49 protein-coding genes are annotated in these 47,974 nt (G+C 72.5%); 22 read left to right on the top strand and 27 right to left on the bottom strand.

Annotation, left to right across the window (positions count from 1 at the left end; all coding sequences use genetic code 11):
- A partial coding sequence (locus VK611_24660) for an MFS transporter (GenBank protein ID HMG44550.1) occupies nt 1–470 on the bottom strand: 470 nt, incomplete at its 3' end.
- Nucleotides 471–563: 93 nt separating this feature from the next.
- On the opposite strand from VK611_24660, the gene VK611_24655 reads away from it, so the two are divergent.
- Nucleotides 564–1,052 carry a MarR family transcriptional regulator gene (locus tag VK611_24655; protein ID HMG44549.1) on the top strand — a complete coding sequence of 163 codons (489 nt, stop codon included), beginning with the start codon at nt 564–566 and terminating at the stop codon, nt 1,050–1,052.
- Here the strand turns inward: VK611_24655 and VK611_24650 are convergent.
- A complete protein-coding gene (locus VK611_24650; GenBank protein ID HMG44548.1) occupies nt 1,049–2,653 on the bottom strand; it encodes an alkaline phosphatase D family protein in 1,605 nt (534 codons plus the stop codon). The genes VK611_24655 and VK611_24650 overlap by 4 nt on opposite strands.
- Before the next feature lie 42 nt (nt 2,654–2,695).
- A complete protein-coding gene (locus VK611_24645; GenBank protein HMG44547.1) occupies nt 2,696–3,154 on the bottom strand; it encodes a hypothetical protein in 459 nt (152 codons plus the stop codon).
- Nucleotides 3,155–3,239: 85 nt separating this feature from the next.
- Here VK611_24645 and VK611_24640 point away from each other — a divergent pair, with 85 nt between their 5' ends.
- On the top strand, nt 3,240–3,725 hold the full coding sequence (locus VK611_24640) for a hypothetical protein (GenBank protein ID HMG44546.1): 486 nt from the start codon (nt 3,240–3,242) through the stop codon (nt 3,723–3,725).
- A gap of 31 nt (nt 3,726–3,756) precedes the next feature.
- Here VK611_24640 and VK611_24635 read toward each other — a convergent pair whose 3' ends face one another.
- From VK611_24635 to VK611_24620, 4 genes are read right to left on the bottom strand one after another with little or no spacing between them, the layout of a single operon-like run.
- Nucleotides 3,757–5,355, bottom strand: a complete 1,599-nt coding sequence (locus VK611_24635) for an acyl-CoA synthetase (protein HMG44545.1) — start codon at nt 5,353–5,355, stop codon at nt 3,757–3,759.
- 12 nt (nt 5,356–5,367) lie between these two features.
- Nucleotides 5,368–6,495 (bottom strand): LLM class flavin-dependent oxidoreductase, encoded by a 1,128-nt coding sequence (locus tag VK611_24630; GenBank protein HMG44544.1) that lies wholly within the window; start codon nt 6,493–6,495, stop codon nt 5,368–5,370.
- Between the two features lie 14 nt (nt 6,496–6,509).
- Complete coding sequence (locus tag VK611_24625) at nt 6,510–7,616, bottom strand: alcohol dehydrogenase catalytic domain-containing protein (protein HMG44543.1); 1,107 nt, start codon at nt 7,614–7,616, stop codon at nt 6,510–6,512.
- Between the two features lie 16 nt (nt 7,617–7,632).
- Nucleotides 7,633–9,090: an aldehyde dehydrogenase family protein gene (locus VK611_24620; protein HMG44542.1), complete on the bottom strand. Its 1,458-nt coding sequence runs from the start codon at nt 9,088–9,090 to the stop codon at nt 7,633–7,635.
- A gap of 75 nt (nt 9,091–9,165) precedes the next feature.
- On the opposite strand from VK611_24620, the gene VK611_24615 reads away from it, so the two are divergent.
- The 4 genes from VK611_24615 (at nt 9,166) to VK611_24600 (ending at nt 13,625) form a co-directional block, all read left to right on the top strand.
- On the top strand, nt 9,166–10,593 hold the full coding sequence (locus VK611_24615; protein ID HMG44541.1) for an FAD-binding oxidoreductase: 1,428 nt from the start codon (nt 9,166–9,168) through the stop codon (nt 10,591–10,593).
- A gap of 13 nt (nt 10,594–10,606) precedes the next feature.
- Nucleotides 10,607–11,497 (top strand): tetratricopeptide repeat protein, encoded by an 891-nt coding sequence (locus tag VK611_24610; GenBank protein HMG44540.1) that lies wholly within the window; start codon nt 10,607–10,609, stop codon nt 11,495–11,497.
- Nucleotides 11,498–11,574: 77 nt separating this feature from the next.
- A complete protein-coding gene (locus VK611_24605) occupies nt 11,575–12,810 on the top strand; it encodes an amidohydrolase family protein (protein ID HMG44539.1) in 1,236 nt (411 codons plus the stop codon).
- Nucleotides 12,807–13,625 carry a hypothetical protein gene (locus VK611_24600; protein ID HMG44538.1) on the top strand — a complete coding sequence of 273 codons (819 nt, stop codon included), beginning with the start codon at nt 12,807–12,809 and terminating at the stop codon, nt 13,623–13,625. The genes VK611_24605 and VK611_24600 overlap by 4 nt, the downstream gene beginning before the upstream one ends.
- A gap of 63 nt (nt 13,626–13,688) precedes the next feature.
- On the opposite strand, the gene VK611_24595 is transcribed toward VK611_24600, so the two are convergent.
- Nucleotides 13,689–14,354: a response regulator transcription factor gene (locus VK611_24595; GenBank protein HMG44537.1), complete on the bottom strand. Its 666-nt coding sequence runs from the start codon at nt 14,352–14,354 to the stop codon at nt 13,689–13,691.
- On the bottom strand, nt 14,351–15,520 hold the full coding sequence (locus VK611_24590; GenBank protein ID HMG44536.1) for a histidine kinase: 1,170 nt from the start codon (nt 15,518–15,520) through the stop codon (nt 14,351–14,353). The genes VK611_24595 and VK611_24590 overlap by 4 nt, the downstream gene beginning before the upstream one ends.
- Nucleotides 15,521–15,695: 175 nt before the next feature.
- On the opposite strand from VK611_24590, the gene VK611_24585 reads away from it, so the two are divergent.
- Nucleotides 15,696–16,532: an ABC transporter ATP-binding protein gene (locus VK611_24585; GenBank protein HMG44535.1), complete on the top strand. Its 837-nt coding sequence runs from the start codon at nt 15,696–15,698 to the stop codon at nt 16,530–16,532.
- Nucleotides 16,529–19,063 (top strand): ABC transporter permease, encoded by a 2,535-nt coding sequence (locus tag VK611_24580; protein HMG44534.1) that lies wholly within the window; start codon nt 16,529–16,531, stop codon nt 19,061–19,063. The genes VK611_24585 and VK611_24580 overlap by 4 nt, the downstream gene beginning before the upstream one ends.
- A gap of 73 nt (nt 19,064–19,136) precedes the next feature.
- On the opposite strand, the gene VK611_24575 is transcribed toward VK611_24580, so the two are convergent.
- From VK611_24575 to VK611_24540, 8 genes are all read right to left on the bottom strand, one after another.
- Nucleotides 19,137–19,868 (bottom strand): SDR family oxidoreductase, encoded by a 732-nt coding sequence (locus VK611_24575; GenBank protein ID HMG44533.1) that lies wholly within the window; start codon nt 19,866–19,868, stop codon nt 19,137–19,139.
- A complete protein-coding gene (locus VK611_24570; protein HMG44532.1) occupies nt 19,858–20,217 on the bottom strand; it encodes an EthD domain-containing protein in 360 nt (119 codons plus the stop codon). Before VK611_24570 ends, VK611_24575 begins: the two co-directional genes overlap by 11 nt.
- 9 nt (nt 20,218–20,226) lie before the next feature.
- On the bottom strand, nt 20,227–21,009 hold the full coding sequence (locus tag VK611_24565; protein HMG44531.1) for an SDR family oxidoreductase: 783 nt from the start codon (nt 21,007–21,009) through the stop codon (nt 20,227–20,229).
- A gap of 73 nt (nt 21,010–21,082) precedes the next feature.
- On the bottom strand, nt 21,083–22,009 hold the full coding sequence (locus VK611_24560) for an LLM class F420-dependent oxidoreductase (GenBank protein ID HMG44530.1): 927 nt from the start codon (nt 22,007–22,009) through the stop codon (nt 21,083–21,085).
- A gap of 73 nt (nt 22,010–22,082) precedes the next feature.
- Nucleotides 22,083–22,751, bottom strand: a complete 669-nt coding sequence (locus tag VK611_24555) for a TetR family transcriptional regulator (GenBank protein HMG44529.1) — start codon at nt 22,749–22,751, stop codon at nt 22,083–22,085.
- Nucleotides 22,752–22,844: 93 nt separating this feature from the next.
- A complete protein-coding gene (locus VK611_24550; protein HMG44528.1) occupies nt 22,845–23,717 on the bottom strand; it encodes an LLM class F420-dependent oxidoreductase in 873 nt (290 codons plus the stop codon).
- Complete coding sequence (locus VK611_24545; protein HMG44527.1) at nt 23,714–25,312, bottom strand: FadD3 family acyl-CoA ligase; 1,599 nt, start codon at nt 25,310–25,312, stop codon at nt 23,714–23,716. Before VK611_24545 ends, VK611_24550 begins: the two co-directional genes overlap by 4 nt.
- A gap of 70 nt (nt 25,313–25,382) precedes the next feature.
- Nucleotides 25,383–26,003: a cysteine hydrolase gene (locus VK611_24540; GenBank protein HMG44526.1), complete on the bottom strand. Its 621-nt coding sequence runs from the start codon at nt 26,001–26,003 to the stop codon at nt 25,383–25,385.
- A 56-nt stretch (nt 26,004–26,059) separates the two neighbouring features.
- On the opposite strand from VK611_24540, the gene VK611_24535 reads away from it, so the two are divergent.
- Nucleotides 26,060–26,857 carry an enoyl-CoA hydratase/isomerase family protein gene (locus VK611_24535; protein HMG44525.1) on the top strand — a complete coding sequence of 266 codons (798 nt, stop codon included), beginning with the start codon at nt 26,060–26,062 and terminating at the stop codon, nt 26,855–26,857.
- A gap of 71 nt (nt 26,858–26,928) precedes the next feature.
- Nucleotides 26,929–28,398, top strand: coding sequence for an AMP-binding protein (locus tag VK611_24530; protein HMG44524.1), 1,470 nt, complete (start codon nt 26,929–26,931; stop codon nt 28,396–28,398).
- Nucleotides 28,399–28,405: 7 nt separating this feature from the next.
- On the opposite strand, the gene VK611_24525 is transcribed toward VK611_24530, so the two are convergent.
- Nucleotides 28,406–29,596, bottom strand: coding sequence for an acetyl-CoA acetyltransferase (locus VK611_24525; protein ID HMG44523.1), 1,191 nt, complete (start codon nt 29,594–29,596; stop codon nt 28,406–28,408).
- 67 nt (nt 29,597–29,663) lie between these two features.
- Nucleotides 29,664–31,022 carry an OB-fold domain-containing protein gene (locus VK611_24520; GenBank protein HMG44522.1) on the bottom strand — a complete coding sequence of 453 codons (1,359 nt, stop codon included), beginning with the start codon at nt 31,020–31,022 and terminating at the stop codon, nt 29,664–29,666.
- A 64-nt stretch (nt 31,023–31,086) separates the two neighbouring features.
- Between VK611_24520 and VK611_24515 the strand changes: the two genes are divergently transcribed.
- The 8 genes from VK611_24515 to VK611_24480 all read left to right on the top strand — a co-directional run bounded on the left by VK611_24515 (nt 31,087) and on the right by VK611_24480 (nt 38,119).
- Nucleotides 31,087–32,274: an acyl-CoA dehydrogenase family protein gene (locus VK611_24515; protein ID HMG44521.1), complete on the top strand. Its 1,188-nt coding sequence runs from the start codon at nt 31,087–31,089 to the stop codon at nt 32,272–32,274.
- Nucleotides 32,274–33,401, top strand: a complete 1,128-nt coding sequence (locus VK611_24510) for a CaiB/BaiF CoA-transferase family protein (protein HMG44520.1) — start codon at nt 32,274–32,276, stop codon at nt 33,399–33,401. The genes VK611_24515 and VK611_24510 overlap by 1 nt, the downstream gene beginning before the upstream one ends.
- Nucleotides 33,398–34,414, top strand: a complete 1,017-nt coding sequence (locus VK611_24505; protein ID HMG44519.1) for a MaoC family dehydratase N-terminal domain-containing protein — start codon at nt 33,398–33,400, stop codon at nt 34,412–34,414. The genes VK611_24510 and VK611_24505 overlap by 4 nt, the downstream gene beginning before the upstream one ends.
- An 18-nt stretch (nt 34,415–34,432) precedes the next feature.
- Nucleotides 34,433–35,551 carry an acyl-CoA dehydrogenase family protein gene (locus tag VK611_24500; GenBank protein ID HMG44518.1) on the top strand — a complete coding sequence of 373 codons (1,119 nt, stop codon included), beginning with the start codon at nt 34,433–34,435 and terminating at the stop codon, nt 35,549–35,551.
- Between the two features lie 86 nt (nt 35,552–35,637).
- Nucleotides 35,638–36,309 carry a hypothetical protein gene (locus VK611_24495; protein HMG44517.1) on the top strand — a complete coding sequence of 224 codons (672 nt, stop codon included), beginning with the start codon at nt 35,638–35,640 and terminating at the stop codon, nt 36,307–36,309.
- A 10-nt stretch (nt 36,310–36,319) separates the two neighbouring features.
- Nucleotides 36,320–37,195: a helix-turn-helix domain-containing protein gene (locus VK611_24490; GenBank protein ID HMG44516.1), complete on the top strand. Its 876-nt coding sequence runs from the start codon at nt 36,320–36,322 to the stop codon at nt 37,193–37,195.
- Between the two features lie 57 nt (nt 37,196–37,252).
- Nucleotides 37,253–37,651 carry a VOC family protein gene (locus VK611_24485; GenBank protein ID HMG44515.1) on the top strand — a complete coding sequence of 133 codons (399 nt, stop codon included), beginning with the start codon at nt 37,253–37,255 and terminating at the stop codon, nt 37,649–37,651.
- A 39-nt stretch (nt 37,652–37,690) separates the two neighbouring features.
- Complete coding sequence (locus tag VK611_24480) at nt 37,691–38,119, top strand: YidB family protein (protein HMG44514.1); 429 nt, start codon at nt 37,691–37,693, stop codon at nt 38,117–38,119.
- Nucleotides 38,120–38,225: 106 nt separating this feature from the next.
- On the opposite strand, the gene VK611_24475 is transcribed toward VK611_24480, so the two are convergent.
- Nucleotides 38,226–38,750 (bottom strand): DoxX family protein, encoded by a 525-nt coding sequence (locus tag VK611_24475; GenBank protein ID HMG44513.1) that lies wholly within the window; start codon nt 38,748–38,750, stop codon nt 38,226–38,228.
- Nucleotides 38,751–38,815: 65 nt separating this feature from the next.
- On the opposite strand from VK611_24475, the gene VK611_24470 reads away from it, so the two are divergent.
- The 4 genes from VK611_24470 to VK611_24455 all read left to right on the top strand — a co-directional run bounded on the left by VK611_24470 (nt 38,816) and on the right by VK611_24455 (nt 43,234).
- Complete coding sequence (locus VK611_24470; protein ID HMG44512.1) at nt 38,816–39,628, top strand: enoyl-CoA hydratase-related protein; 813 nt, start codon at nt 38,816–38,818, stop codon at nt 39,626–39,628.
- A gap of 32 nt (nt 39,629–39,660) precedes the next feature.
- Nucleotides 39,661–41,151, top strand: coding sequence for an AarF/ABC1/UbiB kinase family protein (locus tag VK611_24465; GenBank protein HMG44511.1), 1,491 nt, complete (start codon nt 39,661–39,663; stop codon nt 41,149–41,151).
- Nucleotides 41,152–41,285: 134 nt separating this feature from the next.
- Nucleotides 41,286–42,176, top strand: a complete 891-nt coding sequence (locus VK611_24460) for a PD-(D/E)XK nuclease family protein (protein ID HMG44510.1) — start codon at nt 41,286–41,288, stop codon at nt 42,174–42,176.
- A 98-nt stretch (nt 42,177–42,274) separates the two neighbouring features.
- The gene (locus tag VK611_24455; protein HMG44509.1) at nt 42,275–43,234 is read left to right on the top strand and encodes a hypothetical protein; all 960 of its coding nucleotides are present in this window, start codon (nt 42,275–42,277) and stop codon (nt 43,232–43,234) included.
- A gap of 58 nt (nt 43,235–43,292) precedes the next feature.
- Here VK611_24455 and thiD read toward each other — a convergent pair whose 3' ends face one another.
- From thiD to VK611_24420, 7 genes are all read right to left on the bottom strand, one after another.
- On the bottom strand, nt 43,293–44,108 hold the full coding sequence (gene thiD / locus VK611_24450; protein HMG44508.1) for a bifunctional hydroxymethylpyrimidine kinase/phosphomethylpyrimidine kinase: 816 nt from the start codon (nt 44,106–44,108) through the stop codon (nt 43,293–43,295).
- Nucleotides 44,105–44,686, bottom strand: coding sequence for a thiamine phosphate synthase (locus tag VK611_24445; protein HMG44507.1), 582 nt, complete (start codon nt 44,684–44,686; stop codon nt 44,105–44,107). The genes thiD and VK611_24445 overlap by 4 nt, the downstream gene beginning before the upstream one ends.
- Nucleotides 44,683–45,471, bottom strand: a complete 789-nt coding sequence (locus VK611_24440; protein ID HMG44506.1) for a thiazole synthase — start codon at nt 45,469–45,471, stop codon at nt 44,683–44,685. The genes VK611_24445 and VK611_24440 overlap by 4 nt, the downstream gene beginning before the upstream one ends.
- 1 nt (nt 45,472) lies before the next feature.
- A complete protein-coding gene (gene thiS / locus VK611_24435) occupies nt 45,473–45,673 on the bottom strand; it encodes a sulfur carrier protein ThiS (GenBank protein HMG44505.1) in 201 nt (66 codons plus the stop codon).
- Nucleotides 45,670–46,791, bottom strand: coding sequence for a glycine oxidase ThiO (gene thiO, locus VK611_24430; GenBank protein ID HMG44504.1), 1,122 nt, complete (start codon nt 46,789–46,791; stop codon nt 45,670–45,672). The genes thiS and thiO overlap by 4 nt, the downstream gene beginning before the upstream one ends.
- A 37-nt stretch (nt 46,792–46,828) precedes the next feature.
- On the bottom strand, nt 46,829–47,458 hold the full coding sequence (gene thiE / locus VK611_24425; protein ID HMG44503.1) for a thiamine phosphate synthase: 630 nt from the start codon (nt 47,456–47,458) through the stop codon (nt 46,829–46,831).
- A partial coding sequence (locus tag VK611_24420) for a phosphomethylpyrimidine synthase ThiC (protein HMG44502.1) occupies nt 47,455–47,974 on the bottom strand: 520 nt, incomplete at its 5' end. The genes thiE and VK611_24420, both read right to left, overlap by 4 nt.

Here is a 47,974-nt window from a genome sequence, read left to right as displayed (position 1 = left end):
GCGGACACGCCGGCCCACACGCCGATGGCCCGGCCGCGCTCCTTCGGGTCGTGGAAGACGTTCGTGACGACCGACAGGGTGGCCGGCATGATGAACGCCCCTCCCACGCCCATCAGGGCGCGGAAGCCGATGAGGGAGTTCGCCGACGACGAGAACGCGGCCAGCGCCGAGCCGACGCCGAACACGGCGAGGCCGCCGGCCAGGGCCCGGTAGCGGCCGAAGCGGTCGCCCAGCGCCCCGGCGGTGAGCAGCAGGCCGGCGAACACGAGCACGTACGAGTCGACGATCCACTGGAGGTCGCTGGCCTGGGCACCGAGGCCGCCCTGCGACTCGGACTTCGACAGGGTGGGCAACGCGATGTTGAGGATGCTGTTGTCGACGACGATCACGACGAGGCTGAGGCACAGCACGATGAGCGTGAGCCAGCGCCGTCGATGGACGTGGTCGGCGTCGTGTTGCCAGTCGCGCATGGCGCTTGCCCCTCCTACGGGTAGATTCCTGAGTGACCTCAGCAGTTGCTGAGGGTACTCACTAGTCACGGGAACGCCAACAGGAATTCTCCGATGGTCTCGACATCACCGACACCGACAACGACGCCGGTCGATGCCGTCGACCTGGCGGATGCCTTCTTCGCCGTGTCCCACGCCCTCAAGCGGAACATCAACGCCCGGGTGCAGCCCACCGGGCTGTCGCTGGCCCGGCTGCAGGTGCTGTTCCAGCTGGTCGACGGGCAGGCGATCCGCATCGGTGAGCTGAGCACCTGCATCGGCGTCGCCGCCCGCACCATGACCTCCACGATCGAGGCGATGGAGCGCGACGGTCTGGTCACCCGCCGGTCCGACCCGCAGGACGGGCGGGCCACGATCATCACCATCACCGACGCCGGCCGTCGCCTCTACGAGGAGGGCCGTCGGGTGCAGGCGAGCGTGGTCGCCGACCTGTTCGAGACCCTCGACCCCGGCCAGCGCGCCGCCCTCGGCGAGGTCCTCCAGCAGCTCAACCAGCTCGCCATCGACGCCGCCCGCTCCACCGCCCGCACGCCTCTCGGCTAGAGCGTCCGCTCCGCGGACGAGACGGGCGACAGGGAGCCGTCGCCCGCGGGGATCCGCCAGGACGCCCGCGTCGACGCCTGGGCCGAGCGGTCGAAGGTGTCGATCACGCGGAAGGACACCGTGGCCTCTGTCGGGGTCAGGTCGACCAGGCCGTAGCCCTGGCTCACCAGGTCCATGTAGTCGAGGTGGGGGTTGATGGCGAGGAAGCCGTCCTCCAGGGTCCGCAGCACCGCCTCGGCCTGGTCCAGCGGCAGGTCGGGCAGGTAGGCCCGGCGCAGGTCCGGGTCGGCGGTCTGCGAGCCGCACACGAACTCGTGGGCCACCACCGGCGATGCCGCCAGGTCGTCGTAGTCGGGCCGCAGGGCACCGGCGAAGTAGATGTGGGTGTGACCCGCCGTCACCAGCACGTTGGGGATCTCGTGGCGGGCGACGAAGTCGAGCAGCTCCCGCCGCTCCGCCCAGTACATGTCCCAGGCGTCGCTCGCCACGTAGCTGCCGCCGTTGAGGTGGAACCCGGGCGCCCCGGCCGCACGGGCCTCGGGGGTGTCGTAGTCGGCCAGCCGCAGGGCCAGGAAGTTGTAGCCGTGGCCGATGTGGCGCCAGGTCGCGTCGCTGTCGCGGAGCCGCCGCTGCAGCCAGCGCTTCTGCGCCCGGCCCAGGCACGTGCGGTCCTCGGCGAAGATGCCCGCGCCCTCGGGCGTCGCGGTGTCGATGGTCGACAGGCCGAGCGGCCCGCCCGGCACGCCGTCGACCACCCGGTCGCGGTACTGGCGGGCGTCGAGCAGCAGGAACGACGCCAGCCGCCCCCAGCCGATCTCCCGGTAGGTGCGCGTGGGGTCCGACCGCACCCGGGAGACCGGCATGTGCTCGAACCACGCCTGGCTGGCGGCGGCGAACCGGGCCGGGTCGAGGGTGCGGTCGATGCCGTTGACGAACTCGCCGTCGTCCCACATCGCCACCACCGGGTAGCGGGCGTGGAGCTCCTGCAGCAGCGGGTTGGCCTTGAAGCGCCGGTAGACGCCCCGGTAGTCGTCGAGGGTCAGGGTGGCGGTGTCGTGGACGTACACGTAGTCGCCGTAGTGGACCCAGAAGTCGATGTCCTCGTCGGCCATGGCCAGGTGGGCGACGTACTGGCTGTCGTTGATCTGCTGGCACGACGAGAAGGCGAACCGCAGCGACGCCACGTCGGCCCGGTGATGGGGCGCTGTGCGCAACCGCCCGCGGCGGCTCACGCCCGCTGCCGTGCGGAACCGGTAGTGGTACCAGCGGTCGGACCGCAGCCCGTCGACCTCGACCTTCGCCGTGTAGCCGCCCGACGCTCGCGCCGTCGTCAGGCCCCTGCGCACGATCCGGCGGAACCGGTCGTCGGACGCGACCTCCCACCGCACCGTCACCGGACGGCCGGCGGCCCGGCCCACCGGGTCGGCCACCTTGGTCCAGATCACCGCACCCGACGGCTGCGGGTCGCCCGCCGCCACGCCGAGCGGGTAGTTCGGGTCGATCGGCGCCACGTCGGCCGACGCCGCCACCAGGTCGAGCCATCCTGCTGCCCCCGCTCCGGCCGCACCCAGACCCGCGAGGAACCCCCTGCGCCCCAGCATGGGCGCGATTCTGTCAGGAGGAGCGCCCTCTGCGCTCGGCCTCTAAGCGGCCTCGAGGGCGTGGAGGATGTCCTCGACGATGTCGGACTCGGTGACCTCCAGCGTGATGGCCACCAGGCGGACCGTGGCGAGGGCGGCCAGCCAGGCGCCCGACATCGCCCGCTCCGCGCCGATCTGGTCGATGGCGGTCTGCACCGTCGGGCGGATGCCCCCGGCCGTGGCCGCCGCCATCGTGAGCATGTGGGCCAGGAGGCCGGCGCTGTCGGCCGGCACCGCGCCGTCCAGGGTCAAGCGCTCGATCAATTCGTCGAGCAGCAGCGCCTCGTCGGTCTCGGCGACCATGCGGCGCAGCGCCACGGCGGCCGCGTCGAGCAGGCCGTCGGCCACCTCCACCGGTCCGGTGTCGGCCACGGCGTTGCGCAGCACCAACGCCGCTTGGGCGGGCTCGTGGTCGAGTACCTGGGCCTCGAAGGCCTCGCGCAGCGATTCCGCCAACTCCATGGCGGGGCAGCCTAGGGGTCAGGCGGCACCCGACCGGCGTCATTGGTGCGGCATTGGTGCGGCAACCGCCCGGTATGGTCGCCGGATGGTGGCTGAGCCCCTGGTGATCGAGTTCCACGAGGACGAACGGGCGGCGGTCGTCAAGCGCATGGTGACGATGGCCGCCAAGCGCGAGGGGTGGATCAACTTCTCGCCGGGCCTCGACGTCGATCAGCCGCCGCCGCAGCGGTCGCCGCTGTCGGGCCTGTTCACCGCCCGCGGCCCCGACGTGCCGTTGGGCACGTGGAGCCCGCCCGAGCGCCGTTCGGAGCGCGATCCGGCGACGGTCGGCGTCCACCACGGGCAGGGGCCCCGCACGATCGAGATGCTCGCCGCCAAGGGCCTGGCGCTGCCCGACGGCTGGCGTCGGCTGCAGGACCACCCCCGGCGCGGCCTCGTCCTCGCCGTGCCGCCGTCGACCGACCCGGACGAGCTCGACGCCACGCTCCAGTGGCTGCTCACGGCCACCGGCCTGCTGTGCCCCATCCGCCGCACCGGCGAGTGGCGCGCCCTCTGCTACCGGGCTCTTTGAAGGGAAACGACCGTATTCGGGTCGTTTCCCTTCAAAGACTGCCGGAGGAGCCGACCGAAGCGGCCCAGCGGTAGTCGGGTTTGCCGGTAGGCGACCGCACCACCGAGTCGACCAGCACCACCCGCTTGGGTGCCTTGTAGCCCGCCAGGTGCCCCTTGCAGTGCGCCACCAGGTCGTCGAGCGACAGCGCGACGCCCGGCACCGCCTGGACGACGGCCGTCACGGCGCTCCCCCACCGCGGGTCGGCCACGCCCACCACCAGGCAGTCGTACACCGACGGGTGCGCCTTGAGGACCGCCTCGACCTCCTCGGGGAACACCTTCTCGCCGCCCGTGTTGATCACGCCCGACTCCCGGCCCAGCAGGGCGATGGCCCCGTCGGCCTCGACCGTGGCCATGTCGCCGGTGACCAGCCAGCGCTCGCCGTCGCGCTCCAGGAAGGTGGCGGCGGTGCGCTCCGGATCGTTGTGGTAGCCGAGCGGCAGGCGCCCCCCGGCCAGCACCTGGCCCACCACTCCCGACCCCGGCACGACCGGCGTGCCCGCACCGTCGACCACGATCGTCGGCTTGGTCGGCCGGTCGAAGCTCACCAGCGAGGCCCCGGCGTCGCGCTGGTCGGCCGTGACCCGTGACGCCCCCTGCGTCCCGGCCTCCGACGAGCCGAACCCGTCGACCAGGATCACCTGCGGCAGCGCCTTCAGCACCCGCTCCTTGGTGGCGCTCGACATCGGGGCGCCGCCGTTGCTGAACGAGAACAGCGACGAGACGTCGTAGCCGCCGGCCCGGTCCCACTCGTCGAGCAGCGGTCGGGCGACGGCGTCGCCGATCACGGTCAGCCCCTGCACGCCCTCGGCGGCCACCGTCCGCCACACCGCGGCCGGGTCGAGCGAGCCCGGCATCAGCACCGTCCTGCCGCCGCAGAACAGCCACGACAGCGTGGTCCACTGGGCCGCGGCGTGGATCATCGGCGCCAGCGGCATGTACGTGTACTGCTGGTCGAGCATGCGGTCCGGCAGCTCGTCGGGCCGCTCGGCCGGGCCTTGCAGGCGCATGGCGTCGCCGCCGCCGATGCAGGCGTAGAAGGCGTCCTCGTGGCGCCACACGACGCCTTTGGGCAGGCCCGTGGTGCCGCCCGTGTAGAGCACGTAGTGGTCGTCGCCGGAGCGCTCGACGTCCGGCCGGGCGCCGTCGCCCGGGGCCGCCGCCAGGGCCGCCTCGTAGTCGTCGCCGGTGGACAGCACCGACCGCACGTCCGGCAGGTCGCCCAGCACCGCGTCGACCCGGTCGCGCAGCGACGGCTGGGTGAGCACCGCCACGCTGTCGCTGTTGTCGAGCAGGTAGCGCAGCTCGTCGGTCACGTAGCGGTAGTTGACGTTGACCGGCACGGCCCGCAGCTTGAACGCCGCCAGCATCGCCTCGACGTACTCGGCGCAGTTCTGCAGGTACACGCCCACGTGGTCGCCCGGGCCCACCCCGAGCGACGCCCAATGGTGCGCCAGGCGGTTGGCCCGGTCCTCGAGCTCGGCGTAGGTGCGACGCTGGTCGCCCACCACCAGCGCTTCGCGCGCCGGCACCAGGTCGGCCGCCATCTCCCAGATGTCGGCCAGGTTGAAGCTGCGGGGTCCCCCCATGACCGCAGCTTGCTACAGCTTCGCCACGGCCTGCCGGCGATAGCGCGTGGTGGAGTGCTCCGGGTCGGTGTCGAACTGCGGGACGACCTCGTGGCCGAACAGCTCCATCGACCCGACCACGACCTCTGTCGGCAGCGTGTTGGTGGTGGGGCTGAAGGTGAGCTGGTCGAAGCCCATGTCCACCCAGTTCTGCACCGAGCGGGCGCAGTCGTCGGGGTCACCGATCACGACGAAGCCGTCGGCCGACAGCTGCTCCACCTGCTCGGGCGTCGGCTCCGGGATCTTCTCGGGCCACTCGGGCAGGGTCTTGGGCCGGGGCACGTTGTCGAGCCAGTGGTAGGCGAGCGTCGAGTAGTAGTTCATGCCCATGCTGGACGCGACCTCGAACGCCTTGCGGCGGTCCTCCATGCACAGCATGTTGGTCACGCCCATGATGTTGTCGTTCACGTAGTCGCCCACCGGCGTGGCGTTGACCACAGCCTTCTTGTAGTTGGTGACCAGCGGCTCCATCTGCTGGGGGCGGCCCAGCGAGAAGCAGAAGGCGCCCAGTCCCAGCTCACCGGCCTCGGTGAAGGTGCCCGGCGAGCCGGCGGCCACCCACATCGCCGGGTGCAGCGGCCCGTGGGGCTTGGGGAACACCTTGCGCTCCGGCATGCGGAAGTACTGCCCGTCGTAGCTGTAGGGCGCGTCCTTCCACATCTTCGGGATCTCGTTGATCGCCTCGCGCCACATCAGCTTGGTCTCGTTGATGTCGGCGATGTCGAAGCCATGGACCTCGGTGGTCGACGACCCGCGACCGGTGCCGAACTCGAACCGGTTGTTGGTGAGGTGGTCGAGCAGGGCGACGTTCTCGGCCACCCGCTGCGGCTTGTTCACCGCCGGCGTGATGTTGAAGATCGCCGAGCCGAGGTGCACCCGCTCGGTCTGCGCGGCGCAGAACGCCAGGAAGGCCTCGGGCCCGGGCATGTGGCTGTACTCGTCGAGGAAGTGGTGCTGCGGGCACCACACGTACTTGAAGCCGTGCTGGTCCGCCGCCTTGGCGATCTCGACGTTGCGGAAGATGCGCAGGTGCTCAGCGTTCGGATCCTTGTCCCGCTCGAAGCGGGGGACGAACAGCTGGGCGAAGACGCCGAACTCCATGTCGTGCTTTCCTCCTACTGGGCGACCTGCAGGACGCCACGATTGAGCTTCCCGTGGTGCAGGTCGTCGAGGGCCTGGTTGATCTGGTCGAGGGGGTAGACCTGGCTGACCATCTCGTCGAGCAGCAGCCGGCCGTCCTTGTAGAAGCCGACGAGCAGCGGGATGTCGTGGTGCGGCCGGGTCGAGCCGTAGCGGCAGCCGAGGATCGACTTGTCGTTGTAGAGGTCGTTCACCACGAAGCCGGCCTCGCTGCCCAGCTTGGGGACGCCGAGCAGGGTGACGGTGCCACCCCAGTCGAGCAGGGCGACGGCCTGGCGGATCAGGTCCGGGTGGCCGACGCACTCGAAGACGTGGTCCACGCCGTTGGGCAGGCCCAGGTCCTTGATGGCGACCACCGTGGACATCTCATGGCTCGCCGCGCCGTCACCGCTCGCTCCGACCGCGCGGGGGTCGACGAAGTCGGTGGCGCCGAAGCGGCGGGCCACGTCCTCCTTGGCGGGGTTGGCGTCGACCACGACGATCCGGCTCGCCGCGGCGATGCGGGCCGCCTGGATGGCCGACTGACCGATGCCGCCGGCGCCGATGATCACCACCGTCTGGCCCGGCTGGACCTTGGCCCGGTTGAGCACCGCGCCCGCCCCCGTCACGACGGCACAGCCGATGAGGCAGGCGGCCGTGAAGGGGACCTCGGGATCGATCACCACCGCCTGGGTCTCGCTGACCACCACGGCCTCGGTGAACACCCCGGCGTTGGCGAACTGGAACGCCTTCTCGCCGCCGACCGTGAAGGGGCGGGGCAGCCGGCCCATCGTGTCGCGGCAGTGGGTGGGCTGGCCCCGGTCGCAGGCGGCGCAGCGGCCACAGTTGCCCAGGGTCGTCAGCACGACGTGGTCGCCGACCTTCACCTTGGTGACGGCGTCGCCCACCTGGTCGACCACGCCCGCGCCCTCGTGGCCCATCACCACGGGCGTCGGGAACGGGATGGTGCCGTCGATCACGGACACGTCGCTGTGGCAGAGACCGGCGTTGACGATGTGCACCCGCACCTCGTGGGGGCGGACGTCACGCACCTCGACGTCGTCCCGGACCTCCAGGTCACCGGTCCAAACGATTCCTCTCACGGCTTCCCTCGTCCTCTCAGCCCGGCCAGACGATCGACTGGATCTCGCTGTAGGCGTGCAACCCGTAGCTGCCCCGGTCCCGGCCGACGCCGGAGAGCTTGAAGCCGCCGAAGGGCGCCTCGGGATGCTGCTGCACGGTGTTGATGGCCACGTTGCCCGATCGCAGCTGCCGGGCCACCCGCATCCCCCGGGCGGTGTCGCCGGTGAACACGTAGTCGTTGAGCCCGAAGTCGGTGCCGTTGGCGAGGGCGATGCCCTCGTCCTCGTCGTCGAACGGCAGCACGACGACGACCGGTCCGAAGATCTCCTCCTGGACCACGGTCATGCCCGCCTTGCACCCGGAGATCAGCGTCGGGGTGACGTAGAACCCAGGCCCCAGCGCGGGCCGCTCGCCCCCAGCTACGACCGACCCGCCCTCCCCGGCGCCCACTCGGATGTAGCCCTCGATGCGATCTCGCTGTGCGGCGGAGATTACCGGCCCCACCACAGTCCTTGCATCGAGAGGGTCTCCGACCTGCAGTTTCGTGCTCGCGAACGCCAGACCTTCGACCAACTGGTCGTAGATGCCGCGCTGTGCGATCACCCGCGTCGGTGCGGTGCAGATCTGCCCGGAGTGGAACGCCCACGCGCTCGCGATGGCGCCGATGGAGGTCTTCAGGTCGGCGTCGTCGAACACCAGACCGGCGCCCTTGCCACCCAGCTCGAGCAGCAGGCGCTTCATGTCGTGGCCGGCGACCTGGCCGATGCGCTGGCCGACCGCGGTGGAGCCCGTGAAGCTCACCATGTCGACCTGAGGAGCGGCGACGAGGGCCTCGCCGGCCTCGGCGCCGCTCCCGGAGACGATGTTGACCACGCCCCGCGGGAAGCCCGCCGCTTCCACCGCCTCCGCGAAGCGGAGCACGGCGAGCGGGTCCTGCGGGGCGGGCTTGATCACGACCGTGTTGCCCATCGCCAGTGCAGGGCCGAGCTTGCCGGCCATGTTGACCAGCGGGAAGTTGTACGGGGTGATGCAGGCGACCACGCCGACGGGCCGGCGCTCGACGACCGCGCCCACGAGGGCTCCGGTCGACAGCGCGGTGGCCGGCATCTCGGCCGGCGCGAGAGGCTCGGTGGTCGACTCCATGGCGCCCCGGGCGTAGCGGCGGAAGCGCTCGATGGTGGTGGGCACCTGCATGGTGGAGGCCACCCGCAGCGTCGCCCCCGTCTCGGCCTGCACCAGGGGGATCCAGTCGTCCTTGCGCTCGCGCACGGCGTCGGCCAGGCGGTCGAGCAGCTCGGCCCGCTCCGCCGGCTTGGTGCGCGACCAGGCGGGGAAGGCGTCGGCGGCGGCCTGGGCGGCGTCGGCCACCTGGTCGGGCGATGCCTCGGGGGCAGCGCCGACGATCTCCTCGGTGGCGGGGTTCACGATGTCGTAGGTGCCCCTGGCACCGGCGACCCGCTCGCCCCCGATCAGCATCTGCTCTTCCCCCGTCACGCCCCTGAGAATAGAACACGTTCTAATTCTGAGCAAGCGGGCCGGTCGAGCGGGGTCCACCCGTAGATTCGCCGGGTGCGACCTGACTGGCCGGCGCTGCAGCGGACGATCGCCGGGGAGGTCGTGGTGGGTGGCCCGAACCCGGTGTTCAACACCCGGTTCGCCTCGCCGGCACCGCTCGCGGTCGTGCGCTGCGCGACGGCTTCCGACGTGCGGGAGGCGATCGGGTTCGTCCGCCGGCAGGGGCTGCCGCTCGTGGCCCGGAGCGGCGGGCACTGCTTCGCCGGGCACTCGACGATCGCCCGGGGTGTGGTCGTCGACGTGTCACCGCTGGCGTCGGTCTCGGTCGACCTGGCGGGCGGTGTGGCGGGTGGGCTGGTCACGGTGGGCGCCGGCGCCCGGCTGGGCGCGGTGTACTCCGCGTTGGACGACCACGGGCTCGCCATCCCCGCGGGCACGTGTCCGACGGTCGGGATCGCCGGGCTGACGCTGGGCGGCGGGCTCGGCATCCTCGGGCGGCGCTACGGGCTGACGTCGGATCGCCTGCTCGCCGCCGAGATCGTGCTGGCCGACGGGCGCATCCTCACCTGCGACGGGTCGCAGCACCCCGACCTCTTCTGGGCGCTGCGGGGCGCGGGGGCGGGCAACTTCGGCGTGGTCACGTCGCTCACCTTCCGGACGGTCCCGGCGCCGCCGGCCACCACCACGTTCCACCTGTCGTGGCCCTTCGCCCGGGCCGCCGCGGCGATCGAGGCCTGGCAGGCGTGGGCACCGGCCGGGCCGGACCAGCTGTACGCCAGCCTCAAGATCACCGCCGAGGGCGACCGGGCGCCGTCGGTCGACGTCTACGGAACGTTCCTGGGCGACGCCGGTGATCTCGTGCCGGGGCTGGTCGACCGGGTGGGCGCCGGTCCCCGGTGGTCCTGGTCGGCGGAGCTGTCGTTTCCCGAGACCCGAGCGTTCTGGGCGCAGCTCCCCACGGTGGACGGCGCCAGCTTTGGCAGCGACGACGACAGCAGCGACGACGACGGCGGCGAGCCGGCCGACCAGCTCCACTTCCTCAGCCGGTCGGAGTTCTTCCGCCACCCGCTGCCCGCCGACGCGATCGCCACGCTGCTCGACCGCTTCGCCGAACCGCCGGCGCCCGGCGAGGCCCGGGAGCTGGACTTCATGCCCTGGGGCGGCGCCTTCGGCCGGGTGGCGCCCGACGCCACCGCGTTCGTCCACCGCGACGAGCTGTTCCAGCTCAAGCACACGTCCGCCCTCCGCCCCGACGCCGCGGACGTCGACAAGGAAGCGGCGCACCACCACGTGACGGCGTCGTGGGCCGCGGTGCACCCCTGGGGGTCGAACCGGGTGTTCCCGAACTTCGCCGACCCCGACCTCGGCGACGACGCCCCCGCCGCCTACCACGGCACCAACCTCGACCGCCTCCGGCAGGTCAAGGCCCGCTACGACCCCGACCACCTCTTCCACTTCCCCCAGAGCATCCCCCCGAGCTGACTACCGTGCCGCCATGCGCGGGATCAACAGGGTGCGGGCGCAGCGGCTCACCCGCTCCGGCGGCCGGTTCCTCCACATGGACCTCGACAGCGCCGAGCTGCGCTACCGCAAGGCGCTGAGGCTGGATCCGAGCTCGCACGTGGCGTGGTTCGACCTCGGCCTCGTCTGCAAGTGGACGCAGCGCTGGGAGGAAGCCTTCGACTGCAACCTCCGGGCCACCGAGCTGATCGGGGAGAAGCGGGACGAACCGGCCTGGTGGAACCTCGGGATCGCGGCGACCGCCCTGCACCGCTGGCCGGCGGCACGGCGGGCATGGCGCGTCTACGGCGTCGACCTGCCGGACGGCGACGGTCCGATCGAGGCGGACCTCGGCCGCGCGGCCCTCCGGCTCAACCCGACGGCGGAGGTGGTGTGGGGGCACCGGATCGACCCTGCCCGGATACGAGTTGCCTGCATCCCGACCCCGGAGTCGGGACACCGGTGGGGCGACGTCGTCCTGCACGACGGTGAACCCCGGGGCCGTCGTGCGTTCGACGAAGGTCTACGACCGGTGTTCGACGAGCTCGCCCGGTGGGCGCCGTCGGACGTGCCGACGATCCAGGCGTCGGTGAGCGCCGGACGCGTGGCCGAGGTCGACGAGCTGGTCACCAGGCTCGTCGAGGCGGGCCACGAGGCCGAGGACTGGACCCGCACCCTCCGGATGCTCTGCCCCGACTGCAGCCTGGCCGACGGCAGCGGGCACGATCACGACCACGACGGCGAACCGGCCGACGACCCCGACCGTGAGCACCGTCTCGGCATCGCCGGACCGCTCGGCCCGGTCACCCTGATCCTCGAAGCCTGGCGATCGGACGCACCGCAGCGCCGCTGCCACGACGTCGCCGCCACAGAGGACGGGGAATAGGCGCCGCCGGCACTGGTGTGCGCCTCGTCGGGGACCTAGGATTAGAACGCGTTCTATTTCACGTCGAGGGGGCCTCCATGAGCGAAGCGACAACCGAGATCCCGAGGATCATCTCGGTCGACGACCACGTGGTCGAGCCACCCGACCTGTGGAGCAACCGGCTGCCCGCCAAGTACCAGGACCGGGGCCCCCGGGTGGAGCGCGACCGGGCCGTCTTCTCCTTCAAGGGGGGCCGCTTCTCCTTCGAGAAGGGCGTCCCCGAGGGCGAGTGGTGCGACTGGTGGCTCTACGACGGCCTCGTCTACCCCTTCCCCAAGCTCTCCGCCGCCGTGGGGTTCGACGACCTCGACGTCACCCCCACCACCTACGACGAGATCCGCCCCGGCTGCTGGATCCAGTCCGAGCGCCTGGCCGACATGACCGCCAACCACGTCGACGCCTCGATCTGCTTCCCCAACACGCTCCCCCGCTTCTGCGGCCAGACCTTCTACGAGCAGGGCATCAAGCGGGAGGACGGCGACCCGGAGCTCGCCCAGCTCTGCGTCGAGGCCTACAACGACTGGATGATCGACGAGTGGTGCGGCGGCGAGGGCAAGGGCCGCCTCATCCCGCTCACGATCATCCCCCTGTGGGACCCTGAGCTGGCCGCCGACGAGATCCACCGCTGCGCCGACAAGGGCAGCCACGCCGTCGCCTTCTCCGAGAACCCGCACCCACTGGGCCTCCCGTCGATCCACTCGGGCAAGTGGGACCCGTTCTTCGCCGCCTGCCAGGACACCGAGACCGTGGTGTGCATGCACATCGGCTCGTCGTCCCGGATGCCGGCCACGTCGCCCGACGCCCCCTTCATCGTCAGCTCCACGCTCACGTTCCAGAACGCCATGGGCTCGATGCTCGACTTCATCTTCTCCGGCACGCTCGAGCGCTTCCCGACGATGAAGATCGCCTACTCGGAGGGCCAGGTCGGCTGGATGCCCTACGTGCTGGAGCGGGCCGACAAGCTGTGGGCCGAGCGGTCCGACAACAGCTTCGGCACGTCGCTCCCCCGCCGCCCGTCCGAGTACATCGCCGGCCGGGTGTACGGCTGCATCTTCGACGACGAGACCGGGCTGCGGAACCGGGACGCCATCGGCATCGAGCAGATCTGCTTCGAGACCGACTACCCGCACGCCGACTCGACGTTCCCGCACAGCAAGAAGGTGGCCACGGAGATCTGCGCCGGCGCCGGGCTGAGCGAGACCGAGACCTACCAGCTGCTCCGGGGCAACGCCATCACCGCCTTCGGGCTCGAGCGCTTCGGGATCACCCGGTGAGCGCCGCGAGCGACACCGGAGCCCTGAGCGATCGGGTCGACGACCTCGGCGGCGAGGTGGTGCTGGGGTCGATGCTGTTCACCCTGGTGGAGCCGCACAAGGGCCACGAGGTGGCGTACCACCGATGGTACGAGCGCGACCACTTCTACGCCGGCTGCATGGTCGGGCCGTGGTTCTTCGCCGGCCGCCGCTGGGTGTCGACCCGCGACCTGAAGGACCGGCGGATCGGCTCGGGCGAGTCGCCGCTGTTCGGCGACGACGCCGCCGGGTCGTACCTGGCGCTGTACTGGGTGCTCGACGGCCGGGGCCCCGAGAACACCGACTGGGGCTCGCGGCAGGTGAAGTGGCTGCACGACAACGGCCGGATGTTCCCCCACCGCGACCACATCCACACGCTGATCTACCGCTACCGGGGCGCCGAGCGGCGCGACGACGACGGTGTCCCGCCCGAGCTGGCGCTCGACCACCCGTTCCAGGGGCTGGCGGCGGTGATCGTCGAGCGGCCGCCCGAGGCCGACCGCAAGGCCCCGGTCCCCCAGTGGGACCTCGGCCCGGACTCGTCGGTGGCGCTGGTGCTGCGCTGGTCCGGCATCCCGCTGCCGCCGGGCGCCCCCGTCACCCAGCCGGGCGCCACGGGCGTCGAGCGGCGGGAGCTGCAGCTGTGGTTCGCCGACTCCGAGCCCGAGCACTGGTGGCCCGCCGTCGAGGCCTACGCCGAGGCCCTCGAGGCCAACGGCGAGGGCGTCGTCCGGTGGGCGTCGCCGTTCGTCCCGACGGTCCCCGGCACCGACCGCTACACCGACCAGCTCTGGTGATCGCCTCCCGTCCTCGTCCCCCGGCGGGCGGGGGACGAGGACGGCGCTCGGAACCTCAGAACGTCAGTCGGCCCAGCCGGGGCGGACCAGGCCGGTCTCGTAGGCGTAGACCACCAGCTGGGCCCGGTCGCGGGCGCCGAGCTTGATCATCGCTCGGCTCACGTGGGTCTTGGCGGTGGTGGGGCTGATGTAGAGGGCCGTGGCGATCTCGTCGTTGGAGAGGCCGGCGGCGACCTGGGCCATCACCTCGCGCTCGCGGTCGGTCAGCAGGTCGAGGCTCGGCGCCCGCTCGGCCGGCTTGGCCCGGGTGGCGTACTCCTCCACCAGGCGACGGGTGGCCCGGGGCGACAGGAGGGCGTCACCGGCGGCCACGGCCCGGACGGCCCGCAGCAGGTCGGCGGGCTCGGTGTCCTTCACCAGGAAGCCGGAGGCTCCCGAGCGCAGGCCCTCGAACACGTACTCGTCGAGGTCGAAGGTCGTGAGGATCACGATGCGGACGGCGTCGTAGCGCTCGTCGGCGGTGATGGCCTTGGTGGCCTCGAGGCCGTCCATGCCGGGCATGCGGATGTCCATGAGCACCACGTCGGGGCGGTGTTCGGCGACGGCCCGCACGGCATCGGCGCCGTCGCCCGCCTCGGCGACCACCTCGATCCCGTCCTCCGAGTCGAGCAGCGCGCGCAGGCCCGCCCGCACCAGCACCTGGTCGTCGACCAACACCACCTTGATCATGTGTCCTCCTCGAGCGGCAGCCAGGCTCGCACGGCGAAGCCCCGGCCGGCGCGCGGACCCACGTCGAGGCTGCCGCCGAGCTGCGCCACCCGCTCGCGCATGCCGACGATGCCGTGGCCGCCGACGGTGCCGTTGTGGGGGGTCGGCTTGGCGAGTCCCTCGTCGAGGACCTCGACCACCAGGCCGCCGTCGTCGAGGTGGAGCCGCACCACGGCGCGCGGGTCGGACGAGTGCTTGGCCACGTTGGTCAGCGACTCCTGGACGATGCGGTAGGCGGCCAGGCCGACGGGACGGGGCACGTCGTCGCCGACGCCGTCCCGATCCACCTGCACGTCGACGCCGGCGGCCCGGGCCTTGTCCACCAGGTCGCCCAGACCCTCCAGGCTGGGGGTGGGTGCACGGGGCGCGGCGCCGGTCCCGTCGTCGCCCGCCTCGTCGATCTGGCGCAGCACGCCCAGGATCGACCGCAGCTCCACCAGGGCGTCCTTGCTGGCCTGCTTGATGGTGGTCAGCGACGTGCGGGCCTGCTCCGGCTGCTGGTCCATCAGGTGCAGCGCCACGCCCGCCTGGAGGCTGATGAGCGACATGTTGTGGGCGACGACGTCGTGGAGCTCGCGGGCGATGCGCAGGCGCTCCTCGGTCTCGCGGCGCCGCAGCGCCTCGGTCTGCGACAGCGCCGCCGCCTCGGCCCGGTCGCGCCGGTAGCGCACCGTCTCGGTGATGGAGATCAGCGCCACCAGCCATGCCGCCAGCGCCACCATGTGGACGACGGCGGGCCGGTCGCCGTCGTCGAGCAGGTAGGGCAACCAGGGGAACCCAACGAAGCCGACCACCAGCGCCGTGATCGCGGCGACGCGGCGCCCCTTGAAGACCACGGTGACCAGGGCGACGATCATCGGCAGGAAGACGGGCCCGCGGGCGTAGCCCAGCGACCAGTAGGTGAGGGTGAACGTCACCGCCGCGGCGAGCGTCGCGGCCGGGAAGCGGTTGCGGAACGCCAGCGACACCACCCCGGCGCCCAGCAGCAACGCTCCGGCGACGCCGTAGTTGCGGTCCGGCTGGTTCTGGGACGCGAAGTAGGTGCCGACGACGGTGACGAAACCGACGACGGCGAGGAGCAGCGCCTCCTGGAGGAGGTGCCGACGGTCCTGGACCCAGGTGAGCACGACTCCGAGCGTACGGACCATGGGCGCCCCGGGCATCCACCGGGTAGCGACGATGCGCGTACTCCCCCGGGAGTAGGCGGGGCCCGGTCGTCGGCCCGCCGTACCCCGGCCGGCGCAGGCGAGGACCCGCCGCCGGTCGGACGACCCGGCGGCCCGCGATCCGCACGCTGTGGGCATGGCACGAAACTCCTCCCGCACCATCCCTGCACCTGCACCCGGACCGCCCGTCGGCGCCGGTCGTGACGACCTCGACGCCGCTCCCGCGGCGGCCCGCGCCGAACGGGCCACCAAGGTGTACGGCACCGGCCCGGCCGCCGTCCGAGCGCTCGACGAGGCCACGCTCAGCATCCCGACCGGGCGGCTCACCGCCGTCATGGGGCCCTCCGGCTCCGGCAAGTCGACGCTGCTGCAGTGCATGGCCGGGCTCGACACGCTCACCGACGGCAGCGTCCACATCGGCGACGACGACCTGGCCGAGCTGTCCGACAACGACCTCACCCTGCTGCGGCGGGAGCGGGTCGGCTTCGTGTTCCAGGCGTACAACCTGGTCCCGACGCTGACGGCCCGCGACAACATCCTGCTGCCCCTCACCCTGGGCGGCCGCTCGCCGGACCCGGCGTGGTTCGAGCAGGTGGTCACCACCGTCGGCCTGGCCGACCGGCTCACGCACCACCCCAGCGAGCTCTCCGGCGGCCAGCAGCAGCGCGTCGCCGTCGCCCGGGCGCTGGTCACCCGGCCCGAGCTGGTGTTCGCCGACGAGCCCACCGGCAACCTCGACTCCCACTCGGGCGCCGAGATCCTCGGGTTCCTCCGCCACGCGGTCGACACGTTCGGCCAGACCGTGGTGATGGTCACCCACGACCCGGTGGCGGCCGCCTACGCCGACTCCGTGGTGTTCCTCGCCGACGGGCGTCCGGTCGACTCGATGGAGTCGCCCACCGCCCAGCGCGTCCTCGACCGCATGAAGGCCTTCGGCGAGACGTCGGGCCCCACGAAGGAGATCCGGTCATGATCCGCATCAGCCTCATCTCACTGTGGGCACGGCGCCGACGCCTCATGGGCACCACGCTCGCCGTGTTCCTCGGTGTCGCCTTCCTGAGCGGCACCCTCGTGCTCGGCGACACGCTGAGCGCCAACTTCGACCGGCTGTTCGCCGAGGTGTCGGCCGGCACCGACGTGGTCGTGCGCAGCGACTCGTCCATCTCCAACGAGGACGACATCGACGGCGGGCGGGCCCCGCTCGACCAGTCGCTGGTCTCGTCGCTGGCGTCGGTCGACGGTGTCGACGTCGCCGAAGGGCAGGTCGTCGGTTACGGCGCCCTGGCCGACAAGGACGGCGAGCCCGTCGGCGGCAACGGCCCGCCCCGCCTCGCCGGCAGCTGGATCGACACACCGGGGTTGAACCCCTACGAGCTGGCCGAGGGCCGCGCTCCCGAGACGTCCGACGAGGTCGTCGTCAACCGGGGTGCCGCCGAGCTGGCCGACGTGTCGGTGGGTGACACCGCGGTCGTCCAGACCCCCGAGCCGGTGGAGGTCACCGTGGTCGGCATCTCGACCTTCGGCGGCACCGACGGCCTGGGTCAGACCACCTGGACCGCCTTCACGTTGGAGGGCGCACAGGAGCACGTCACGAAGCGGCCCGACGAGGTGTCGACCATCCTGCTGCAGGCCGACGACGGCGTGTCGAGCGCCGAGCTGCGGTCGCGGGTCGATCGGGCGCTGCCCGACGGCGTGGAGGCCATCACCGGGGCGGACCTGGCCGGCGAGCGCACCGACGCCATCTCGGCCGAGTTCCTCGACATGCTGCGGACCTTCCTGGTGGTGTTCGCCGGGATCGCCCTGGTCGTCGCCACCCTGAGCATCGCCAACACCTTCTCGATCACGGTGGCGCAGCGGACCCGCGAGCTGGCGCTCGTGCGGGCCGTCGGCGCCTCCCGCCGGCAACTGCGCCGGACCGTGGCGATCGAGGCGCTGGGGATCGGGCTGGTCGCCTCGGTTGCGGGCGTGGTCGCCGGCGTGGGCGTGGCCGCGACGCTGAAGGGCGTGTTCGACGCCTTCGGCTTCGCCCTGCCCGCCGGTGGGCTGGAGATCAAGCCCCTGTCGATGACCGCCGCCTTCGTGGTGGGCGTGACCGTCACGTACATCGCGGCCCGGTCCGCGGCCCGACGTGCCGCCTCTCTGGCGCCGGTCGAGGCCATGCGCGACGCGGCAGTCGAGCCCTCGGCGCTCGGCCGGGTGCGGCTGGTGCTGGGCTCGGTGGTCGGTGTCGGCGGTGTCGCCCTGACGCTGGTCGGCGCCTCGGCCGATGCCGTGGTGCTCACCGGCGTGGGTGCGGTCGGCATGGTCGTGGCGACCCTGCTGCTGGCACCGGCCGGCCTGTCGCCGGTCGCCGGTGTGCTGGGTGGCGGGCTGCGCCGCCTGCGGGGCGTCAACGGGATGCTGGCCGAGCAGAACGCCCGACGGAACCCCCGTCGCTCGGCGGCCACCGCCACCGCTCTGGTGGTCGGCGTCGCCGTGGTGGCCCTGTTCACGGTGTTCGCCGCCTCGACCAAGCAGGCCCTGGCCGAGCAGGTGGCCGACGACTTCGCCGCCGACCTGGCCGTGTCCACCCCGTCGTTCGGCGGTGGCCGGCTGAGCCCCGAGCTGGCCTCGGAGCTGTCGTCGATGGACGAGGTCGCCGGTGTGGTCGGCCTGGGTGGCGGGGCCGCCGACGTCGACGGGTCCAACGCCCAGGTGACGGCCACGTCGCCGGGTGACCTGACCGACGTGGGTGGCATCGAGCCGCTGGCCGGGTCGTTCGACTCGGTAGGCGACGACGGGATCGCCATCTCGGAGACCCGGGCCGACGACGAGGGCTGGTCGCTCGGCTCCTCCGTCGAGCTCGCCTTCGTGGACGGCGCCCGGGAGTCGGTCGAGGTGCGGGCGATCTACCCGGACAACTCGCTGCTCGGCGGCCTGGTCGTCGACGACGCCCTGTGGGACGCCCACAACGTCCAGCCTGCGGACACGACGGTGCTGGTCGACGTGGCGTCCGGGGTGTCGATCGACGACGCCAAGGCCGCCATCACCCCGGTGGCCGACAGCCACGGCGGCGACGTGCAGGACGGCTCGGAGCTGGCGGCCACCGCCGGCCAGGGGCTCGACCTGCTGCTCGGCGTGGTGTACGTGCTGCTGGCGCTGGCCGTGGTGATCGCCCTGCTGGGCATCGGCAACACGCTGTCGCTGGCGGTGCACGAGCGGCGCCGGGAGCTCGGGCTGCTGCGGGCGGTGGGCCAGACCCGCCGTCAGGTGCGGTCGGTGCTGCGGCTGGAGTCGGTGATCGTGGCGCTGTTCGGCACGGTCGTCGGGCTGGTGCTCGGGTCGTACCTGGGTTGGGCGCTGTTCGCCACGCTGTGGACCGACGGCTCGGGTGGCTTCACCCTGCCGATCCTCCGCCTGCTGGTGATCGCGGTCATGGGCGCCCTCGCCGGCGTCCTCGCCGCCCGCCGCCCCGCCCGCCGTGCGGCCCGCACCCCCATCCTGGAAGCCATCGCCTCCACCTGACCCCAACCCCAACCCCAACCGAAACTGCGTGTGTGGTGGCTGCTCCCCGGCCACCACACACGCAGTTTTACGGTCAGGTGGCGAGGGCGCCGCCGTCGACGGGGAGCGCGGTGCCGGTGATGTAGGCAGCGGCGGGGGTCGTGAGCCAGGTGATGGCTTGGGCGATCTCGTCGGGCTCGGCGGCGCGGCCGATGGGCATGGTCTTGCCCATCGCGGTGACGGCGTCGTCACCGCCGGCGAAGCGCTGGAGCATCGGGGTGCGGACGGTGCCGGGGAGCACGGCGTTCACCCGGATGCCGCTGCGGGCGACCTCGAGCGCGGCCGTCTTCGTGAGGCCGATCACCCCGTGCTTCGACGCCGCGTAGTGCGCCAGGCCGGGCACGCCCATCTCCCCCGCCGCTGAGGCGACGTTGACGATCACGCCGCCCGCCGGGTCCTGGGCCTGCATCTGGCGCAGCTCGGCCCGCACGCACAGGAACACCGACGTGAGGTTCACGTCGATCACCCGGCGCCACTCGTCGACCTCCTGGTCGACGGTGTTGCCGTAGGTGCCCGACACGCCGGCGGAGTTCACGGCGACGTCGAGGCGCCCGAAGGCGTCGACCACCGCCGCGAGCATGGCGTCGACGGCGGCCGTATCGGTCACGTCGGTCTTGACCGCGAGGTCGGCCTCCGCGTTCGAGATGTCGAGGTCGGCCACGACCACACGATCGCCGGCCTCGGACAGGAGGCGGGCCGTCGCCTTGCCGATGCCGGAGCCGCCGCCGACGACCAGGGCGACCCGGGGGGCCGGATCAGACGGCACCGTCGATCACCACCCTCGGCTCCTCGGTGAGCAGGAACACGGAACGGTCGAGGTCGACCAGGTGCTTCTCGTCCGGCCCGACCGTCGATTGGTACACCGGGTCGGAGATCATCGCCAGGAAGTCGTCGTAGGAGCGGAACCACTGGAGCGTGATGCCGTCGACGTCCTCGGTCCCCGTCCACGACCCCGCCGGCAGCGACGCCCGGGTGTGCTGCTCGTAGCGCACCACCCACCGGTCGATCCCGGGCACCGACAGGATCAGCGGCCCGTGGACGTCACGCCAGTGGGCCTGGAACTCCTCGGCCGACAGGGCGGGGTTGCGCCGCAGCAACGCAGTGAGGCGGATCACGACACCACCTCAGTGCATCCAGTGCCCGGCGTTGACGCCCAGGCTCTGGCCGGACACGGGCGCCGACAGCTCGGAGGCGAAGAACAGCACCGACCCGGCGATCTCGGCGGGGGTGGGCAGGTACTTGAGGCAGGTCTCGGCGGCCACCTCGTCGTACACCTCCTGGGACGTCACGCCCCGCTGATCGGCCAGGATGTCGAAGTACAGCTTCACCGAGTCCCCGTAGATGTAGCCCGGGTGCACGCTGTTGGCCCGGATGCCGTGCTCTCCCAGCTCGAGGGCGAGCATCCGGGTGGCGGACTCGAGCGCCGCCTTCGAGATCGTGTAGGCCCCGAAGCGCACCTCGTGGCGCCACGCCGACATGCTGTTGATCATCACGATGTGCCCGCCGCCCTGCGCCTTCAGGGCGGGCACGGCCGTCCGGGTCATCTGCAGGGTCCCCCACAGGTTGACGTCCATGACGTGGCGCCAGCTGTCGGGGTCACTCTCCTCGAACGTGGTGAAGTCGCCCTGGTGGAACGCGTTGTTCACCAGCACGTCGAGCCCGCCGAACGTGTCGGTGGCCCGGGACACCGCGTCCTGGCACGACGCCTGGTCGGTGATGTCGAGCCGGACCACCTCGGCCTTGGCCCCCAGGTCGGCCACCTCGGCCGCCACCTCGTCGACCTTCTCGGTCCGCCGGGCGCCCAGCACCAGGCTGGCGCCGTTCCGGGCGAACAGCAGGGCGATCTCCCGCCCCATCCCCGGCCCGACCCCCGCCACCAGGGCCACCTTCCCCTCCAACAACGTCATCTCGTCCTCCCTCTTGGCGAAATGTGCACCGCAGCGCACGGATTCCGTGCACCTCGGTGCACATTTCGGTGGGTTAGCAGCCGACCAGCGGCATGACCTCGGCGCCGAACGCCGCGAGCTGGTCGCACTGCTCGGCGGCGTCACGGCTCTTGAACCGCACCTGGATCTGCTCGACGCCCACGTCGACCAGCGTTTGCAGGTACTTCGCCAGCCGCTCGGGCGGCCCGACGACCGAACGGCCCACGTCCCACGACGGCGACCCCACGTACAGCGGCCCCGACAGCGCCCCCACCACGAACGGCTCGTCGGCCACGCCCGCCGACTCCCGCAGTGCCCGCAGCCGGGCGATGCCGCCGGCCATCCCGTCGGGCGGTGGCCCCTGGGGCAGCCAGCCGTCGCCCCGGAGAGCAGCCCGACGGATCGCCGCCGGGGTCGACCCGCCCACCCAGATGGGGATGCGGGCCTGCACCGGCCGGGGCCGGATGCCCATGTCGTCGTACGACCAGACCTTCCCGTGGTGCGACGAGAACTCGTCGGAGAACGCGGCCCGGAGGGCGTCGAGCGCCTCGTCAAGCACGGCACCCCGCGCCGCGAAGTCGAGCCCCAGCGCCTGGAACTCCCCCTCGACGTGCCCCGCCCCGACGCCGAGGATCGTCCGCCCGCCCGACAGCGCGTCGAGCGTGGCCCACTGCTTGGCCGTCTGCAGCGGATGCCGGTAGCCGCCGACGGCGACGTGCGACATGAGCCCCACCCGCGACGTGACCCCGGCGAGGTACGAGAGCGTGGCGATGGTGTCGTACCAGGTGGTCCCCATCGCTTCGGCCCGCGACCGGGGGATGGCGATGTGGTCGCACACGGCGACGTAGAACAGCCCCGCGTCCTCGGCCGCCCGGGTGATCGCCACCAGCTCCTGCACCCCCGCCGACGCCTCCCACTCGTCGGCGAACACCGGCGACTGAGCCTGGATCGGCAGCTGGATCCCGTACCCGACCCCCGTCATGCCCGGCTCCCGGCGAAATCTCGACAGAAACGGTGGCTATGGCGCCATCTCTGTCGAGGTTTCGGTTGGACCGTCAGTCGGGGGGGCGTTGGCCGGTCACGCCCCAGTAGATGTGGCGGGCCAGGGCGACCCGGACGTCGGCCGTGCGGATGCCCCAGAACTCGAAGCCGTAGTGGTGCGCCGCCACGTTGGCGATCATCGTGACCAGCACACCCGCGTTGGCCATGGCGTCGAAGCCCCGGTTCTTGCCCTCGGCCTGGAACGTGTCGGTGACCTCGGCGAACGCCTTGGTGAGGCTGTTGAGCCAGCGCACCCGCACGTTGCGGAACCGCCGGTCGCCCTCGTCGGTGCTCAGGTCGACCACCCGCAGCACGGGCCGGTGCTCGTCCCAGAACTCGATGAACTCGTCGGCGAACGCCAGCGCCGTCTCGTAGCCGCCCTTGCCCCGCCACGACCCCTGCTGGATCATGCGGACGAGCCGGCTGCTGTCGAGCGCCATCTCCTCGCCGAGCAGCAGGATCGCCGCCTCGACGTCGCCGAAGTACTGGTAGAAGGTCGCCGGCGAGGTGCCCGCGCCCCGGGCGATGTCGATCACCTTGAGGTCGCGGTACGCGGTGTTGCGGAGCATCTCCGCGGTCTGGTCGAGCAGCTTCTGGCGCGTGGCACGACCTCGTCGCCCCGGCACTCGCCCGTCCGAGGCACGGACGTCCTCGTTCTCGTCGAGCGATGCTGCGTCGGCCACGGACAACAACCGTAGCCATTTCTGACGCCCCATCAGGTGACGAAGAGCGCTGGTTACCCGACGTACTGCCCACGGCCGCCCGCAGCGCCGCTCTCATCGCAGCGGCTCGATGTAGCGCTCGGCGAAGCTGTCGAGGGCCCGCTTGTTGTCGTCGAGCGAGGCGTTGGTGAGACCCTCCATCATCCAGGCGGACGTCAGCAGCGTGGTGACGCCCATGCCCTCGAGCTGGGCGACGACGTCGGCCGTGGGCGGGGCGTCGATGATGGAGGCCTGGACATCGAACGGCTCGTCGGCCCGCCCCGCCTCGGAGCGCAGCTCGTCGAGCCGGGCGACGTAGCCCCGCAGCTCGTCACGCGTGTAGTAGATCCCCACCCAGCCGTCGCCCCGCTGGGCCGCCCGGCGCAGGGCGATCTCGCTGTGGCCGCCGACGATGATCGGCACGGGCCTCGACGGCACCGGCGCCATCTGCAGCTTGTCGAAGTCGTAGAACTCGCCGTGGTGCTCCACGAGGCCGCCCTGCCACAGCTTCCGCAGCACCTCCACCTGCTCGTCCATGCGCTTGCCCCGGCGGGCGAACGGCTGCTCCAGCTGGTCGAACTCCTCCTTCATCCAGCCGGCCCCGATCCCCAGCGACACCCGGTCGCCCGACAGGAACGCCGCCGTACCCACCGCCTTGGCCACCACGAACGGGTTGCGCAACGGCAGCACGTACACGTTGGTCGTGAAGGTGATGCGGCTGGTCACCGACGCCATCGCCCCGACCATCACCCACACGTCGGGCCACGCGGTGTCCGGCGGGAACAGCGGCGTGCCGTCGGGGGTGTAGGGGTACACCGAGGTCATGCTCTCGGGGTAGAAGACGTGGTCGGACAGCGCCACCTGGTCGAAGCCCACGTCCTCGGCGTGGCGCGCCAGCTCCACCCACTGGGCCGGATCGGCGAACATCAGCGACTGGCAGAACCTCATCGGGCGACCTCGTCTCGTAGCTGGTACTTCAGGACCTTGCCGGAGGGGTTGAGCGGCAGGGCGTCGACGATGCGCACGTGGCGCGGCACCTTGTAGTTGGCCATCTGCTCGCGGGCCCAGGCGACGATGGCGTCGGGCTCGGGCGTGTGGCCGACGGCCGGCACCACGAACGCCACGCCCACCTCGCCGAGCCGTTCGTCGGGCACCCCGATCACCGCGACCTGCCCGATGTCGGGGTGCCGCGACAGCAGGTTCTCGATCTCCGCCGGGTAGGCGTTGAACCCGCCGACGATGTACATGTCCTTCAGGCGATCGGTGATCCGGACGTAGCCCTGCTCGTCCATCCAGCCCACGTCGCCGGTGTGCAGCCAGCCGTCGACGTCGACGGCCTCGGCGGTCTGCTCCGGGTCCTCGAAGTAGCCGAGCATCACCTGGTAGCCCCGCACCACGATCTCGCCCGTCTCGCCGGCGGGCAGCGCCACGCCGTCGTCGGACACGATCCGCACCTCGACACCGGGGATGGCCCGGCCGGACGTCTCGGAGACGGTCCGGGCGTCGTCGTCGGCCCGGCACGAGGTGACGAAGCCGGTCGCCTCGGTGAGCCCGTACGCCGTCAGCACCGTCTCGAAGCCGAGGTCCGACCACATCCGCTCCACCAGGGACACGGGGACGGCGGCGGCGCCGGTCACCGCCAGCCGCAGCGACGAGAGGTCGAAGTCGGCCAGGTCGGGGTGGTTGAGGATGGTCTGGTAGATGGCCGGCGCGCCCGGGAGCATCGTGATCCGGTGGTCGGCGATGTTGCGCATGGCCTCGGGCACGTCGAACACGGCCTGGGGGACCATCGTCGCCCCCGCCGCCAGCGACGACACGATGCCGGCCCGGTAGCCGAACGAGTGGAAGAACGGGTTGAGCACCAGGTAGCGGTCGCCCCGGCGGAGCCCGACGAGGTCGGCCCAGTCGGCGTACGCCCGCACCGTCGGTCCGTGGGCGGCCATCACGCCCTTCGGTGCCCCGGTGGTGCCCGAGGTGAACATGATGTCGCTCACGTCGTCGGGCGAGAGGGCGGCGAGGCGCTCGTCGACCACGGCGTCGTCGACCTTGGCGCCCTCCAGCAGGAAGTCGATCCACGGGACCACCGGCGGGACGCCCGGCCGGTCCTCTGCGCCACCCTCGACCGGCCGCAGCACCACGATGCGCTCGAGGTGCGGGAGCTCCTGGTCGGCGAGCATCGCCACGTAGTCGTTGCCGAGGAAGCCGTCGACGGTGACCAGCAGTCGGGCCCGGCTGCGGCTGAGCACGTAGGCGGCCTCGCCACCCTTGAAACGGGTGTTGAGCGGCACGGCCACAGCCCCGGCGGCCTGGAGGCCCAGCAGGGCGACCGGCCACTCCCAGATGTTGGGCGCCCAGATCGCCACCCGGTCGCCGGCCTCGACCCCCGCCGCGACGTACGCCTTGGCGGCGTGGCGGGCCTCGGTCCAGAGGTCGGCGAAGGTCAGCCGGGCGTCACCGTCGACCAGGGCCTCGTCGTCGGCGAAGCGCTCGGCGGCCGACCGGGCCAGGTTCGGGATCGTCCCCCACTCGAGATCGCCTCGCATGGTCCCCCTGTCTGCAAATTGCGTCGATCCGCCCGCCATATGCGGGTTTTCGGACGCAATTTCGGTTTGGTCACGTGTGCCACACGGCGGCCAGCTCGTCGACCGTGGTGACGGTCGCCAGCAGCGCCAGCGTGTTGTCGACGACGGCGTCGGCGTAGTCGGCCGGGATGCCGCACACGGCGTCGCGGGGCAGCACCACCTGGTAGCCCTTGTTCACCGCGTCCATCACCAGGTTGGTGATGGCGACGTTCACCGACACGCCGGCGACCACGATCGTGCGGACCCCGAGGTTGCGCAGCACGGGGTCGAGGTCGGTGCCGGCCATCGGGTTGAGGCCGTGGGTGCGGCTGAGCACCAGGTCGTCGGGCTCGACGCCGATCTCCGGCACCACGTCGACCGCGGGCGAGCCGGGCAGCAGCGGCACCGGCGATCGCTGGACGCCGGCGAAGAGGCGGGCGTTGCGGTTGGCGCCCTTCCCGTCGGCCCGGCGGTAGGCGGTGGCGTGGATCACCTGGACGCCGGCGGCGCGGGCGGCTTTCACCAGCCGACCGGCGGCGGGCAGCATGGTCACCCGGGCGGCGTCGGCCAGCGCCGGGAGGGCGCTGTGCTCCCCCACCACGCCGTTCTGCAGCTCCGACGTGACGACTGCGGTCGTCGCCGGGTCGACCAGGTTGCCCAGAGAGATCGGCACGGGCGCGACGATATCTGACGGTGCGTCAGGTTTGCCTAGAATCCCCCCCGAGGACGATGACCTACACCACGATCACCTACGAGCCGGGCGACGACGGCGTCGCCGTGGTGACGCTCAACCGCCCCGAGCGCCACAACGCCTTCGACGCCACCATGTGCGACGAGCTGTCGACGCTGTGGAAGGCGCTGCGGCACGACGACGCCGTGCGGGCCGTCGTGCTCACCGGCGCCGGCGACAAGGCGTTCTGCACCGGGATCGACCGCGACGACGTCCCCGAGGACGACGACGCCTACTTCTTCGACCCCTTCACCTACGAGGACCCCGGCGACCACATCGGCCCCAAGGGCAACGAGCTGTGGAAGCCGGTGATCGCGGCGGTCAACGGCATGGCCTGCGGCGGCGCCTTCTACCTGCTGGGCGAGGTGGAGTTCATCGTCGCCGCCGACCACGCCACCTTCTTCGACCCCCACGTCACCTACGGGATGCCGGCCGTGTTCGAGCCGACGCTCATGGCGTCGCGCATGCCGTTCGGCGAGATCATGCGGCTCACGCTGCTGGGCAACCACGAGCGCATGTCGGCCCAGCGGGCCTACGAGATCGGGCTGGTGTCGGAGGTCGTGCCGGGCGCGGAGCTGCTCGACGCCGCCCGCTGGGCCGCCGCAGCCATCGCGTCGGCACCGCCCGCCGCCGTGCAGGCCACGGTGCGCACCCTGTGGGCGGCCCGGGAGCTGTCCCGCCGCCAGGCCCTGGAGCTGGGCAACACGTTCCTCAACCTGGCGATGAGCCCCGAGGCACTGGCCGAGGGACAGGCCACGTTCGCTTCCGGCACGCGCATCAAGCCGAAGATCCGCTGAAACTGCGCCGAACCCCCGCTCCTGGGCGGCAGGAACGCCCTGCCTGCGGGGCCTCTGATAAGCACTGACGGATGCTGGCACAGACGGTGCGGGAAGCCGCGGCCCGGTTCGGCGAGGCGATCGCCTTCGTCGACCCCGACGGCACGCCCCTCACCTACGCCGACCTCGACCGGCGCTCCGACGAAGCCGCCGCCAGCCTCATCCGGCGCCGCGTGCGCCGCGGCGACCGGGTGGTTCTCCAGCTGCCGTCGGACACGTCGTACGTGATCGCCTACGCGGCGGTCGCCAAGGTCGGCGCCGTCGCTGCCGGCATCAACCCCCGGCTCGCCCCGCCCGAGCAGGAGGCGCTGATCGCCCTGGCCGACCCGGCCCTGGTGCTCAGCGACCCCGTCGAGGTGCGGCTGTTCGAGGCCGACGGCCGCGGCCGCCGGGTCCCCGACCTGCCGCCCGACCCCGAGCGTCCCGTCACCATCGTCTTCACGTCAGGCACCACCGGCCTGCCCCGGGGCGCCCTGTTCACCGAGGCGCAGCTCACCGCCGTCGCCCAGATCGACACGGGCGACGTCTGGGCGCCCGCCGGCACCCTGGGCCCGGCGATGCTGGCCTCCACCCAGTTCGCCCACGTCGGCTTCATGACCAAGCTGCCCTGGTACCTGCGGATGGCGATCCGCACCCACATCCTCGGCCGCTGGACCGCCGAGGACGCCCTGCGCACGATCGCCGAGCAGCAGATGCCGTCGATCGGCGGGGTGGCGCCGCAGCTGGCGCTGATGCTCCAGTCGCCCGTGCTGGCCGAGCACGACTGGGCGCACGTGCAGACGATCGTGGTGGGCGGTGCGGCGTCGCCCCCGTCCCTGGTCGCGGCGGTGCGGGACGCGTTCGGGGCGCCCTATTCGATCCGCTACTCGTCCACCGAGTCGGGCGGCTGCGGCACCGGCACGGCGTTCGACGCCGACGACGCCGAGGCCCTCCACACGGTCGGCCGCCCCCGGCCCGGCGTCGAGGCGGCGGTCATCGACGACGAGGGGATGCCCAGGCCGGTGGGCGAGGTCGGCGACCTGTGGCTCCGCACCCCCACCCAGATGGAGTGCTACTGGAGCGACCCGGACGCCACGGCGCTCACCCTGGTCGACGGCTGGCTGCGCACCGGCGACCTGGCGCGGGTCGACGAGCGGGGCAACCTCGTGCTCGCCGGCCGGGAGGGCGACATGTACATCCGGGGCGGCTACAACGTGCACCCGGCCGAGGTGGAGGCCCACCTGGTGGGGCACCCGGGGGTCGCCGACGCCGTGGTGGTGCCCCGGCCCGACCCCGTGATGGGCGAGATCGGCGTGGCCGTCGTCGTCGCCCGCGACCCGGCGGCGCCGCCGACCCTCGACGACCTGCGCACCCACCTCGACGGCAACGTCGCCCACCACAAGCTCCCCGAGGCCGTGCGGGTGGTCGACGTCCTGCCGCTCACGTCGGGCCAGAAGGTCGACCGCCGGGCCCTCGCCGCCGCCGAGGCCCCGGAGTCCCCCGAGCCGGCGGCGGACGCCTGATCATGTGTCAGGTGCCGAAGATGCCGACGAAGCTCACCATCTCGCCCGGGTAGCCGCCCAGGTTGTGGGTGAGGGCCAGGTTGCGGGTGGGGCTGACGGTGGAGATGCGGCGGTCGTCGGGGGCTTCGCCCCGGAGCTGCAGCCAGGCCTCGTAGAGCATCCGCAGGCCGCTGGCGCCGGTCGGGTGGCCGAACGACTTGAGGCCGCCGTCGGGGTTGACGGGCAGGTCGCCGTCGAGGTCGAAGGCGCCGTCGAGCACCTGCTGCCAGGCGGTGCCCCGCTCGCAGAAGCCCAGGTCCTCCATGAGCACCAGCTCGGTGGGGGTGAAGCAGTCGTGCACCTCGGCCATCGCCAGCTCGGTGCGGGGGTCGGTGATGCCGGCCTGGGCGTAGGCGTCCTCGGCGCAGCGGACGATCTCCGGGAACGTCGTGTAGTCGTAAGCGGGATCGGTGAGGCCGCTGCCGTTGCCGGCCACGAACGACAGCGCCTTGATGATCAAGGGGTCGTCCACGTAGCGATGCGCGTCCTCGACTCGACAGACGATCGCGGCCGCGGCGCCGTCGGCCACCCCGGCGCAGTCGAACACCGAGAGCCCCCCGGCCACGGCGGGCATGCCGCAGATCTGGTCGACCGACATCTCGCGGCGGAACAGGGCCTTGGGGTTGCGGGCGCCGTTGTAGTGGTTCTTGGAGGCGATGCGGGCGAGGACCCGGCGCAGCTCGTCGGGGTCGACGCCGTAGCGCTGGGCGTAGGCGGGGGCGACCATCGAGAACATGGCCGCGGCGGTGAGGGTGCGGTTGGTGCCGTCGGTGGGGATGGGGAAGGCGTTGAGGCCCTGGTAGCCGGAGTCCTTCACCTTCTCGACCCCCACGGCCATGGCGGTGTCGTAGGCGCCGGCGGCCACGGCGTAGGCGGCCTGGCGCAGGGCCTCCGACCCGGTGGCGCACATGTTCTCCACCCGGGTGACGGGCTTGCCCTCCAGGCCGAGGGGCTTGGCCAGCACCATGCCGCTCATGCCGGACTGGGCGGTGCCGAGCCAGTAGGCGTCGACGTCGTCGGCGGTGAGGCCGGCGCCCTTGAAGGCGTCGGTGGTGGCGTCGAGGAGCAGCTCGTCGACGCCCTTGTCCCAGTGCTCGGCGAAGCGGGTGCAGCTCACCGAGATGATGGCGACTCGGTCCTTGATGCCGTGGGAGCTCATTGCTTCCCGCTCTTGGCGCTACGCGCCGGGCCGCTCGGGCCACGCTCCCTGCGTTGCGGACGCTCGCTCATCGGATCGGCCTCGCCTTCCAGAAGTAGTTGTGGATGCCGTCGGCGGTGAAGAGCTTGCGGAAGGTCATCTCGACCCGGGTGCCCACGGCCACGTCGGCCGGGTCGACGTCGGTCAGCTCGACCGGCAGGCGGCCGCCGCCGTCGAAGTCGACCACCGCGAACACCACCGGCGGACTGGGCGAGTAGGCCAGGCGGTCGACGGTGAAGGTGACGACGGTGCCGGTGGCGTCGGCCATCGGGCGGGCCTCGGCGTCGAGCGGGGCGGGCGGCAGGTGCACCGTGCCCGCGTCGTCCTGGGACCCGACGAACCCGAACTTCCAGTCGGCGTTGCGACCGGCGGCGCTGGCCGAGGGGCGGGCGGGCTCGGGCCGGCGGGGCGGCTCGGTGGTCAGGAGCCCCCGCCAGCGCAGGTAGGTCCCGTAGGCGAGGGGCGCCCCGACGGGCTCCTCGACGGGCCGGGGGCGGTGGGCGTCGGTGGTGCGCAGGACGAGGACGTCGGCGCCGTCGGCCAACACGACGAGGGCCAGGGTTTCGCCGGGGGCCGCCGAGTCGAGCAGCCGGGCGAGCGCCAGCCCGGGAGCGGCGGCCCCGGCGAACCCTTCTGTCTTCGCTGAGCCGGCTATTCCGGGCTCAGCGAAGACAGAACGCTCGAACTGGGTGCAGGCGCGCGTGTGGGAACCGACGACGGCGGCCCGGGCGATGTCGTCGGCGGCGAGGCCGGTCGCCTTGAGGGCGTCGTCCCAGGCGGCCCGGCCGGCGGCGACGTAGCGGCCCTCGCCGAACCGCTCCTCCCACACCCTCGACGCCGGGTCGCCGGGCGTCCGCCAGCGGTCGAGGAACTCGGCGGTGGCGCTGCCCCACCCCACGACCTCGGCGATCACGCCACCGTCGCCTTCGCCCTCGTCCTCGCCTTCGCCCACCACGAACGCCGCGGCCCCGTCGCTCCCGGCGGCCTCGTCGGGCGACCCCGGCAGGCCCGTCCGCAGGTCGGACGCCACCACCAGCGACCGCGCCCCCGCAAGGGCGGCTCGCAGGGCACCCACCGAGGAGCGCACCGAGCCGTTGGCGTCGAACGCGGGCGCCGCCGGGTCGAGCCGCAACGCCGCGTGGATCGCGGTGGCGTTGGTCTTGTCGACGTAGGCGGGTGTCGTGGTGGAGAACCACAGGGACCCGACCCCGTCGAGCGAGCAGCGGCGAGCGGCGGCGACCGCCATGGTGGTGGTGTCCTCGTCGTACGAGGCGACCGGCCGGGTGCCGCGACCGCCCCCTCCCCCGGCGACCGAGGCGATCTCGGTCAGGTCGAGGCGGCGGTAGGGCCGGTAGGTGGCGTAGTCGACGATCCCTCTCGCTGGCACGAGCGCACCCCTCCGCATAATCTGACGGTCCGTCAGATTATGCCGTCGAACGGGTGGAGGCCACATGGACTTCGAGTTCTCCGAGGAGCAGCTCAGCTTCCTCGCCGAGGTCGAGCGCTTCCTCGACGAGCACGAGGACATCTCCGTCATGGACCCCACCAGGGAGAACATGGCGCAGATCGTCGACACCCCCGAGCGCCGGGCCTTCATGGCCCAGCTGGGCGCCATGGGCTGGCTGGGCATGACCTGGCCCAAGGACTACGGCGGCCAGGAAGGCGACGGCGTCTACGAGTACCTGCTCAACGAGGCCCTGGCCCGGCGGGGGGCGCCGCAGATCGGCAAGGGCGTCGGCATCGTCGGCAAGACGATCATCCGCCACGGCTCGGAGATCATGAAGGAGGAGTTCCTCCCCAAGATCCTGGCCAACGAGGTGGAGTTCGCCGTCGGCTACTCGGAGCCCAACGCCGGGTCCGACGCCGCGTCGATGCAGCTCAAGGCGGTGCGCGACGAGAAGCGCAAGGGCTGGGTGCTCAACGGCCAGAAGACCTGGACCACCTCCGCCCACTTCGCCCAGTGGTACTGGGTGGGCGCCCGCACCGACCCCGACGCCGCCAAGCACCACGGCATCACCCTGTTCCTGGTGCCGATGGACCACCCGGGCCTGACGATCGTGGCCATCTGGACCATGGGCGACGAGCGCACCAACGAGGTGTTCTTCGACGACGTCTTCGTCCCCGACGAGTACGTGGTCGGCCAGCTCAACCGGGGCTTCCAGTACATCGCCCAGGCGCTCGACCTCGAGCGCTTCACGATGTTCACCTTCTCGCAGATCGACCAGCGCATCCAGGTGCTGCTCGACTACGTGCGCACGGCGGTGGTCGACGGGAAGCCCTTGAAGGACGACCCGGTCGTCCGGCAGAAGGTGGCGCAGATCGTGACGCAGGGCGAGGTGGCCCGGGTGCTGGGGCTGCGGTTCGTGCACGCCTCGCTGGCCGGGGGCGACCCGCCCCGCACCGAAGCCTCGGAGTACAAGCTGTTCGCCACCGAGCTGTCGAAGCGGGTGGCCGACGCGTCGATGGACATCGGCGGGCCGGGCACGCAGCTGCGGGTCAAGACCGAGGACGCCCCGATGGCCGGCCGGGCCGAGTCGACCTACCGCTACACGGTGATCGACACGATCGGCGGCGGCACGTCGGAGGTGCAGAAGAACATCATCGCCACCCGCAAGCTCGGCCTCCCGAAGAACTTCTGATGGGTGCTGGGCCGCTCGCCGGGATCACCGTGCTCGACCTCTCCGTGGTGGGGCCGGGGGCGCGGTGTGCGCGGGTGCTGGCCGACTACGGGGCCTCGGTGGTGAAGGTGTCGGGGCCGGGCCGGATGGACATCGCCGACCTGGCGTTCCACGCGTACTCCGGGCACCGGGGGATGCGCAGGGTGCAGGTCGACATGCGGTCGGAGGCCGGCAAGGCGGCGTTCCTGCGGCTGGCGGCGACGGCCGACGTGGTGTTGGAGAGCTTCCGGCCGGGGGTCGTCGACCGGTTGGGGATCGGGTACGAGGCGGTGCGGGCGGTGAACCCGTCGGTCGTCTACTGCTCCACCTCGGGGTACGGGCAGTCGGGACCGACGGCCCAGCGCGCCGGTCACGACGTGAACTACCTGGCGGTGGGCGGGTTCCTGCACACCAACGGGCCGACGTTGCCGGGTGCGACCGTGGCCGACATCGCCGCCGGTGGCATGCACGCCGCCGTCGCCATCCTCGCCGCCCTCGTGGAGCGACAAGGCGCCTACCTCGACGTGTCCGTGGCCGACGGGGTCGCCTGGATGCTGTCGCTCTACCTCGACGAGTACCTGGCCACCGGCGAGATCCCGGGGCCCGGCCACTCGATCCTGACCGGGCGCTACGCCTGCTACGGCATCTACGGCACTCGGGACGGGCGGTGGCTGGCGGTCGGGGCGATCGAGCCGGTGTTCTGGGCGAACCTGTGCCGGTCGCTGGGGCTGGAGCGGTGGATCGAGCACCAGACCGACGACGATCGGCAGGACGCCATCCGGGCCGACCTGGTCGCGGTGTTCGCCACCCGGGACCGCGACGAGTGGACCGAGCTGCTCGCCGACGCCGACACCTGCGTCACGCCGGTCAACGACATCACCGAGGCCGTCGCCGACCCGCAGTTCGTGGCCCGCGGCGCGGTCGTCGAGGCCAAGCACCCCGTCCACGGGACGTTCCGCCAGCTGGGGCCGGTGCTCGCCGGCTCGCCGCGACAGGCCGTCTACGAGCTGCCCGACACCACGACGACCGACACCGACGCGGTCCTGACCGAGGCCGGCTTCACCGCCGACGAGATCGCCGCCCTGCGGACAGAAGGAGTCGTGGCATGAGTGGGATTCCGGCCGACGTCGAGAAGTGGATCGGCGAGGAGCGGTACCCGGAGACGGCGAACTTCCCCGTCGAACGGGGGTACTGCTGGACGTCGCTGGCGTCGGTGGAGAACGGGAACCCGCTGTTCTGGGACGACGCCGTGGCCGCCGAGCTGACCGACGGGCCGATCGCCCCGCCCACCACGCTGTCGCTGTGGTTCCGGCCGCACAGCTGGGAGCCCGGCCAGTCGGCGCCCCGGCTGCCGCTGCAGGTGCACTTCGACCTGAAGTCGCGGTTGGGGCTGCCAGAGGCGGTGATGACCGACAACGAGGTCGTCTTCGCCACGCCGGTCCGCCCGGGCGACGTCGTCTCCGTGTCGCAGGTGCTGCGGTCGGTCAGCGAGCCGAAGACCACCAAGCTCGGCACGGGCCGCTTCTGGGTGATCGACGTCGACTACCGCAACCAGCACGGCGACCAGGTCGGCGTCGAGATCTTCACCGGCTTCGGCTACCGGCGGGGCGAAACTGCGACGAAACCGGCCCAGAACGGGCGTGTCCTGTCGCAATCTCGGGAGGGGGAGCTGCCGACCCTCCGCTACCCCGTCACGGCGTCGACCGTGGTGCTGGGGGCGCTGGCGACCCGGGACTGGCGGCCGATGCACCACGACGTCGACTTCGCCGTCAACCGCAACGGCACCAAGGACATCTTCCTCAACACCCCCAACCAGCAGGCGTGGTTCGAACGCTTCGTGACCGACTGGTCGGGGCCGAAGGGACGCCTCGGGCGCCTGCGGTTCCGGATGATCGACTCGATCTACCCCCGCGACACCATGATCATCACCGGCCGGGTCGACGACGACAGCACCGACGACGTCGGCTGCCGCTGGGCCACGGTCGGGATCGAGGTGTGGGCGACGGATACCGGCGACGACGCCGACGCCCGCCTGTGCACGACCGCGACCGTGCGGGTCGCCCTTCCCGCCGACCCCGACGACAACCCGTGGCGCCGCCGAGGCGACCAATGGAACCCGTGAGCCCCAGGAGCTACTCGCATGGCGCTTGACCTTTCGTTCAGCCAGGAACAGGACATGCTCCGCGACGTGGTGCGGGGGCTGTGCGCCGAGCACGCGCCGCTCACCGTCGTGCGGGAGATGGAGGACGACCCCTCCGGCTACCCGCCCGAGCTGTGGAAGCAGCTCGCCGACCTCGACCTCCTCGGCCTGCTGCTCCCCGAGGAGCACGGCGGCTCGGGGATGAGCCCGGTGGAGGGCATCGTCGTCTACGAGGAGCTGGGCCGATCGCTGGCGCCGACGCCCCACTTCGTCAGCTGCGTGCTGGCCGGGGGCCTCCTCGCCGCCGGCGGGACCGACGGGCAGCGGGCCGAGTGGCTGCCGCGCCTCGTCGCCGGCGACGCCATCCTCACGCCGGCGTGGCTCGAGCCCGGGGGTGGCTTCGGGCCCGCCGGCGTGTCGGCCGCCGCCGTCGCCGCCGACGGCAGCTGGACGGTCACCGGCACCAAGCGGCACGTGGTGTTCGCCCAGGCCGCGACCCGGCTGGTCGTGGTGGCCCGCAGCGGCGACGGGCCCGACGACGTGGGCTTCTACCTGGTCGATCCCACGGCCCCCGGCGTCACCCTCACCCAGCAGTTCAGCATCGCCTCCGACACCCAGTACCGGGTCGACCTCGAGGGCGCGGCCGCCGAGCGGATCGGCACCGCCGGCTGGTCGGTGTGGGAGACCGTGCGCGACGACGCCCTCATCCTGCTGGCCGCCTGGGCCGTCGGCGCCGCCGGCTACGCCCAGGAGATCACCGTCCAGTACGCCAAGGACCGCCACCAGTTCGACAAGCCGCTGGGCGCCTTCCAGTCGATCGCCCACTACCTCGCCGACCGCCAGACCGAGCTCGACGGCGCCCGCACGCTGGTGCACGAGGCGGCGTGGGCCCGGTCGACCGGCCTCCCGGTGAGCCGGCTGGCGCCGATGGCGAAGCTGTTCGCCTGCCAGGTGTTCCGCGACGTCACGGCCACGGCCCAGCAGATCTTCGGCGGCGTCGGCTTCACGCTCGACTACGACGTCCAGCTCTACTTCCGCCGCGCCAAGGCCCTCCAGGTGGGCCTGTGGAACGACCGCTACCTCGAAGAGCTGATCGCCGCCGACGTGCTCGACACCTGATCCCACGGGGTGTTGACTGACCCGCCATGGAACCGGCGGGCGGGCCGATCATCGGGGAGGATCCCTCCAAGCGGTGGTTGGCCAGGATGTTGCTAGGGCTGTTGGTGGTCGGCGTCGCGGTGGCGGCGCTGGTGCTGACGACCCGGGGCGGGGGTGGCGACGACGACGTGGCCGCGGATCGGGTCGGCGCGGCCGTCGTCGACGACGCGGCCACGGAGTCGACCACCGGCGAAGGAGCGACGGCGACCCCGCCGCCGACCGAGGTGCCGCCGTCGACCGCACCGGCCGGCGAGCCCGACCTCCTCCACGGCGACGCCACCCAGGCGTTCGGGGCCTTCGCGGACATCTACGAGGGCGCCCCGGTGAAGGTGCTGGAGATCCTCGTCTACCCCGACTGGGCCTACGTCGACGTGCAGGTGCCCGACGAGCCCACCCACGTCGACGAGTACACGTGGCGCGGCGGCGACGGCGTGTCCGGCCCCGAGCCCCAGCAGATGCTCGACATGGAGATCGAGGAGCTCCCCGACAAGCTGTTCGACCTCGGCGAGATCGACCCCACCAGGTTCCCCGGGATGACCGAGCAGGCGCGGGCGCAGTTCCCCGACGAAGGCATGGAGGTGACCCACGTCATCGTCGACCGGTTCCTCCCCTTCGACACCCGGGTGCTGGTGCGGGTGTACGTCGACCACCCGGAGCGGGGCGGCGGGGGCTACGTCGAGTTCACCCCCGACGGCGGGTTCGTGGAGACCGTCTCCTAGTGTGACCTGCATGGCCGCTGGTGAGAGCCCTGCGGTGACCGTCACGAGCCACGAGTCGCCCCACAGCTCGTGGACGATGGCGTACCGGGCGGTGCCGGCGGCCCTGGGCGGCGGGTACTCCCAGCTGTGCGGCTACGACGAGCGGGTCGCCCTCGGGGTGCGGCGCCGCGAGGTGCCGTCCGGCCGGATCGTCCTCATCCTGAGCTTCGGCGGCAAGGTCGAGATCCCCGAGATGTCGAACTCGCCGACCCCGTCGCCCGGCCGCATCGAGTCGTTCGTGGCGGGCCTGCACAGCGGCTACGCCCTCGTCGACAGCGCCGACCAGACCGGCATCCAGCTCGACCTGGCGCCGCTCGCCGCCTACCGGCTGTTCGGCGTCCCCATGCGGGAGCTGGCCAACTCGGTCGTGGAGCTCGACGCGCTGCGGGGCGGCGCGGTGGTCGAGCTGGTCGACCGCCTGGCCACCGCCACCACCTGGACCGAGCGCTTCGCCGCTCTCGACGAGCAGCTGCTGCGCTGGGCCGACGAGGGTCCCCAGCCCGACCCGGCCGTCGCCTGGGCGTGGGGGCAGATGCAACGGACCGCGGGTCGGGTGGAGGTGGGCCTGCTGGCCGACGAGATCGGCTGGAGCCGGCGCCACTTCATCGCCCGGTTCCGGGAGCAGGTCGGCCTGGCCCCGAAGGAGACCGCCCAGGTGCTGCGGTTCACCCGGGCGACCGGCCTGCTGCAGGAGCGTCGGCCGGGCACCACCATCACCGACGTGGCCATGGCCTGTGGCTACGCCGACCACAGCCACCTCACCCGGGAGTTCCAGCGGATGGCGGGCTGCACACCGTCGACCTGGCTGGCGTCGCAGCTGCCCGACGTGGTGGGCGTCGGCGGGTAGCGCGGGCAGTCACATTCGTCCAAGACCCCGGGTGGTCGTGGTCGTACCGTCGGCCACATGACCTCTGCACTCCCCAGCGTCTACCCCGTCATCCGCTACCGGGACGCTCCCGCGGCCATCGAGTTCCTCACGCGGGCGTTCCAGCTCGGGCGGTCCGAGGTCCACGAGGGGCCCGACGGCACCGTCCTCCACGCCCAGCTCACCTGGGGCACCGGCGTGGTGATGCTCGGGAGCGACTCGGAGGGCGGCGACGGGCCCTTCGACACCGGCAAGACCGTGGTGTACCTGGCGGTCGACGACCCGGATAAGCACCACGACCACGCCGTCGCCGAGGGCGCCGAGATCGTGATGGAGCTGGTCGACCAGCCCTACGGGTCGCGGGACTACGCGGCGCTCGACCCCGAGGGCAACGTGTGGTCGTTCGGCACCTACCGCCCCGGTCCGCTCCCCTCGTAGGCTCCCGGCAGCGGGTGGCCCAATCGGAAAGGGCTACACATGTCCATCAACATCGGTGACCTGCTCGGCGGCCTGACCGGCGGCGACAAGGAGAAGTCCGGCGGCGGCGGTGGCGGCAACCTCGTCGCGATGGTGCTGCCCGCCCTCACGGGCCTGCTCGCCGGCGGTGGCCTGCAAAAGCTCCTCGGTGGCCTACAGGCGAAGGGCCTCACCAGCGAGGTCGACTCCTGGCAGGCCAAGGGCGGCGACAACAAGCCGGTGTCGGCCGCCGACATCAAGGACGTGATGGGCGACGACGAGCTGTCGCAGGTCGCCAGCCAGGCGAACGTCTCCAAGGACGAGGCCGCCGACGCCATCTCCCAGCTGCTCCCCAAGCTGGTCGACAAGGCGTCCCCCGAGGGTCAGCTCCCCGACCAGGACGGCCTCTCCGGCCTCCTGGGCTCGCTCGGCAAGCAGCTCGGCGGCTGATCAGCCCGAGTCGTCTGTGGTCGCTCGGCCGAGGACGAGTCGTCTGTGGTCGGTCTCCGACGACAGACGACTCGGGTCGCCGCCGGCGACCACGGACGACTCGGGGTCAGTCTTCGGGCGTCGGCGGCGGCGGGTCGTGGAAGACCGCCAGCAGGCCGGCGGCCGCAGCGATGCCGCCGACGACGCTGACGGCGAGGCCCCACCCGCCGTTGAGGTCGAAGCCGATGGCGTTGTCGAGGCTCCACTCGCCGGCGCCCACCGTGCCCAGCAGCGCGCCGATGGCGCCGAGCACCAGGTTGTACTCCCAGCCGTTCTGGAAGACGAGCAGGCCGTTGCCCCGGTGCACGGTCCAGAAGGCGACCGACATGAGCGCCACCAGCCCCAGGCCTGCGAATGGCGTGAGCAGGCCGAGGGCGATGCACGTGCCGGTCGCCAACTCGCCGCCGGCGGCGAGGCGGGCGTGCAGCGACCCGGGCTTCATGCCCAGTGACTCGAACCACCCGGCGGTGCCGGTGAGGCGCCCACCCCGGAAGATCTTGGCGAAGCCGTGGAAGGCGAACACCGGGCCGACCACGACCCGGAGCAGCAGCAGGCCCCAGTTGAGCTCATCGACGGTCGGGAGGTTCTCCATACGGGCGGGACCCTACCTCTCCGAGGAATCTGACGGCTCGTCAGATGCCCGGTAGCGTCGTCGCCGTGGACGACGACGAGCTGCTGGTAGGCCGCAACGACGGCATCCTCTCGATCACCCTCAACCGGCCCGACGTGGCCAACGCCATCACGCCCGACCAGCGCGACCGGATCGTCGAGCTGCTGCAGGAGGCCTCGGCGCTGGTCGACGTGCGGGTGGTGGTGCTGTCCGCCACCGGCCGCTTCTTCTGCACCGGTGCCGACCTGCGGGCCTCCCGCCCCGGAGCGCCCAAGCCGCCCGACGCGCCCGAGCGGGTGGTCGGCGACGTCGCCCGCATGCTGCGCGAGGGCGCGCAGAAGCTGGTGGGCGCGGTGCTCGACTGCGAGAAGCCGGTGATCGCCGCCGTGAACGGGACCGCGGCGGGCCTCGGCGCCCACCTGGCGCTGGCCTGCGACCTGGTGGTCATGGCCGACACCGCCAAGCTCGTGGAGATCTTCGTGCGCCGGGGCCTCGTCCCCGACGGTGGCGGCGCCTGGCTGCTGCCCCGGCTCGTCGGCCTGCACAAGGCGAAGGAGCTGATGTTCTTCGGCGACGACGTGCCGGCCGCCGAGGCGCAGGCGCTGGGGCTGGCGAACAAGGTGGTGCCGGCCGACACTCTCGACGCGGCGGTGGCCGAGTGGGCCAAGCGGCTCGCCACCGGCCCCACCCGGTCGATCGGGCTGACGAAGCGGCTGCTCAACCGCTCGCTCGACAGCGACCGCACCACGGCCTTCCACGACGAGGCCGTGGCCCAGGAGATGAACATGCGCAGCGACGACGCCAACGAGGGCGTGCAGGCGTTCGTCGAGCGGCGCGATCCGACCTACCGCGGTTGGTGAGCCACTCGGTTACCCCACGTAGGATCCGGGGCGTGCGACGCCGCCGTGCCTTCCTGGTGGCGGGAGGGCTCGTGGTGGCGGGAGCCGCCGTCGCCTACGCCCGCCGCCTGCCCGCCAACGACGCCAACGACGCCGCCGGCGGCCCCGGCGCCCGCTCGCCGATCCGGCTGGTGTCCCGGGTCGACCGCAGCCGCAAGCTCGCCCGCATGGGCGCCAAGGGCGGGGCGACGTACGCCGTGCACAAGGCCCGGCGGACCTTCGCCTCCGCCGAGCGGCAGGACGAGCTCGACGTCGCCTTCCAGCTGCGCACCGCCGAGCAGGTCGCCGAGGCCCTGGGCCACATGAAGGGCGCCCTGATGAAGCTGGGCCAGATGGCGTCGTACCTCGACACCGGCATCGCCGAACCGGTGCGGGAGGTCCTCGCGGGGCTCCAGCAGGACGCCCCGCCGATGTCCCCCGAGCTGGCCGCCGACACCGTGGCGCAGGAGCTCGGCGCCCCACCCGACCGGGTGTTCCTGGAGTGGGACCCGGTGCCGATCGCGTCGGCGTCGATCGGTCAGGTGCACCGGGCGCTCACCCGCGACGGCCGGGCGGTGGCGGTCAAGGTGCAGTACCCGGGGGTCGACGAGGCGATCCGGGCGGACCTCGACAACGCCGGCCTGCTGTTCGGGGTCGTCGGCATGATGTTCCCCGGCCTCGAGGCAGGACCGCTGGTGGAGGAGATCCGGGCCCGGGTGGTCGAGGAGCTCGACTACGAGCTGGAGGCCCGCAGCCAGCAGCTCTTCGCCGACTACTACCGGGACCACCCGTTCATCCACGTGCCCGACGTGGTGCCGGAGCTGTCGACCGGGCGGGTGCTCACCAGCGACCTGGCCGACGGCGTGCGGTTCGACGAGCTGCTCACCTGGAGCCAGGACGAGCGCAACCTGGCCGCCGAGGCGATCTACCGGTTCGTGTTCCGCAGCCTCTACCGGCTGCACGCCTTCAACGGCGACCCGCACCCGGGGAACTACCTGTTCCGGCCGGGTGGTCGGGTGACGTTCCTCGACTTCGGGCTGGTGAAGTACTTCGAGCCCCACGAGGTCACCGAGTTCGAGCGGATGATCACCTCCTACGTGCTGGAGCGCGACCTGCCGGCGTTCCGGCGGGTGATCGAGGAGATCGGGCTGCTCACGCCGGGCCTGCCGTTCACCGACGAGCAGGTGGACGAGTACTTCGGGCACTTCTACACGTTCGTGGCCGACGACGCCGAGGTGACGATCACGCCCGAGTGGTCGTCGCAGACGGTGCAGCGCTTCTTCGACCCGACCGGGCCCTACGGCGAGATCGCCAAGGCGGCCAACCTGCCGGCCAGCTTCGTGATCATCCAGCGGATCAACCTGGGCCTGATGGCGATCCTGGGCGACCTGGCGGCGACGGCCAACTTCCGCCGCATCGCCGAGGAGCTCTGGCCCTGGGTCGACCGCCCGCCCACCACCGAGATGGGCAAGGCGGAGGCCGCCTGGTTCGCCGACCGCCCGTAACCCACCGCCGCCCGTAACCCCCACCGCCATCCGAAATTGCGTTCGAAAACCCGCATATGGCGGGCGGACGAACGCAATTTGCCCGGGGGGCAGGGTCCGCGACCGGGGGTACCGGGGTTCGTACGATCGGGGTGGTGCTGGCGGCGTTGCTCGGCGATCCCTCCCGGCTGGGGCAGCCCGTCGGCGGTGAGGTCCTCGATGAGGCGCGGGCGATCCTCGACCACGCCGCCGGGTCGGGTGCCGGGTCCTGGTCGGCCGACGAGCCGCTGCGACTGGCCAAGGCGTCGGTCCGGGGGCTGCTGGAGTGCCCCCGCCGCTCCCTGGCCGATCCCGACCTGCTCGACAGCGGCGACCTGACCAACATCGTGCTGGGCCAGATCGTCGACGCCGGGGCGAAGCTGGCGACCCTGGGGCCGGCGGTGCCGCCGACGGTGGCCGCCGCGTGCGAGTACCTGGTGGCCATCGGCGACGAGCGGGTGGCCGACCACCTGTTGGACGTGGGCGCCGAAGCCGCCGAGGCCCTGCTGGCCGACGCCGCCGCCCGGCTCGACCCGCTGGTGGCGGGGTGGCCCGCGACGATCGACGGGCAGTGGTGGCCGCGGGTGGAGGAGCCGGTGCGCCTGCGCCTCGCCGGCGGCGCCGTGGTCGTGTCCGGCAAGCTCGACATCCTCCTGGGCGGTCCGCCGACGGGGCTGCCGGGGCTGGTGGTGGAGCTCAAGGGCGGCCAGTGGCACGACTCGGTGCGCCAGGACGGGCACCTCTACGCCCTGCTCGTCGGGCTGCGCGACGGCGTCGCCCCGGCAGCCGTGCTGTCGATCGCCGCGGCCGACGGCGCCACCCAGCTCGAGCCGATCCGCCCCGAGGTCGTCCTCCACGCCGCCGAGCGGGTCGCCACCGCGATCGAGACCGCCGCCGCGATCGCCGCCGGCGAGCCGGCCCGGGCCTGCCCCGGCTCCTACTGCGCCTTCTGCCCGTTGCGGCCCGGCTGCCCCGAAGGCACCGCGGCCCACGAGGCGGCGGCGTGAGCCCCCACGTCTTTGAAGGGAAACGACCCCATACGGGCGATTTTCCTTCAAAGACGGCGGGCGGCGCCGTCGGGCGGGCGGACCTGCTGCGACGAGGTGTGACGGAGCGGCTCGAGGAGCTGGTCGGCGGGCTGGCGGCCGACGCCGATCCCGGCGACGTGTACGTGGGGTGGGTGGCTGCGGCCGACGCGGCCGGGTGCCCGGCCCGGTTCCGGGCGAGCGGCGTCGACGGCTGGGGGTTCCCCGGCTGGTCGCCTGCCCTGGCCGCGGGTGCGGTCGGCCGCGTCGCCCTGGCCCGGCACCTCGACCGCCACGTCACCGCGGTGGCGGCCAGCAACCCGGCGCTCCCCCACCCGCTGGCGGCCGTGAAGACGTGGATGAAGGAGGCGCGGGAGACGCCGACGTCGCCCGTCGCCGAGTGGGTCACCCAGCTCACCCGCCAGGGCGACCGGGCGGCCCTCGCCGTCACGGCGTCTCTGGCCACCCGGTGGATCGCCGGGTTCGTGCGGGTGCTGGGGTGGCCGCTGCCGGAGGGCCTGGTGCTGGTGGTCGACGATCCCGGCAGCCCGTCGGCCCGCCGCGGCACCCCCGCGTTCCGGCCCCGCCTCTCGTCGACACGTCGGGTGGCGATCGCGGTGGCCAGCAAGCCCGACGCCATGGTCGGCACCGTCGCTCCCTCGGGCCGGTTCGACGTGCTGTTCCACCGGGCCAACAGCAGCGACGACCTGACGCTGGCCGAGCGGGCCGCCTTCGAGGCCACGGCGGCGTCCCTGGCGATCGGGATCGTGCCCCGGGCGGTGGTGCTCACCGTCGCCGACACCGGCGAGCGGCTGCGCTTCCCCGTGGCCGACGACCTGTTGGAGCGGGGCGCCGACCTGGCAGTCGACGTCGTCCGGCAGCGCCTGCGGGCCAGCGAGGTCGCCGGCGACGAGTACGGCGACGCCGTCCCCTCGTCGGCCTGCCGCTACTGCTCCGAGCGCGAGACCTGCCCGCCGGGCGTCGCCTGGCTCATCCGCCCCGGCCGCCGCCACAACGGGCTGCCGGTCCTCACGTCCTGACCGAAATGTGCACCGGAACGCACGGATTCCGTGCGTTCCGGTGCACATTTCGCCGGGGTCAGCGGCTGAGCGGCCAGGAGCCGAGCTTGCCGACCGGGCCGTGGCCCGCGCCCAGGCGCCAGTCGGCCGAGGCGACCAGGCCGGCGTGCACGAAGTCCTTCGCCATCCGGAGGGAGTCGAGCACCGGGACGCCGCGGGCCAGCAGCGCCGTGGTCGCCGCGGCGAAGGTGCAGCCCGTGCCGTGGTCGTTGGCGGTGGCGATGCGAGGCGAGCGCAGCTCGGTGATCTCGCCGGTCATGATCTCCACCACCACGTCGACGGCGTCGTCGTCGCCCAGGTGGCCGCCCTTCACCACCACCCACCAGGGCCCGTACCGGCCCAGCTCGAAGGCGGCGGTGGCGGCATCGTCGACCGTCCGGATGTCCCGCCCCAGCAGGGCCGACACCTCCCGGGTGTTGGGCGTCACGACCAGGGCGTGGGGGAACAGGGCCTCGAGGTAGGCGTGCTCGGCGCCCGGGTCGAGCAGGCGGGCGCCGGTGGACGACACCAGCACCGGGTCGACCACCAGGTTGGGGAGGCCGCCGCGGGCCGCCTTGTCGGCGACGTGGCGGATCACCTCCTCGGTGGCCAGCATCCCGGTCTTCACGGAGGCGACCCGGATGTCGGACAGCACGGCGCTGAGCTGGGCGTCGAGGAACTCGACCGGCGGGACGTGCACCCCCTCGACGCCGACCGTGTTCTGGGCCGTGAGCGCCGTGATCACGCTGGTCCCGTGGACGCCCATGGCGGCGAACGTGACCAGGTCGGCCTGCACGCCGGCCCCCCCGCCCGAGTCGGACCCGGCGATCGTCAGGGCGACAGGCGGTGTGGTCATGTGGTGACAGTCTCGCCCATCTCGGCCAGAAAGCCGCGAACGACAGCGGCGGGGTCGGGTGCCGTCATGATCGCCCCCATCACGGCGACGCCCGCCGCCCCCGCGTCGAGGCAGGCGGCGGCCCTACCGGGGACGACGCCGCCCAGCGCCACGATCGGCAGGTCGGGGACGGCGGCGCAGGCGGCCGCGAGCCCGTCGAGCCCGAGCACCGGCCCGTACCCGGGCTTCGACGGCGTCTCCCAGACGGGTGACAGGGTGGCGTAGTCGAAACCGTCGTCCCGGGCCTGACGCAGGTCGTCGACCGAGTGGCACGGCTTCCCGGCGAACCCCGTCGCGGGGACCGCGGTGTGGGCACCGTCGTCGGAGACGAGGAGCAGGCCGTCGACGGGCTGCAGGAGGGCTCCGATGGCGGCGGCCAGAGCGGCACGCTCGATCCGCCCCAGGTCCTTCTCCCGCAGCAGCACCGCCCGGGCGCCGGCGTCGATGGCGGCGTGCACGACCGCGAGCAGCCGGTGGCCGGCCGACTCGGCCAGGTGGCGGTCGGTGACGACGATCAGCCGGGGAACCGGCGACGTCACAGGTCGGCGAGGCCGTCGAACGACGTGGAGGCCTCGGCGTACAGGCGGCGGGGGATGCGGCCGGCGTGCCGGGCCAGACGGCCGGCGACGACCGCGTGGCGCATCGCCGAGGCCATCGCCACCGGGTCCCGGGCCCGGGTGACGGCGGAGGCGAGCAGCACGGCGTCGCAGCCCAGCTCCATGGCCAGGGCGGCGTCGGAGGCGGTGCCGACGCCGGCGTCGAGCACCACCGGCACCGTGGCGTCCTCCAGGATCATGGCCAGGTTGTAGGGGTTGCGGATCCCCATCCCGCTGCCGATCGGCGCCCCCAGGGGCATCACCGCGGCCACCCCGGCGTCGGCCAGGCGACGGGCCAGCACCGGGTCGTCGTTCGTGTAGGCGAGCACCACGAACCCGGTCTCCACCAGCTGGTCGGCGGCGTCGAGCAGCTCGATCGAGTCGGGCAGCAGGGTCCGCTCGTCGGCGACCACCTCGAGCTTCACCCAGTCGGTCTCCAGCGCCTCCCGCCCCAGCTGCGCGGTCCGGACGGCGTCGCGAGCGGTGAAGCAGCCGGCGGTGTTGGGCAGCGGCCGGATGCCGGCCCGCTCCAGCACCTCGAACAGGGAGCCGGGCGCCGACGGGTCGACCCGCCGCAGCGCCACCGTGGTCAGCTCGGTGCCGGAGGCGACCAGCGCCCGCTCCAGCTCGTCGAGGTTCGGCGCCCCGCCCGTGCCCATGATCAGGCGCGACGCGAACTTCTCGCCGGCGATCACCAACGGGTCCTCTTCGCTCAGGTCGTCGCTCATCTCAACCTCCCTGGGCGATCGTGAGGATCTCGACCTGGTCGCCGTCGGTCAGCGGGCGCGCCGGCCAGCTGCTGCGGGGGACGACCTCGCCGTTGACGGCGATGGCGAGGCCCCGGCGCTCCAGCGCCAGCCGGTCGACCAGCCCGTCGACCGACAACGGCCCCTCCAGCACCTGCGCCTCCCCGTTCACGACCAGGCTCATGGCGCGACCTCCGACGTCAGCGCCGCCCCGTCACCCGGCGCTGCCGTTACGGCGGCAACGATCCGGTCGGCGGTGAGGGGCGTCAGCAGGATGCCGTTGCGGTAGTGGCCGGTCGCCAGGATCAGGCCCTCGACGTCGGGGCTGGGGCCGATGCGGGGCAGGTCGTCGGATGTGCCGGGGCGGAAGCCGACGGTGATGCCGACCAGCTCGGCGTCGTCGAGGCCGGGGAACAGGGTGAGCACGTCTCGCAACAGCTCGTAGGCGGCGCCGGCGGTGGGCGTGGCGTCCCAGCCCCGCTCCTCGACGGTGGCGCCGCACACGATCCGGCCGTCGTTCCGGGGCACCAGGTACCCGATCGATCCCCGCACGTGGGCCCGCACGACGTGGTGCAACAGCTCGTCACCGGCCCGCGGCCGCAGCGTCAGCACCTGGCCCTTCACCGGCCGCACGGGCACGTCGGCGAGGTCGCCCGACCACGCCCCCGCCGCCAGCACGACCCGCGGCGCGGCCAACGTGGCGCCGTCCTCCAGCACAACCCCCGAAACCTCGACAGAACTGGTGGCCATGGCGCCACTTGTGTCGAGGTTTCGGACGCGTTGGCGGACGAACGTGACGCCCGCCCGCTCGGCAGCCACCAGCAGCGCCGCGACCAGCGCCGGGGGGTCGACCGAGCGCTCCCCCGCGGCCCGGAAGCCCCGGCGCACCGAGGGCGCCAGCGCCGGCTCGGCGGCCCGCAGGTCGCGGGCCGACAGGTCGTCCACCTCCAGGCCCAGCGAGCGCTGGCGGTCGACGAGGTCGGCCACCGCGGCCCGGTCGTCGCCGTCGTAGGCCACGACCAGCGTCCCGTCCGAGCGGAAGCCCACCGGCAGGCCCGAGGCTTCCTCCACCTCGGCGGCGAAGTCGGGCCACGCGGCCAGCGACTCCAGCCCCAGCTGCAGCAGCGCCTCCTCGCCTATGCGCGCCTCGGTGACCGGCGCCAGCATCCCGGCGGCCACCACCGATGCCCCCGACCCCGGCTCCGGGTCGACCACCGTCACGTCGAGCCCCTGCCGCGCCAGCCGCCACGCCGACGCCAACCCGATGGCCCCGCCGCCCACCACCACCACGTCCACGCTCATGAGCCCGTCCTCTCGAGTCGATTCTGGTCGCCTCGGCTCACGTGCCCACGTCCTCTGGCACGCTCGCCCGGGCGACGGCGGTGACCAGGGCGTGGGTGGCCTCGCGGGGATCGTCGGCCCGGGCGACGGCACCGATCACGGCGACGCCCCACGCCCCGGCGGCGAGGAGCTCCGGCACCCGCTCGGCGGTCACCCCGGAGATGGCGATCACCGGCACCGGCACGGACGCCGCCACCTCCCGCACACCCTCCACGCCCAGCGGGTCGGGCAGGTCGGGCTTCGTGCCACTTGCGTAGGACGGCCCGACGCCCAGGTAGTCGGCACCGGCCGCCACCAGCCGGCGCGCCGACTCGGGGTTGCGGGCGGTGGCGCCCACCAGCAGGTGCGACCCCACCACCCGGCGCACCGCTGCCACGGACAGGTCCTCGTCGCCCACGTGGACACCGTCGGCGCCTGCGGCCACGGCGAAGTCGCCCCGGTCGTCGACGATGCAGGTGGCACCGGCGGCCCGGCAGCGGTCGGCGATGGCCGCCACCGTGTCGAAGCGCCGCCGGTCGGACCCGAGCTTCAGCCGCACCTGCAGCGTCGGGGCACCGCCCTCGAGCGCCGCTTCCGCCAGCGACACCGAGTCGACCAGCACGTGCAGTCGCCCGAGCGACGCCTTCACGCGGGCGCCCGCGTCTCGGGACTGGGGAGGTACACCTCGCCGCCCGACGCCACGAACTCGGACGACTTCGCCTGCATGCCCTCGGCCGCGTAGGCCCGCACCTTCTCGGTGATCGCCATCGAGCAGAACTTCGGCCCGCACATCGAGCAGAAGTGGGCGGTCTTGGCAGGCTCGGCGGGCAGCGTGGCGTCGTGGTACCTACGTGCGGTGTCCGGGTCGAGCGACAGGTCGAACTGGTCGTTCCAGCGGAACTCGAAGCGGGCCTTCGACAGGGCGTCGTCCCAGGCCTGCGCCCCCGGGTGCCCCTTGGCCAGATCGGCGGCATGCGCGGCGATCTTGTACGCGATCACCCCGACCTTGACGTCGTTGCGGTCCGGCAGGCCGAGGTGCTCCTTGGGTGTGACGTAGCACAGCATCGCGGTGCCGGCATCCAGGCCGACCTGCGCACCTTCGCGATGCTCGGCGTGCACGGCTGCGTCGCGGTCGCCGCGGTGACCGTGCAGAACTCCGTCGGGG

It is taken from the genome of Acidimicrobiales bacterium, assembly GCA_035316325.1.
Classification (GTDB): Bacteria; Actinomycetota; Acidimicrobiia; order Acidimicrobiales; family VFJN01; genus DASXTK01.
This window is presented reverse-complemented; position numbering and strand designations above follow the sequence as displayed.

Coding starts and splice junctions, on each gene's coding strand:
- VK611_24655 (HMG44549.1), top strand. CDS start 564: ATGGTCTCGACATCACCGACACCGACAACGACGCCGGTCGATGCCGTC.
- VK611_24650 (HMG44548.1), bottom strand. CDS start 2,653: ATGCTGGGGCGCAGGGGGTTCCTCGCGGGTCTGGGTGCGGCCGGAGCG.
- VK611_24645 (HMG44547.1), bottom strand. CDS start 3,154: ATGGAGTTGGCGGAATCGCTGCGCGAGGCCTTCGAGGCCCAGGTACTC.
- VK611_24640 (HMG44546.1), top strand. CDS start 3,240: ATGGTGGCTGAGCCCCTGGTGATCGAGTTCCACGAGGACGAACGGGCG.
- VK611_24635 (HMG44545.1), bottom strand. CDS start 5,355: ATGGGGGGACCCCGCAGCTTCAACCTGGCCGACATCTGGGAGATGGCG.
- VK611_24630 (HMG44544.1), bottom strand. CDS start 6,495: ATGGAGTTCGGCGTCTTCGCCCAGCTGTTCGTCCCCCGCTTCGAGCGG.
- VK611_24610 (HMG44540.1), top strand. CDS start 10,607: ATGCGCGGGATCAACAGGGTGCGGGCGCAGCGGCTCACCCGCTCCGGC.
- VK611_24605 (HMG44539.1), top strand. CDS start 11,575: ATGAGCGAAGCGACAACCGAGATCCCGAGGATCATCTCGGTCGACGAC.
- VK611_24595 (HMG44537.1), bottom strand. CDS start 14,354: ATGATCAAGGTGGTGTTGGTCGACGACCAGGTGCTGGTGCGGGCGGGC.
- VK611_24585 (HMG44535.1), top strand. CDS start 15,696: ATGGCACGAAACTCCTCCCGCACCATCCCTGCACCTGCACCCGGACCG.
- VK611_24580 (HMG44534.1), top strand. CDS start 16,529: ATGATCCGCATCAGCCTCATCTCACTGTGGGCACGGCGCCGACGCCTC.
- VK611_24565 (HMG44531.1), bottom strand. CDS start 21,009: ATGACGTTGTTGGAGGGGAAGGTGGCCCTGGTGGCGGGGGTCGGGCCG.
- VK611_24560 (HMG44530.1), bottom strand. CDS start 22,009: ATGACGGGGGTCGGGTACGGGATCCAGCTGCCGATCCAGGCTCAGTCG.
- VK611_24550 (HMG44528.1), bottom strand. CDS start 23,717: ATGAGGTTCTGCCAGTCGCTGATGTTCGCCGATCCGGCCCAGTGGGTG.
- VK611_24545 (HMG44527.1), bottom strand. CDS start 25,312: ATGCGAGGCGATCTCGAGTGGGGGACGATCCCGAACCTGGCCCGGTCG.
- VK611_24535 (HMG44525.1), top strand. CDS start 26,060: ATGACCTACACCACGATCACCTACGAGCCGGGCGACGACGGCGTCGCC.
- VK611_24530 (HMG44524.1), top strand. CDS start 26,929: ATGCTGGCACAGACGGTGCGGGAAGCCGCGGCCCGGTTCGGCGAGGCG.
- VK611_24525 (HMG44523.1), bottom strand. CDS start 29,596: ATGAGCTCCCACGGCATCAAGGACCGAGTCGCCATCATCTCGGTGAGC.
- VK611_24515 (HMG44521.1), top strand. CDS start 31,087: ATGGACTTCGAGTTCTCCGAGGAGCAGCTCAGCTTCCTCGCCGAGGTC.
- VK611_24510 (HMG44520.1), top strand. CDS start 32,274: ATGGGTGCTGGGCCGCTCGCCGGGATCACCGTGCTCGACCTCTCCGTG.
- VK611_24505 (HMG44519.1), top strand. CDS start 33,398: ATGAGTGGGATTCCGGCCGACGTCGAGAAGTGGATCGGCGAGGAGCGG.
- VK611_24500 (HMG44518.1), top strand. CDS start 34,433: ATGGCGCTTGACCTTTCGTTCAGCCAGGAACAGGACATGCTCCGCGAC.
- VK611_24495 (HMG44517.1), top strand. CDS start 35,638: ATGTTGCTAGGGCTGTTGGTGGTCGGCGTCGCGGTGGCGGCGCTGGTG.
- VK611_24490 (HMG44516.1), top strand. CDS start 36,320: ATGGCCGCTGGTGAGAGCCCTGCGGTGACCGTCACGAGCCACGAGTCG.
- VK611_24485 (HMG44515.1), top strand. CDS start 37,253: ATGACCTCTGCACTCCCCAGCGTCTACCCCGTCATCCGCTACCGGGAC.
- VK611_24480 (HMG44514.1), top strand. CDS start 37,691: ATGTCCATCAACATCGGTGACCTGCTCGGCGGCCTGACCGGCGGCGAC.
- VK611_24475 (HMG44513.1), bottom strand. CDS start 38,750: ATGGAGAACCTCCCGACCGTCGATGAGCTCAACTGGGGCCTGCTGCTG.
- thiD (HMG44508.1), bottom strand. CDS start 44,108: ATGACCACACCGCCTGTCGCCCTGACGATCGCCGGGTCCGACTCGGGC.
- VK611_24440 (HMG44506.1), bottom strand. CDS start 45,471: ATGAGCGACGACCTGAGCGAAGAGGACCCGTTGGTGATCGCCGGCGAG.
- thiS (HMG44505.1), bottom strand. CDS start 45,673: ATGAGCCTGGTCGTGAACGGGGAGGCGCAGGTGCTGGAGGGGCCGTTG.
- thiO (HMG44504.1), bottom strand. CDS start 46,791: ATGAGCGTGGACGTGGTGGTGGTGGGCGGCGGGGCCATCGGGTTGGCG.